Source organism: Pseudomonas sp. NPDC090592 (genome assembly GCF_044769185.1).
Taxonomy (GTDB): Bacteria; Pseudomonadota; Gammaproteobacteria; order Pseudomonadales; family Pseudomonadaceae; genus Aquipseudomonas.
The window spans coordinates 125214-182884 of sequence record NZ_JBIVXJ010000001.1 but is presented as its reverse complement, the minus strand read 5'-3'; the positions used below and the strand labels follow the sequence as shown (position 1 = coordinate 182884).

49 protein-coding genes and 2 tRNA genes (1 of these 51 only partly in view) are annotated in these 57671 nt (G+C 60.6%); 32 read left to right on the top strand and 19 right to left on the bottom strand.

Features of this window, described 5'->3' with window-relative positions; genetic code table 11:
- On the bottom strand, positions 1-800 hold the 5' portion of the coding sequence (locus ACIQUI_RS00830) for a GlxA family transcriptional regulator (protein ID WP_403194216.1). Its footprint begins 145 nt before the window's first position; 800 of the gene's 945 nt are visible here — the first part of the coding sequence; the start codon lies at positions 798-800; its stop codon lies beyond the left edge, outside the window.
- Between the two features lie 147 nt (positions 801-947).
- On the opposite strand from ACIQUI_RS00830, the gene choX (ACIQUI_RS00825) reads away from it, so the two are divergent.
- The 5 genes from choX (ACIQUI_RS00825) (at position 948) to ACIQUI_RS00805 (ending at position 5027) form a co-directional block, all read left to right on the top strand.
- Positions 948-1892: a choline ABC transporter substrate-binding protein gene (choX, locus tag ACIQUI_RS00825; RefSeq protein WP_403194214.1), complete on the top strand. Its 945-nt coding sequence runs from the start codon at positions 948-950 to the stop codon at positions 1890-1892.
- Positions 1893-2014: 122 nt separating this feature from the next.
- On the top strand, positions 2015-2899 hold the full coding sequence (locus ACIQUI_RS00820; RefSeq protein ID WP_403194212.1) for a 3-keto-5-aminohexanoate cleavage protein: 885 nt from the start codon (positions 2015-2017) through the stop codon (positions 2897-2899).
- Positions 2900-3065: 166 nt separating this feature from the next.
- Positions 3066-4031 (top strand): L-carnitine dehydrogenase, encoded by a 966-nt coding sequence (locus tag ACIQUI_RS00815; protein WP_403194210.1) that lies wholly within the window; start codon positions 3066-3068, stop codon positions 4029-4031.
- Between the two features lie 10 nt (positions 4032-4041).
- Entirely contained in the window at positions 4042-4515 is a 474-nt protein-coding gene (locus ACIQUI_RS00810) for a thioesterase family protein (protein ID WP_403194208.1), read from the top strand.
- Between the two features lie 254 nt (positions 4516-4769).
- The gene (locus ACIQUI_RS00805) at positions 4770-5027 is read left to right on the top strand and encodes a hypothetical protein (RefSeq protein ID WP_159412923.1); all 258 of its coding nucleotides are present in this window, start codon (positions 4770-4772) and stop codon (positions 5025-5027) included.
- Positions 5028-5143: 116 nt separating this feature from the next.
- Here the strand turns inward: ACIQUI_RS00805 and ACIQUI_RS00800 are convergent, their stop codons facing one another.
- The 7 genes from ACIQUI_RS00800 to ACIQUI_RS00770 all read right to left on the bottom strand — a co-directional run bounded on the left by ACIQUI_RS00800 (position 5144) and on the right by ACIQUI_RS00770 (position 17463).
- Positions 5144-6811, bottom strand: a complete 1668-nt coding sequence (locus tag ACIQUI_RS00800) for an ABC transporter ATP-binding protein/permease (RefSeq protein WP_403194206.1) — start codon at positions 6809-6811, stop codon at positions 5144-5146.
- Entirely contained in the window at positions 6808-9591 is a 2784-nt protein-coding gene (locus ACIQUI_RS00795) for an insulinase family protein (RefSeq protein WP_403194205.1), read from the bottom strand. The genes ACIQUI_RS00800 and ACIQUI_RS00795 overlap by 4 nt, the downstream gene beginning before the upstream one ends.
- A 25-nt stretch (positions 9592-9616) precedes the next feature.
- Positions 9617-12382: a TonB-dependent receptor plug domain-containing protein gene (locus tag ACIQUI_RS00790; RefSeq protein ID WP_403194203.1), complete on the bottom strand. Its 2766-nt coding sequence runs from the start codon at positions 12380-12382 to the stop codon at positions 9617-9619.
- Positions 12383-12726: 344 nt separating this feature from the next.
- Entirely contained in the window at positions 12727-13689 is a 963-nt protein-coding gene (locus tag ACIQUI_RS00785) for a FecR family protein (RefSeq protein ID WP_403194201.1), read from the bottom strand.
- A gap of 88 nt (positions 13690-13777) precedes the next feature.
- The gene (locus ACIQUI_RS00780; protein ID WP_403194199.1) at positions 13778-14278 is read right to left on the bottom strand and encodes a sigma-70 family RNA polymerase sigma factor; all 501 of its coding nucleotides are present in this window, start codon (positions 14276-14278) and stop codon (positions 13778-13780) included.
- A 182-nt stretch (positions 14279-14460) separates the two neighbouring features.
- Entirely contained in the window at positions 14461-15567 is a 1107-nt protein-coding gene (locus tag ACIQUI_RS00775; RefSeq protein ID WP_403194197.1) for a GlxA family transcriptional regulator, read from the bottom strand.
- A gap of 519 nt (positions 15568-16086) precedes the next feature.
- Positions 16087-17463 (bottom strand): L-serine ammonia-lyase, encoded by a 1377-nt coding sequence (locus ACIQUI_RS00770; protein WP_403194195.1) that lies wholly within the window; start codon positions 17461-17463, stop codon positions 16087-16089.
- 453 nt (positions 17464-17916) lie between these two features.
- Here ACIQUI_RS00770 and choX (ACIQUI_RS00765) point away from each other — a divergent pair, with 453 nt between their 5' ends.
- The 3 genes from choX (ACIQUI_RS00765) (at position 17917) to choV (ending at position 20969) form a co-directional block, all read left to right on the top strand.
- Complete coding sequence (choX, locus tag ACIQUI_RS00765) at positions 17917-18864, top strand: choline ABC transporter substrate-binding protein (protein WP_403194193.1); 948 nt, start codon at positions 17917-17919, stop codon at positions 18862-18864.
- A gap of 81 nt (positions 18865-18945) precedes the next feature.
- Positions 18946-19794, top strand: coding sequence for a choline ABC transporter permease subunit (gene choW, locus ACIQUI_RS00760; RefSeq protein WP_403194412.1), 849 nt, complete (start codon positions 18946-18948; stop codon positions 19792-19794).
- Entirely contained in the window at positions 19791-20969 is a 1179-nt protein-coding gene (gene choV, locus ACIQUI_RS00755; RefSeq protein ID WP_403194191.1) for a choline ABC transporter ATP-binding protein, read from the top strand. Before choW ends, choV begins: the two co-directional genes overlap by 4 nt.
- A gap of 119 nt (positions 20970-21088) precedes the next feature.
- Here the strand turns inward: choV and hisF are convergent, their stop codons facing one another.
- The 6 genes from hisF to ACIQUI_RS00725 form a co-directional block, all read right to left on the bottom strand.
- Entirely contained in the window at positions 21089-21859 is a 771-nt protein-coding gene (gene hisF / locus ACIQUI_RS00750; protein ID WP_079226229.1) for an imidazole glycerol phosphate synthase subunit HisF, read from the bottom strand.
- Positions 21860-21869: 10 nt separating this feature from the next.
- A complete protein-coding gene (gene hisA, locus ACIQUI_RS00745; protein WP_016714501.1) occupies positions 21870-22607 on the bottom strand; it encodes a 1-(5-phosphoribosyl)-5-[(5-phosphoribosylamino)methylideneamino]imidazole-4-carboxamide isomerase in 738 nt (245 codons plus the stop codon).
- 121 nt (positions 22608-22728) lie between these two features.
- Entirely contained in the window at positions 22729-22989 is a 261-nt protein-coding gene (locus ACIQUI_RS00740) for a DUF2164 domain-containing protein (RefSeq protein WP_403194188.1), read from the bottom strand.
- The gene (gene hisH, locus ACIQUI_RS00735; protein ID WP_403194186.1) at positions 22990-23628 is read right to left on the bottom strand and encodes an imidazole glycerol phosphate synthase subunit HisH; all 639 of its coding nucleotides are present in this window, start codon (positions 23626-23628) and stop codon (positions 22990-22992) included. It lies immediately after the preceding gene.
- Entirely contained in the window at positions 23629-24222 is a 594-nt protein-coding gene (hisB, locus tag ACIQUI_RS00730; RefSeq protein ID WP_009682881.1) for an imidazoleglycerol-phosphate dehydratase HisB, read from the bottom strand.
- A gap of 280 nt (positions 24223-24502) precedes the next feature.
- Positions 24503-26161, bottom strand: coding sequence for an OFA family MFS transporter (locus ACIQUI_RS00725; protein WP_403194184.1), 1659 nt, complete (start codon positions 26159-26161; stop codon positions 24503-24505).
- Positions 26162-26460: 299 nt separating this feature from the next.
- Between ACIQUI_RS00725 and ACIQUI_RS00720 the strand changes: the two genes are divergently transcribed.
- From ACIQUI_RS00720 to ACIQUI_RS00705, 4 genes are all read left to right on the top strand, one after another.
- Complete coding sequence (locus ACIQUI_RS00720) at positions 26461-28707, top strand: AsmA family protein (RefSeq protein ID WP_403194181.1); 2247 nt, start codon at positions 26461-26463, stop codon at positions 28705-28707.
- The gene (gene mutY / locus ACIQUI_RS00715; RefSeq protein ID WP_403194179.1) at positions 28704-29771 is read left to right on the top strand and encodes an A/G-specific adenine glycosylase; all 1068 of its coding nucleotides are present in this window, start codon (positions 28704-28706) and stop codon (positions 29769-29771) included. Before ACIQUI_RS00720 ends, mutY begins: the two co-directional genes overlap by 4 nt.
- Positions 29768-30040 (top strand): oxidative damage protection protein, encoded by a 273-nt coding sequence (locus ACIQUI_RS00710; RefSeq protein WP_391128347.1) that lies wholly within the window; start codon positions 29768-29770, stop codon positions 30038-30040. The genes mutY and ACIQUI_RS00710 overlap by 4 nt, the downstream gene beginning before the upstream one ends.
- Before the next feature lie 90 nt (positions 30041-30130).
- Positions 30131-30206 (top strand) — tRNA-Phe (locus ACIQUI_RS00705).
- Positions 30207-30340: 134 nt separating this feature from the next.
- Here the strand turns inward: ACIQUI_RS00705 and ACIQUI_RS00700 are convergent.
- Positions 30341-30874, bottom strand: coding sequence for a hypothetical protein (locus ACIQUI_RS00700; protein WP_403194177.1), 534 nt, complete (start codon positions 30872-30874; stop codon positions 30341-30343).
- Between the two features lie 129 nt (positions 30875-31003).
- Here ACIQUI_RS00700 and ACIQUI_RS00695 point away from each other — a divergent pair, with 129 nt between their 5' ends.
- Complete coding sequence (locus ACIQUI_RS00695; RefSeq protein WP_403194175.1) at positions 31004-31450, top strand: hypothetical protein; 447 nt, start codon at positions 31004-31006, stop codon at positions 31448-31450.
- Between the two features lie 180 nt (positions 31451-31630).
- Here the strand turns inward: ACIQUI_RS00695 and gabP are convergent, their stop codons facing one another.
- Positions 31631-33016: a GABA permease gene (gene gabP, locus ACIQUI_RS00690; protein ID WP_403194173.1), complete on the bottom strand. Its 1386-nt coding sequence runs from the start codon at positions 33014-33016 to the stop codon at positions 31631-31633.
- A 641-nt stretch (positions 33017-33657) separates the two neighbouring features.
- Between gabP and ACIQUI_RS00685 the strand changes: the two genes are divergently transcribed.
- The 5 genes from ACIQUI_RS00685 (at position 33658) to ACIQUI_RS00665 (ending at position 37964) form a co-directional block, all read left to right on the top strand.
- Positions 33658-34431 (top strand): ABC transporter ATP-binding protein, encoded by a 774-nt coding sequence (locus ACIQUI_RS00685; protein WP_403194171.1) that lies wholly within the window; start codon positions 33658-33660, stop codon positions 34429-34431.
- Between the two features lie 11 nt (positions 34432-34442).
- Positions 34443-35195, top strand: coding sequence for an ABC transporter substrate-binding protein (locus ACIQUI_RS00680; protein WP_403194169.1), 753 nt, complete (start codon positions 34443-34445; stop codon positions 35193-35195).
- 54 nt (positions 35196-35249) lie between these two features.
- Complete coding sequence (locus ACIQUI_RS00675) at positions 35250-35942, top strand: ABC transporter permease (protein WP_403194167.1); 693 nt, start codon at positions 35250-35252, stop codon at positions 35940-35942.
- Positions 35942-36631: an ABC transporter permease gene (locus tag ACIQUI_RS00670; protein WP_014589362.1), complete on the top strand. Its 690-nt coding sequence runs from the start codon at positions 35942-35944 to the stop codon at positions 36629-36631. Before ACIQUI_RS00675 ends, ACIQUI_RS00670 begins: the two co-directional genes overlap by 1 nt.
- 127 nt (positions 36632-36758) lie before the next feature.
- Entirely contained in the window at positions 36759-37964 is a 1206-nt protein-coding gene (locus ACIQUI_RS00665; protein ID WP_403194164.1) for a methyltransferase, read from the top strand.
- 365 nt (positions 37965-38329) lie between these two features.
- Here ACIQUI_RS00665 and ACIQUI_RS00660 read toward each other — a convergent pair whose 3' ends face one another.
- Positions 38330-38599 carry a DUF3077 domain-containing protein gene (locus tag ACIQUI_RS00660; RefSeq protein WP_403194410.1) on the bottom strand — a complete coding sequence of 90 codons (270 nt, stop codon included), beginning with the start codon at positions 38597-38599 and terminating at the stop codon, positions 38330-38332.
- Between the two features lie 577 nt (positions 38600-39176).
- Here ACIQUI_RS00660 and ACIQUI_RS00655 point away from each other — a divergent pair.
- From ACIQUI_RS00655 to ACIQUI_RS00645, 3 genes are all read left to right on the top strand, one after another.
- The gene (locus ACIQUI_RS00655; RefSeq protein ID WP_403194162.1) at positions 39177-39425 is read left to right on the top strand and encodes a hypothetical protein; all 249 of its coding nucleotides are present in this window, start codon (positions 39177-39179) and stop codon (positions 39423-39425) included.
- A 98-nt stretch (positions 39426-39523) separates the two neighbouring features.
- Positions 39524-39599 (top strand) — tRNA-Thr (locus ACIQUI_RS00650).
- Positions 39600-39763: 164 nt separating this feature from the next.
- Positions 39764-41092: a tyrosine-type recombinase/integrase gene (locus ACIQUI_RS00645; protein ID WP_403194159.1), complete on the top strand. Its 1329-nt coding sequence runs from the start codon at positions 39764-39766 to the stop codon at positions 41090-41092.
- A gap of 10 nt (positions 41093-41102) precedes the next feature.
- Here ACIQUI_RS00645 and ACIQUI_RS00640 read toward each other — a convergent pair whose 3' ends face one another.
- Complete coding sequence (locus ACIQUI_RS00640) at positions 41103-41711, bottom strand: hypothetical protein (RefSeq protein ID WP_403194156.1); 609 nt, start codon at positions 41709-41711, stop codon at positions 41103-41105.
- A 508-nt stretch (positions 41712-42219) separates the two neighbouring features.
- Between ACIQUI_RS00640 and ACIQUI_RS00635 the strand changes: the two genes are divergently transcribed.
- The 9 genes from ACIQUI_RS00635 to ACIQUI_RS00595 all read left to right on the top strand — a co-directional run bounded on the left by ACIQUI_RS00635 (position 42220) and on the right by ACIQUI_RS00595 (position 52453).
- On the top strand, positions 42220-43428 hold the full coding sequence (locus ACIQUI_RS00635; protein WP_403194153.1) for an ABC-three component system protein: 1209 nt from the start codon (positions 42220-42222) through the stop codon (positions 43426-43428).
- Positions 43425-43895, top strand: coding sequence for a three component ABC system middle component (locus ACIQUI_RS00630; protein ID WP_403194150.1), 471 nt, complete (start codon positions 43425-43427; stop codon positions 43893-43895). Before ACIQUI_RS00635 ends, ACIQUI_RS00630 begins: the two co-directional genes overlap by 4 nt.
- Positions 43892-45748 (top strand): DUF3732 domain-containing protein, encoded by a 1857-nt coding sequence (locus tag ACIQUI_RS00625; RefSeq protein WP_403194147.1) that lies wholly within the window; start codon positions 43892-43894, stop codon positions 45746-45748. The genes ACIQUI_RS00630 and ACIQUI_RS00625 overlap by 4 nt, the downstream gene beginning before the upstream one ends.
- A 148-nt stretch (positions 45749-45896) precedes the next feature.
- On the top strand, positions 45897-46502 hold the full coding sequence (locus tag ACIQUI_RS00620) for a hypothetical protein (RefSeq protein ID WP_403194145.1): 606 nt from the start codon (positions 45897-45899) through the stop codon (positions 46500-46502).
- 589 nt (positions 46503-47091) lie between these two features.
- A complete protein-coding gene (locus ACIQUI_RS00615; RefSeq protein ID WP_403194142.1) occupies positions 47092-47670 on the top strand; it encodes a DUF6036 family nucleotidyltransferase in 579 nt (192 codons plus the stop codon).
- Complete coding sequence (locus tag ACIQUI_RS00610) at positions 47648-48196, top strand: hypothetical protein (RefSeq protein ID WP_403194140.1); 549 nt, start codon at positions 47648-47650, stop codon at positions 48194-48196. Before ACIQUI_RS00615 ends, ACIQUI_RS00610 begins: the two co-directional genes overlap by 23 nt.
- A gap of 144 nt (positions 48197-48340) precedes the next feature.
- Positions 48341-48856 carry a sigma-70 family RNA polymerase sigma factor gene (locus ACIQUI_RS00605; protein WP_403194138.1) on the top strand — a complete coding sequence of 172 codons (516 nt, stop codon included), beginning with the start codon at positions 48341-48343 and terminating at the stop codon, positions 48854-48856.
- The gene (locus ACIQUI_RS00600) at positions 48853-49836 is read left to right on the top strand and encodes a FecR domain-containing protein (protein ID WP_403194135.1); all 984 of its coding nucleotides are present in this window, start codon (positions 48853-48855) and stop codon (positions 49834-49836) included. Before ACIQUI_RS00605 ends, ACIQUI_RS00600 begins: the two co-directional genes overlap by 4 nt.
- A 100-nt stretch (positions 49837-49936) precedes the next feature.
- Complete coding sequence (locus ACIQUI_RS00595) at positions 49937-52453, top strand: TonB-dependent siderophore receptor (protein WP_403194132.1); 2517 nt, start codon at positions 49937-49939, stop codon at positions 52451-52453.
- Between the two features lie 534 nt (positions 52454-52987).
- Here ACIQUI_RS00595 and ACIQUI_RS00590 read toward each other — a convergent pair.
- Positions 52988-55285, bottom strand: coding sequence for a TonB-dependent siderophore receptor (locus ACIQUI_RS00590; protein WP_403194129.1), 2298 nt, complete (start codon positions 55283-55285; stop codon positions 52988-52990).
- 140 nt (positions 55286-55425) lie between these two features.
- Between ACIQUI_RS00590 and ACIQUI_RS00585 the strand changes: the two genes are divergently transcribed.
- Both ACIQUI_RS00585 and ACIQUI_RS00580 read left to right on the top strand, forming a co-directional pair.
- Complete coding sequence (locus ACIQUI_RS00585) at positions 55426-56148, top strand: response regulator (RefSeq protein WP_403194127.1); 723 nt, start codon at positions 55426-55428, stop codon at positions 56146-56148.
- Position 56149: 1 nt separating this feature from the next.
- Positions 56150-57517 carry an ATP-binding protein gene (locus ACIQUI_RS00580; protein ID WP_403194124.1) on the top strand — a complete coding sequence of 456 codons (1368 nt, stop codon included), beginning with the start codon at positions 56150-56152 and terminating at the stop codon, positions 57515-57517.
- The last annotated feature ends 154 nt before the right edge of the window (positions 57518-57671 follow it).

Genomic DNA, 57671 nt, shown 5'->3' with positions numbered 1-57671 from the left:
GCCTTGTCCAGCCGCAGTCGCAGATAGAACCCGCTTGGGGTGTCGTCCAGATGCACGCGGAACAGCCGCTCCAGCTGCCGCCGGGTCACCTGTACCGCCTCAGCCAGCACCTGTGTATTGAGCGGCTGTTCGGTATTGCGCTCCATTTCACCAATCACTTTCACCAGCTTCTTGTTGCTGATGCCATAGCGGCTGGCGATCTGCATGCGCTGGTGGTCCTGTCGCTGGCGAATACGCCCGAGCACGAACTGCTCCGACACCTGCACCGCCAACTCACTGCCGTGGGCTTGTGCAATCAGGTCGAGCATCAGGTCGATCGAGGCAGTGCCACCCGCACAGGTGATGCGCCGCCGGTCGATTTCGAACAGCTCTTGAGTCGCCTGCAGGCTCGGGTAGTTTTCCTTGAACGCCTCCAGCGCCTCCCAGTGCACGGTGGCGCGGTGGCCATCGAGCAGGCCGGCCTCGGCCAGCACCACGGCGCCAGTATCGATACCACCCAGGATCACCCCGTCATGGTCCAGGCGGCGTAGCACCTGCTGCAGCGCCGGCCCGTAACAGGCCAGCGGATCGAAGCCGGCCACGATCAGCAAGATGCCGGCAAGCTCGCCCACCGCCAACGCCGCATCGGCGTTCACCGACATGCCATTGCTGGCCTGCACCGCGCCGCCATCCAGGCTCAGCACCTGCCAGCGGTACGACGGGCCTTTGAAGCGGTTGGCCACCCGCAACGGTTCCAGGGCACTGATGAAGCCCATGGCCGAGAAGCCGGGTAACAGCAGGAAGTGAATGATGTGCGGCATTGCATGCTCCACGGCAAAGGTGGTCGCCTCCGTGCAAGTGTTGGTCGCCAGGGTGCGATTTTTCACCCCGTTTGCAGCGTAGCGTGTTCACACGGCCCAGAGAGGTCGGAACCCCATAACAATATGCACTGCCGATGGAGAGCCACCATGCACAGCTTGATCCGCCGCAGCCTGTTGACCCTTGCCCTGAGCAGCATCGCCACCTCCCCGCTTTACGCCGCTGAACCTGCGGCCTGCAAGAACGTCCGCCTGGGCGTGGTCAACTGGACCGACGTCATCGCCACCAGCGCCATGGCGCAGGTGCTGCTCGATGGCCTGGGCTACCAGACCAAACAGACCAGCGCTTCGCAGCAGATCATCTTCGCCGGCATCCGCGACAAACGCCTGGACATGTTCCTGGGTTACTGGAACCCGATCATGACCCAGACCATCACCCCGTTCATCGACGCCAACCAGGTCAAGGTACTGGAGAAACCAAGCCTTGAGGACGCCCGCGCCACCCTGGCCGTGCCGAAATACCTCTACGACAAGGGTTTGAAGACCTTCGCCGACATCCACAAGTTCGAGAAGGAACTTGGCGGCAAGATCTATGGCATCGAACCGGGCTCCGGCGCCAACACCCAGATCAAGGCAATGATCACCAAGAACCAGTTCGACCTGGGCAAGTTCCAGCTGGTCGAGTCCAGCGAGGCCGGCATGCTCGCCGCCGTCGACCGCGCCGTGCGCCGCAAGGAGGCCGTGGTGTTCTTCGGCTGGGCGCCGCACCCGATGAACGTGAACATCGACATGGCCTACCTGGGTGATAGCCAGGATGCGCTCGGCCCTGACGAAGGCCGCGCAACGGTATGGACAGTGACCGCGCCGGACTACGCCGACCGCTGCCCCAACGCCCACCGCCTGCTGGCCAACCTGAACTTCAGCGCCGAGGACGAGAGCCGCATGATGCAGCCGCTGCTCGACCACAAGGACGCGCTTGAGTCGGCCCGCCAGTGGCTGCAAGACCACCCCGAGGACAAGGCCCGCTGGCTTGAAGGTGTGACCACCTTCGATGGCAAGCCTGCCGCCGACAACCTCAAGCTTACTGCCAACTGACAAGGCCTCTTCGCGGGCGCGCCCGCTCCCACAGGTACAGCGCTGCACTCAGGCTCACGTTGATCCTGTGGGAGCGGGCATGCCCGCGAAAAGGCCAGCACAGACACCACAAGGAACACACCATGAACCACGACGTTATCATCACCTGCGCCCTCACCGGTGCCGGCGACACCGCCTCGAAAAGCCACCTTGTCCCAGTCACCCCCAAGCAAATCGCCGAAGCCGCCGTAGAAGCCGCCAAAGCCGGCGCCACCGTGGTCCACTGCCACGTCCGCGACCCGCAAACCGGCCGTTTCAGCCGCGATGTGGCGCTGTACCGCGAAGTGATGGAACGCATCCGCGAAGCCGATGTGGACATCATCGTCAACCTCACCGCCGGCATGGGTGGCGACCTGGAAATCGGCCCCGGTGAAACGCCCCTGGAGTTCGGCCCGGGTACCGACCTGATCGGCCCGCTGGAGCGCCTGGCCCACGTCGAAGCCCTGCTACCGGAAATCTGCACCCTCGACTGCGGCACCCTCAACTTCGGCGACGGCAACTCGATCTATGTGTCCACCCCCGCCCAACTGCGCGCCGGCGCCAAGCGCATCACCGAACTGGGCGTGAAGGCGGAACTGGAAATCTTCGACACCGGCCACCTGTGGTTCGCCAAGCAAATGATGAAGGAAGGCCTGCTGCACGACCCGCTGTTCCAGCTGTGCCTGGGCATCCCATGGGGCGCGCCGGCCGACACCACCACCATGAAAGCCATGGTCGACAACCTGCCGGCCAACGTGACCTGGGCAGGTTTCGGCATCGGCCGCATGCAGATGCCGATGGCCGCACAGGCCGTGCTGCTGGGCGGCAACGTGCGGGTGGGCCTGGAAGACAACCTGTACCTGGACCGTGGCGTGCTGGCCAGCAATGGCCAACTGGTCGAGCGCGCGGTGGAGATCATCTCGCGCCTGGGTGCCCGTGTACTGACCCCGGCCGAGGGCCGGGAAAAAATGAACCTCAAGCGCCGCTGAAGCCATCAACGATTGCAGCTGCGCCAGTCCCCTCTGTGGGAGCGGGCATGCCCGCGAAGCAGGCGACGCGGTGGATGGCATCGGCTTTGCCGATGTTCGCGGGCTCGCCCGCTCCCACAGGGCCTGGCGCTTGCCCGAAGAATTCAATTTAGTCTGAGGACTCGATATGCCCTTCATCACCAAGATCAAGACCTTCGCCGCCCTGGGTAGCGGCGTAATCGGCAGCGGCTGGGTTGCCCGCGCCCTGGCCCACGGCCTGGACGTGATCGCCTGGGACCCGGCCCCTGGTAGCGAACAGGCACTGCGCAAGCGCATTGCCAATGCCTGGCCAGCACTGGAGAAACAAGGCCTCGCGCCAGGTGCCTCGCAAGACCGCCTGAAGTTCGTCGCCACCATCGAGGAGTGCGTACGCGACGCCGATTTCATCCAGGAAAGCGCGCCAGAGCGGCTGGACCTGAAGCTCGACCTGCACGCAAAAATCAGCGCCGCGGCCAAGCCCGAAGCCATCATCGGCTCCAGCACTTCCGGCCTGCTGCCCAGCGAGTTCTACGAGTCTGCCACGCACCCAGAGCGCTGCGTGGTGGGCCACCCGTTCAACCCGGTGTACCTGTTGCCATTGGTCGAGATCGTCGGCGGCAACCGTACCGCACCCGAAGCCATCGAGGCGGCAAAATCCATCTATACCGCGCTTGGCATGCGCCCGCTGCATGTACGCAAGGAAGTGCCCGGTTTCATCGCCGACCGCCTGCTCGAAGCGCTCTGGCGCGAGGCGTTGCACCTGGTAAACGACGGTGTGGCGACAACCGGTGAAATCGACGACGCGATCCGCTTCGGCGCCGGCCTGCGCTGGTCGTTCATGGGCACCTTCCTCACCTACACCCTGGCCGGTGGCGACGCGGGCATGCGCCACTTCATGTCGCAGTTCGGCCCGGCCTTGAAACTGCCCTGGACCTACCTGCCCGCACCGGAGCTGACCGACAAGTTGATCGACGACGTGGTCGAAGGTACTTCCGAGCAGTTGGGTGAGCGCAGCATCGCCGCGCTGGAGCGCTATCGTGATGACACCCTGCTGGCGGTGCTGGAAGCGGTGAAAACCAGCAAGACCCGCCATGGCATGGCTTTCGGCGACTGAGGAGACCGCGATGCCCGCACTGATCACCTACCGCACCCCAGTCCAGGAGGACTGGGTCGACTACAACGGGCACCTGCGCGATGCCTTCTACCTGCTGATCTTCAGCTACGCCACCGATGCGCTGATGGAGCGCATCGGCCTGGACGCCGACAGCCGTGGGCAAAGTGGCAATTCGTTGTTCACCCTGGAGGCGCACATCAATTACCTGCACGAGGTGAAACTGGGCAGCGAGGTGTGGGTGCAGACACAGATCATCGGCTTCGATCGCAAGCGCCTGCATGTCTATCACAGCCTGCACCGGGCCGGTTTCGATGAGGCGCTGGCGGCCAGTGAGCAGATGCTGTTGCATGTAGATTTGGCGGGGCCGACGTCGGCGCCGTTCAGCGAGAACAGCACTGGGTTACTACAGGAACTAGTGGACGAACAGCGTCAACTTCAAGCGCCCGTTCATGTGGGCCGGGTGATCGGCCTTGCAAAAAAATAACCCCGGAAAGCCGTGAGCATCCGGGGCCAAGCGCGAGCAACATCCACTGTGCATGAGTGAGGGTGACCAAACCCTCGGTCGCTGTAGATGGCTTGAGTGTGCGCAGTTCCCGCGGGGTGGATTTAGCCGTAAACGACCTGTTCTTAGCCAAAGCAGCCATGTCACCATTCTGTTGTTGCGGGTATGTCGCAGGCGTCACAGAATCGGTCGTAAATCACAGCAGCACTCTCTTAGCGATAAAAGGGACAACAGCCATGATGCATGCGGATTTGATTGACCAGGACGACCTCGCCGGCCACTTGCGCGCACGCGGGTTTGATATTCCGGCCGGGGCCAGTGCCGAGCAGGCGTGCGAAGCGGTGGTGCGGGGGCTGACCGAGCCTAATGCGCGGGCGCTGAAGGGGATGGTCGAGCAGATGTATACCGGTAGCGCGACCATTTTGCCGGCCGTGCGCCAGGCGATCGACAAGCAACTGTTGCCAGCGCTGGCCCAGTTCAGCCGACGCGCCTGACTTTTCCTGTTCCGGCCCCTTCGCGGGCACGCCCGCTCCCACAGATTTTTCACTGGCCTTGAAGGCAGCGCAGTACCTGTGGGAGCGGGCGTGCCCGCGAAGGGGCCGGCACTGGCTTATGCAGGCTCTACCCGTTTCTCCAGCTCGAAGGTCCGATCGAACAGCTCGGCCAAGCCCTCTTGGTGAGTCACCCCCACCACCGTACAGCCCGGCATTTCCCGCCTGAGCATCTCCAGTAACCCCAGCGCACTGCCCAGATCCAGCTGGCTGGTCGCCTCATCCAGGTACAAGGTATCCGGCCTGTACAGCAACGCCCGCGCCATGCTCAACCGTTGCTGCTCTCCGCCAGAAAGCACACGCTCCCACTCCGCCTGCTTGTCCAGCTGCCCGATCAACCCGATCAACCCCACCTTGCCCAGTACATCCACCAGCAACACGTCGTCGACCGGCTGCACCTGTGGATAAGCCAGCAACGCCCGCAGACTCAAGTGCGGCATGTAAGGTTTCTGCGGCAACAGCAAGCTGCGCCCTGGTGGCAGTTGCCAGTTGCCCAGGCAGTAGGGCCACAACCCCTGCAAGGTGCGCAGCAAGGTCGACTTGCCCAGGCCGCTGCGCCCACCCAGGCGCAACCACTGCCCCTGCCCTACGCGCAGGTCCAGGTCACGCAGCAGCGCACTGCCATCTGGCCGACAAAGCGTGAGCCCACGTGTGCACAGGCAGTCACCTCGCACAGCAACCGTGGCCTGCTCACGGCTGGCGGCAATGGCCTGCTCGAACTGCTCCAGCCGCTGCAACGCCGCGCTCCAGCGCACCAGTTTGTGATAAAGCTTGATGAACCAGCTGAGCGAGCCATGCACTGCATTGAAGGCACTGCGGATCTGCATCAGCCCACCCAGGGTGATCGCCTTGGCCATGAACGCCGGCAAGGCGACAAACACCGGGATGATCAGGCTCAGGCGTTCGTAGGACACCGTGAACAGGCTGAGGTTACGCTCGCGCCCCATCAGTTGCCGCCAGTTGTCGGCAATGGCGCGGAAGCGCCCGGCCAGGTGTTCGCGCTCAACCGCTTCGCCACGGTACAGGGCAATCTGCTCGGCGTGGTCGCGCTTGCGCAGCAGGCTGGCGCGAAAATCCGCCTCACGGTGTTCGCGCTCGTAGTTCAACGCATGCAGCGGCTTACCGATCAGGTGCGTCAGCAAGCTGCCGGCCAGGGTGTAGGCCAGCACGATCCACACCAGATAGCCATGAATCGTGAAGGTCTCGCCGAACAGGGTGAAGGTTTGCACCCCCGACAAGTTCCACAGGATCACCATGAACGCGCCAACCTGCGCCAGGTTGATCACCAGGGACGCCACCAGCTCGATGCTCAGGCCAACCATCAGGTCGATGTCCTGGGCAATGCGCTGGTCGGGGTTGTCCGGCTCGCCGGTCAGCCCCAGGCGGTAGAAGGCCTGGTCGGCCAGCCAGGCGTCGGTCAGGCGCCCGGTCATTGCCCGCCGCCAACGCAGCTCAAGCCCTTTACGGATGTAGTCCATGGCCACGACGATCAGCACGTAGCTGCCCAGATACAGCGCATACTCGCCGACCAGGCCATACAGGCCGGACGCGTCGAACGCTGCCAGGGTGTCGTAGAAGGTCTTGCTCCAGCTGTTGATCAGCACATTGATCTGCACCACCAGCAGGCCCAGGCCGATCACCGCCGCCAGCATCAGCCAGGCCGGCCACTGCTGGCGGTCGTGCCAGAACGGGCGGCTGAGGCGGTAGAAGGTGCGCAGGGTTTTCACAGCGCCTGCTCCAGTGCCGCCGCCGAGGGCAACAGGCGCAGCTGGACCTGGTTGGCGCGGGGGAACAGCTGCCGGGCCTGCTGCTGCATTTCAGGTAGGGTCAGCGCTTCAGGCAGTTGCGCCTGGGTCTGCAGGTAACGCGGGTCGTGCCAGCGGCGGTCACTGAGGATCAGGCGCTTGAACTGGGTTTGCGGGTCTTCGCGGCGCTTGCTTTCCTGGCGCAGGAATTCGGCCCGCTCGCTGACCAGCCACTGGGCATCGGGCTGCAGGTTGGCCAGGGTCTTCTGGGCCATGGCCCACAGCTCGTCGACACGTGCCGGGTCGCAGCTGAAGCTGAGGCTGCTTTCGATGCGCTGGGTGTCGGCGTTCAATTCGCTGTCGAAACGCAGGCGATACACGCCGGAGGCTTCGCCACGCAGTTGGGCCTTGAGCTGCTGGTTGGCCAGATCCCGCAGCAGCGAGACCCGCGCCGCCGCTTCCGGGCTCCAGGCTTGAGGCTGGAAGCTGCTGGCTTGCAGCACTGCACGTGGCTCCAGGGCGATGGCCAGGTCCTGCCGGCGCTGGCCAGGCTGCTGCAGTGCCAGCTTGCCGGTTGCTGTCTGACGGCGAGGGATGGTCGCCAGCACGCTGCGCACCAGGGGCTCGAGCCGTTCCGGAGCGATGTCTGCCATCACGTAATAGGTCACGGGGGCGCTGGCCAGACGCTGCCAGTCGGCGCTGAGCTGGTCAACCGTAAGCCCCTCAAGGCTGGCGACATCCGGCGACTGCCAGTAATCGACACCGTATTTCAGTGTGCGCTGCGCACGGTCCTGGCGCCCGCGTAGATCGTCGGGGCGGCTGCGCAGCCGTTGCAGCAGCTCGGCGCGGGCCTCGTCGAACACGGCCGGGTCGACACTGACCATCTGGCTCATCCGGTAACTCTGCAGCAGGAACTGGAACTGCTCGGGCGCAGCACCCAGGTTGATCTGCAGGCGTTGCGGCTGATGATCCAGGGCAAGCGTCGAGCGCTGTTGCTGGCGCCATTCGGCCAACGCTTCCGGGTCCATGCCAGGTGAAGGGCTGCGCAGGGCCAACTGTGCTGCCATTTGCAGGCGCCAGGCCGGTACGCCGTCCTGCTGGTAGCCGGCAGGCGATTCCGCCTGCAACAGCCACTTGCCCTCCGGGCCATTGTGTTTGAGCCAGACCAGGCGATCACCGTTACTCAGCTGCCAGTGTTCGACCTGCTGCTCAGGGAAGGCTTTGCGCTCGACGATATCAGCCGCCGGAGCCAGCGCAGGCATGACCACCTTGGCCCGCACGGCTACCACCGGTGCCTGCTGGACGGGTGCACCGAGCGCCCGGCTGGCCAGCTCGGCCTGCTGTGCCTCGACCTGTGCGACGCTTGGCAGCGCCACCTCGGAGGCACCCGCCGCGCTGACTTGCAACACCCGGTCCGGGCTGGCCAGCCAGCGCCGCAGGCGGGCATCCAGGTCAGCCCGGCCGATGCTGCCCAGCACTTCGAGATAGCGCTCGGCCGTGGCCTGGCGCTCGGTCACCGCATTGCCTTGCACGGCGGCATTGTTAAGCTGCTCGACCCATTGCTCGAAGGTACGCGGTGACTGGTTGGCCACGGTCCTGGCGCCCAGCTTGCGAATGTGATCCCGCTCGCGCTGCCAGTCGGCCTCGCTGAAACCGTGCTGGCGCAGGCGCTCGATCTCGGTCAGCAACTGTTGCAACGCCTGGGCATGGGCCTGGCCGTCGACACCGGCTGCAATCCCCAGCACGGCGGAGTGCTCACCGATCAAGGTCTTCTGCACGACCAGGCTGCGTACGCCCGGCTCGCGGGGCTGACGGCGCAGGCTGTCGAGCATGGCGGCCAGCGTCATGCGGTCGATCAGCCGCTCGCGCAGGGCCTTGCGGGTGGTGCCGCGGCTGTCCGGCTCGTGGGAGCGGAACAGCATCGCCACCTGGTTGCTGCCCGACTGGGTGTCCTGCAGGCGGAATACCTTCAGCTTGTCGTCCAGCGGCAGCTCGCGCTGCTCGCGACTGGCCAGCTTGCCGGCCTTGGCCGAAGCAAAAGCCTGTTCGATCTGCGCGCGCATCGCCTGCGGGTCGAAATCGCCCACCGCCGACAGCACCATGTTGTTCGGCAGGTACCAGCGGTTCTGGAAGGCTTGCAGGTTCGCCAGGCTGGCGGAACGGATCGCCGCCTCGTTGCCAATGGTGCGGTGCTCGGGGTAGCGCGAACCCACCCGCTGCGAAGCGGTGCGCTGCTCGTTCATGCGCTGCGCCACGCCCAGGCCACCGCGCCATTCTTCAATCACGATCGGCCGCTCGCGCTCCAGGTCCTGGGCGTTGTAGTCGCGGGCGAAGGCCAGGTCGGCCAGGGCCTGCAACGCTTGTGGCGCCTGGCGTACTCCCGCAGGTGGGCCGATCAGGTACTGGGTACGTTCGTAGTTGGTCACGGCGTTGAAGTGCCGGCCCTGCACCCAGCCGAACCCGGTCATGCGTTCACGCAGCTTCTGCTGGCCGCCAGCGCGGCTGTGAAACGCCAGGTGCTCAACCATGTGCGCCACGCCGACCTGGTCGTCGGCTTCGTCCACCGAGCCGGCTTTTACCGTCAGGCGCAGGTCGAGCCGGCCAGGCTGCGAGGTGTCCCGCACCAGCCGGTAGGCCAGGCCGTTGGCCAGTTGGCCCTGCACCACCTGGGCATCCCAGGGTAGCGGCGCGTCTGCCTCGGGCAACGTGGCGCAGGCGCCGAGCAACAGCGGGCCGAGCAGGCCCGCGATGAGCTTTTTCATCAGGGTATCCACGATTATTATGGTGTTAGAAGCGGTAGCCGACTTCCAGCCAGTACTGGCGGCCGACTTCGTAGCTGATCAGGCTGACCGACTCGCGGCTGGCGATCTTGTTGACCTTGTCGGTGACGTTGGTGACGTCAACGTTGACGAAGAACGCCTGGTCCTTGCCGGTGGGTATGTCCCATGCCAGGCGCATGTCCCAGGTCGGGGCCGCCGGTGTGGCGACCGTCTCGTAGGCGCTGAGGATCTCGCCGTCTACCTCGACGTCCGGATCGACGCCGACCACTTGGTCGTATGCGCCGCGGTAGCGGAAGAAATTGCTGACCGTGAGGTTCCACTGCGGGATGTTGGTAATGGTCATCAGCCGCGCCGTCCATGGCCGGTTGTAGTCACTGGCCGGCAACTCGTGGGAAGGGATGCGTTTACCGTCCAGCACTACGTCGGCGCCTGCCAGTTCGTCACCGTCCAGGCCTGCCTCGTAGGTGGACCCATAAGCGTCCTTGGACCTGGACCAGTCCAGTGCAAGCTGGACGCTGGTGCTGGTGCCCTTGAAGCGCAGCGGCTGCATCGGGGTAACGGTGAGGCTGACGTTTTCGCTCTCGCTGGTGCCGGCATTCAGGTACGCGTAGTAGTCCTTGCTGTAGCCATCGGGAACCTCATCCGCACCCAGGTAGTAATAGGGGCGTGTGCGGTAGATCTGGTCATGGCCTTTGCGGTTGACGTACTTGAGCTGGAAGTCGGTATCGAACCAGCGCTGGTTGAGGCCGACCATCCATTCGTCGTCGTAGGGAATGTCCATGGTCGAGAACTTGCTCATGTTCTTGTTCTGCGACGCCAGCACCCACTCGCCGTCCTGGCTGGCCCGGGTATAGCGTGAGGTAAACGCCTGGCGGCCGTCGGCCAGGCGATACTTGAACAGGTTACGCCCGTAGTAACGGTTGGCGCCGAACACCAGCACGGTACTGCGGTCGCCGAAGAAGTCGTAATCACCGGAGAAGCGCGGGGCCAGGGACTTCTTCTCCATGTAGTCATCGCCCTCGAAGCGCAGGCCGGGGCGCAGGGTGAGGTTGCCGTAGCCCATCACGTCCTGCACGAACAGCGCGTATTTCTTCTGGTCAAGGTCGACCTTGCCTGCACCGTAGCCCATGTACACGCTGCCCCACTGGCGGCTGCTGCCGTTGAGCAAGGGGCTGACCGAACACCATGGATCGCCACCCGAGCAGGAAGTGCCGCTGTCGCGCTTGAAGGTGATTACCGACAGCGCGTCATCTTCACGCTCCCAGGTAGCACGCTGGTAGCCCAGCTCCAGGCCTGTGGTCACGCTGTGTGTGCCACCCGCAAAGGCAAAGGTCTGCCAGTCGGCCTTGAGTTTGTAGTCCACGCCGCGCTGGGTCTGGTAAAGGCTGCCGTAAGCACCTTCGATGCTGCGCGAACTGTTGGATTCGGGGTTTCCCCAGTTTTTGTCGTCGGACCAGTACCACATGATGTTGTCGTCGCGGTCGGAGTCGCGCGAGGTATTGAGGTTGGTCACCGCCAGCTGCTGCGTCCAGGTGGCGCTGTCGCCCACGTAGGTGGCCTTGAACGAACCCTGCCAGCCGCCATTGATGTTGGTGTAGTGCGAGTCTTTGTAATCTTCGCGGAAGTAGGTGTTTTCCTGCGGGGCGTAGACGATCGAGGTATCCAGGGTGAGCCGGTCGTTGACCGTCCAGTAGGTCTTCAGCAGAAAGTTGTCGAGCGCGCGGGTCTGCTCTTCTTCGTTGTCATTGTTGGGGCTGTTGTAACCATCCTTGTAGGCACGCAGAGGCAGGTACGAGCGCTTCTGCGAGAAGTTGAACAGGGCGCCGAAGTCTTCATTGAAATGGCCTTCGAGGGTGCCGCGCAGGGTGGTCTTCTTGAACTCGGGCTGGTTCTTCTCGTTGGACGAGGTCTCGAAGGTTTCCTTGTTCTCCCGGGTGATGTGGTAACGCGTCCATTCCGAGCGGCTCATGGCATAGGAGATCTTGCCATGCAGGTCCTGGCTAGGCCTGCGGGTGACGGCATCGACCACGCCGCCGTTGAAACCGCCGTACTCCACCGGCACGTTGCTGTCGTAGACCCGCACTTCTTCCAGCAGGTCGGCGTCCAGGGCAATGCCGTGCGAGCGGCTGGGCGCCGAGTCGAACTGACGCGTTTCGTTGTAGCCGTGCGCACCAGGGTCGAGGTCGTTGTTGATCGAGATGCCATCGATCATGAAGTTGTTCTGGTAGAACTTGGCGCCGTTGATGCTGATGTCGGCGGGGTCGATCTCACCGGGGGTGTTGGAGCTCTTCTGATCCGTGCTGAACTGCACGTTGGGGTGCATCTGCAGCAGCGTGGTGATGTCGCCATTGGCGCCAGGGAAGGCCTGGATCGCCTTGCGGTCGATCACCGTGGTGCCCATGAAGCTGTTTTCTTCGGTGTCGCCCAGTACCAGGGTGTTGTGCAGTTCAAGCGTGCCGCCGTCGGCCTGCAGCAGGCGGAACATCAGCGCGCCGTACTCGTAGTCCCAGGTGATGCCGGTACCCAGCAGCAGCTGCGCCAGTGCCGCCTCGCTGCTCAGCTGGCCACTGATGGCGGTGGATTGCAGGCCATCGAGCAGGTCCGGGTCGACGCTGACCTGCAAGCCGCTTTGCTGGCCGAAGTTGATCAGGGCAATGGCCAGTTTCTGTGCCGGAATGTCAAAAACGTGGACCTGTGCCAGTTCGGCATTCGGCTTGGCCACCTCTTCGGCCTGTGTCGGCATGGTCACCCAGGCACTGCAAAGGCCGAGCACACTTGCCCCTGCCACATTTTTCAGGCGCAACGACCAACCCCGCGCACTACGCGGCTTCCGGCTTGTTGTTTGAGTCATCCCACATCCCCGCCCCGGACACTCGCCGGGCAAGCAAAATTGAATACGAATCGCTATCAGTTGTTGCGCGCGGGGGAGAAGACGGGGCAGTGCGGGGAATTTTCAGAAATTTCTGAAATTATTTTTGGGGTCGGGATTTGGGGCTGCTGCACAGCCCATCGCCGGCAAGCCGGCTCCCACACCGAGCTGCATTGACCTCAAGCCCTGTGCAGTACCTGTGGGAGCCTGGCTTGCCGGCGATGGGCCGCACCGCGGCCCCGGGGATTTCAAGGTTTATCGAGGACCAACAGCCAAGGCCCATAGCTGCGCACCTGGCCACCATGGGGCCGGACAACTGCGCGTAACGCAGCCTCGGGCTTACGCAGGTCGTACACCCCGGTCACCCGCTTGGCCCCCAGGGCATCGTCCCGCAGCAGCACCTCGCCCGGCACGTATCGCGCCAGCGCCTGCACCACCTCGGCCACCGTCTGGTCATCAGCAATCAACTGCCCTTGCCGCCAGGCTGCAGCCTGCGACGGCACAAAGGCGCGCAGCTGCACCTGCCCATCGGCATACCGCAGGCGCTGCCCAGCCGTCAGTGCATTGGCCAGCAACTGCGCAGCGGCAGTGTCCTCGACCCGTACCGAACCATGCTGCACATCCACCCCTACCCTGCCCGGGCGCAACTCGACGTTGAACGCGGTGCCGGTGACCGTGACCTTCACGTCATCGGCACGCACATGGAACGGCTTGGCCTTGTCGGGCATCACCTCGAAAAACGCCTGGCCAGCCAGCAGCTTCACATCCCGATGATCACCGCTGTAGTCCACGGCAATGGCGGTATCGCTGTCCATCTGCACCACGCTGCCATCGGCCAGGGTGATGTCACGGGTTTCGCCCTGAGCAGTGCGGTAGTCGGCCTGCAAACGCAGGCTCAAGGAAGGCGCGACGGCCACCAGCAAGCAAGCTGCAACGGCCGCACCCAGCCACCAACGCCGGCCTGGTCGGCGCTTGATCGGCAGCGGCAGCACTTCGGCCTTGGGCCACAGTTCGGTGGTGGTCGGCGCCAGTTGGCCGGTAAGCTGCCAGACACGCTCGGCCTTCTGGTAAGCCTGGGCATTGGCCGTGTCGCTGGCGCACCATTGCTCGAACGCCCCCCGCAGCTGAGGGTCATCAGGCGACTGCTGCAGGCGCAGGAGCCAGTCCAGGGCCTGCTCGCGGCGGCTGGAGGTGGGGGCTGCTGACGTCATGTCGGGCAAGTCTCCTGAGGGCTGAAGGGCGCGCAGGGTCGCACAGAGTTACCCCGTTCGGCAAAAGACGCACCAGCCTGGCGTTTTTTCACAGGTCATCCTCCAGGCACGCCATGCAGTGGCTCAAGGCATCGCGCACCAGCTGGTGCACCAGGCTGACGGAGACATTCAGGTGGCAGGCGACTTCTTGCAGGGTATGGCCGCCCAGGCGATGCATCTCGAATGCTACGCGGGTGCGTTGCGGCAGTGCCTCAAGGGCGCGGCTGATGGCAGCCAGCTCGTTCTGCTGGGTAACCACCTGTTCGGGGGATGCGCTGGCCGAAGGCAGTTCGACGAGTATCTCGTCACCACCGGGTTGGACTTTCTCGGTGGCGGTGCGGCGAGTGTGATCGAGTGCCAGGTTGCGCACGATGCGATACAGGTAGCTGGCCGGGTGGCGGATGTCGGCATCGTCCTGCTGGCGGCTGAAGCGCAGCCAGGCTTCTTGCACCACATCCTCGGCGCGGGCGCGGCAGCCTACGATCGGCGCGGCATAGTCGAGCAATGCCGCCCGGTGGGCCAGGTAGAGCTGGAGTTTGTCGTCCGCCACGGGGTGGTATGCCAGAGGGTATCGGGGGCGGCGATGTTACCTGTAGTCGAGAATCATTATCAACAGGTGTATTTGTGTTGGCCTTTTCGCGGGCACGCCCGCTCCCACAGGGACCTCACAAGTCTCGAGGCTTGCACCTTACCTGTGGGAGCGGGCGTGCCCGCGAAGCAGGCGACGCAGTATCAGAGCCTTACACTGGCAAAGGTCGACTCGTTGCGCGCCTGGCTCAAAGCCGCCATCGGTCCGCTGTGCGGCGACAGGGTCATAGCCTGCGGGATCGGCATCATTGCCACCTGCTGCGCAGTATTGGAACCCACACGCTCATCACGCGGCGGAATGCCGAAGTACTCGCGGTAGCACTTGGAGAAGTGCGGCGTGGACACAAAGCCGCACACCGAAGCCACTTCGATGATCGACATCGGCGTTTGCTTGAGCAACTGCCGGGCACGGATCAGGCGCAGCTTCAGGTAATAGCGCGAGGGCGAGCAGTGCAGGTACTTCTGGAACAGCCGCTCAAGCTGGCGACGCGACACCGACACGTACACCGCCAGTTCGTCCAGATCGATCGGCTCTTCGAGGTTGGCCTCCATCAGCGCGACAATTTCCTGCAGCTTCGGCTGGTTGGTGCCGAGCATGTGCTTGAGCGGCACGCGCTGATGATCCTGCTCGTTGCGGATGCGCTCGTAGACGAACATCTCGGAGATCGCCGCCGACAGCTCACGGCCGTGGTCGCGGCTGATCAGGTGCAGCATCATGTCCAGCGGCGCAGTGCCACCGGAGCTGGTGAAGCGGTTGCGGTCGAGGGTGAACAGGCGGGTGCTCATGTTCACCCGCGGAAAGGCCTCCTGCATCGCGGCCAGGCATTCCCAGTGCACGCTGCAATCAAAACCATCGAGCAGGCCGGCACAGGCCAGCGCCCAGCTGCCGGTACACACCGCACCCAGCCGGCGCGACTGCCGGGCCTGCGATTGCAGCCAGGTAACGTGCTCACGGGTGACCGAACGCTGAATGCCGACACCCCCGCAGACAATCACGGTATCAATGGGCGGTGCGTTGGTGATGGCGGCGTCCGGGGTAATCTGCAAACCATCACTGGCCCACACCTGGCCGCCATCGACGGTCAGCGTGTGCCAGCGATACAGCTCGCGGCCGGACAGCTGGTTGGCCATGCGCAGCGGCTCGACGGCCGATGCCAGGGAAATCAGGGTGAAATTGTCCAATAGAAGAAACCCGATGGACTGGGGTGCTGTGCGGTTCTGGGTTGGGTTCCCGGAGGTGTACGACGTCATCGCGATTTCTCCTCACACAAATGCAGGGTGTGCCTCAGGCGAGCACTGATTTCTTGTTATGGCCCCGGTTTCGTGTGCTGGGGCTCGGTTGCCAATCTCAACGCAAACGCCGTGCCTGAAATTGAACGGCTATCCAAAAAAACCTGAAAACGACGCCTTCTTGAGGCAAATCAGGTGCTTTGATCGAGTTGGCCTGGTGTACGCAAACGGGCGTGCTAGGCGCCGCGCGTGTAACGGCTGAGCAATTTGGTGACACGCGCAGTGTAGGTTGCCCAGAAACGACACTCTTGAGTGTCACCGACAATACAGGCACTGATAACGACACCCGACGATCGGTAGGCGCCCAGGCGCACCACAACAGGGCACCCGTTGTTCAATTGCACCTGCTTCAAACTCAAGGGCCTCTTCGCGTTCGCGGGCTTGCCCGCTCCCACAGGTGCAGCACTGCCCTTGAGAGCAATGCAGTACCTGTGGGAGCGGGCAAGCCCGCGAAGAGGCCCTTGAGGTCAGATCAAGCTATCAGCATTCAATGGCGCTGACCGCCAGGCCACCGCGCGAGGTCTCTTTGTACTTGTCGTGCATGTCGGCGCCGGTGTCGCGCATGGTGCGGATCACCTGGTCGAGGGAGATGAAATGCTCGCCGTCACCACGCAGGGCCATTTGCACCGCGTTGATGGCTTTTACCGCGGCAATCGCATTGCGCTCGATGCACGGTACCTGCACCAGCCCGCCGACCGGGTCGCAGGTCAGGCCAAGGTTGTGCTCCAGGGCAATTTCAGCGGCGTTCTCCACCTGTGCCGGCGTTGCACCCAGCACTTCGGCAAGGCCGGCCGCGGCCATGGCACAGGCCGAGCCAACCTCACCCTGGCAGCCCACTTCGGCCCCGGAAATCGACGCGTTCTTCTTGCACAGGATGCCCACCGCCGCAGCACCGAGGAAGAAGTCAACCACGCTGGACTCGTCCACTTCATCACTGAAGCGCATGTAGTAATGCAACACCGCCGGGATGATGCCGGCCGCGCCATTGGTGGGCGCGGTGACCATGCGCCCGCCAGCGGCGTTTTCTTCGTTGACCGCCAGGGCGAACAGGTTGACCCACTCCATGGCGCTCATGGTCGAGCCAATCACATTGGGCTTGCCGATTTCCTGCAGGCTGCGGTGCAGCTTGGCGGCGCGACGGCGCACGTTCAGCCCGCCAGGTAACGTGCCTTCGTACTTGAGGCCGTTGTTGACGCATTCCTGCATGGCGTCCCAGAGCTTGTGCAGGCCAGCGTAGATCTCTTCCTCGCTGCGCCAGACCTTCTCGTTGGCCATCATCAATTGCGACACGCTGAGGTCGTTTTGCTTGCACAGGCGCAGCAACTCGGCGGCGCTGTTGAAGTCGTACGGCAGCACCGTCTGGTCGGCATCCAGCACGCCGCTGGCGGCCTGCGCGGCATCGACCACAAAGCCGCCGCCCACCGAGTAGTAGGTGTCGCGGTGCAGCTCGCCCTGCTCGCCTTCGGCAATCAGGGTCATGGCATTGGGGTGGTAAGGCAGGTTCTCGTCCAGCAGCAGCATGTCGCGAGCCCAGACGAATTCGATGGGCAGGCGCTTGTCCAGTTGCAGGGTGTTGGTTTCCCGCAGGTCGGCGATGCGCGGCACGATCTGGGTAGGGTCGATGGCGTCCGGCCATTCGCCCATCAACCCCATGATGGTGGCGTTGTCGGTGCCGTGGCCAATGCCGGTGGCCGACAGCGAGCCGTACAGGCGCACTTCGACCCGTTTAACACGCTCCAGCTCGCCGCGTTCGCGCAGGCCCTGAACGAACAGGGCGCCAGCACGCATGGGGCCGACGGTGTGGGAGCTGGAGGGCCCGACACCGATCTTGAACAGGTCGAACACGCTGATGGCCATTGTCGATTCACCTCTTGCTGGGCTTGTCTGTGCGCGCCATGCGCACGGCGGGGCAGCTGCTAGGCTCAAACAGCGGGCCGCCTTGAATGCCAGCATCATCGGGCTTTTACCGGCACCCTCGCCGTCTGCAACCGACGTACTTTTGTCCAGCAGCGCCGCACGGTTTTTACAGGGAGAACAAGCCCCGCCTCGCCGTTTTCCGGCGGCCTGGTGACGTAAAAATGCGGCCGAGGGGGTGGAAAAATCCATAAGCGACATCGCCCGTACTGGATACGACCCGTTCCGTACTGGTTACGACCCCACCAGTAGGCGATTGCCCGGCGCTGGAGGATTATCGAAAGCGACTCGTAAAGCACGGCCACGCATCCTGCCCTCTGCAGGCCTGGTCGACCGGACCTTCAGAAAGCCCGGCGACCCACGCGAACCCGAAGACAAAATCACAGGAGTCCATCCATGAAAGGTTCACCCTCGCTGTTGCTGGTTGCGTTGCTGTCTGCGCCTTTGCTGGCCCAGGCTGCCGAGCCCGAGCAGTGTCAGACGGTACGTTTCTCGGATGTCGGCTGGACCGACATCACAGTTACCACCGCGACCACCAGCGTTGTGCTCGAAGCACTGGGTTACAAGACCCACACCAACATGATCTCGGTACCGGTGACCTACAAGTCGCTGGCCGCCGGCAAGGACCTGGACGTGTTTCTCGGCAACTGGATGCCGACCATGGAGAACGACATCAAGCAGTACCGCGATGCCGGCACTGTCGAGACAGTGCGCGCCAACCTGGAAAACGCCAAGTACACCCTGGCCGTGCCCCAGGCGCTGTATGACAAGGGCCTGAAGGATTTCAGCGACATTCCCAAGTTCAAGAAAGAACTCAAGAGCAAGATCTACGGCATCGAACCGGGCAACGATGGCAACCGCACCATCCAGAGCATGATCGACAAGAACGCCTTCGGCCTGAAGGACGCCGGTTTCAAGATCGTGCAATCGAGCGAGGCCGGCATGCTGGCGCAGGTCGACCGCGCGCAGAAGCGTAACGAAGCGCTGGTGTTCCTGGGCTGGGAACCACACCCGATGAACACCCGCTTCAAGATGCAGTACCTCACCGGCGGGGACGAGTTCTTCGGCCCCGACTTCGGCAAGGCGACCGTGTTGACCAACACCCGCAAGGGCTATGCGCAGGAGTGCAGCAACGTTGGCCAGCTGTTGAAGAACCTGTCGTTCGAGCTCAAGGATGAAAGCACCATGATGGGCTATGTCCTGGACGGCAAGATGAAACCCGAGGCCGCTGCCAAGAAATGGCTCAAGGACAACCCAGGCAAGCTGGATGCCTGGCTGGCCGGCGTGACCACTGTGGATGGCAAACCTGGCCTGGAGGCGGCCAAGGCGAAGCTGGCGCAATAACGAAATACGCAATAGCGCTACCTCGGGGCAGGACCGTGCCTGCCCCGGGTTGATTTCAATCTATGCAGGTGGAAGCTCGCTATCATGCTTATCGATCAGAAAATACCCCTGGGTCAGTACATCGCGTCGTTCGTCGAGTGGCTGACCCAGAACGGCGCGAATTACTTCGACGCCATCGCGCAAGGCCTGGAATTCATGATCCATGGGGTCACCAGTGCCCTGACCTGGTTCAACCCATTCGTACTCATCGCCCTGTTCGCCGCCCTGGCGCACTTTATCCAGCGCAAAGTCGGGCTGACCGCGTTCGTTGCGCTGTCGTTCCTGCTTATCTTCAACCTGGGTTACTGGCAGGAAACCATGGAAACCCTGGCGCAGGTCACTTTCGCCACGGTGGTGTGCGTGGTCATCGGCGTGCCGCTGGGCATCCTCGCCGCGCACAAACCGATGTTCTACACCGCCATGCGCCCCATTCTCGACCTGATGCAGACGGTGCCCACCTTCGTCTACCTCATCCCTACCCTGACCCTGTTCGGCCTGGGCGTGGTACCGGGGCTGATCTCTACCGTGGTATTCGCCATCGCTGCGCCCATCCGCCTCACCTACCTGGGCATCTGCGACGTGCCGCAAGAGCTGATGGACGCCGGCAAGGCTTTCGGTTGCTCGCGCCGCCAGCTGCTTACCCGTATCGAACTGCCGCACGCGATGCCAAGCATCGCCGCCGGCGTCACCCAGTGCATCATGCTGTCGCTGTCGATGGTGGTAATTGCCGCCCTGGTCGGCGCTGACGGCCTGGGCAAACCTGTGGTCAACGCACTGAACACCGCCGATATCTCCCTGGGCTTCGAAGCAGGCCTGGCGATCGTGCTGCTGGCGATCATGCTCGACCGTATCTGCAAGCAACCGGAACTGCCGGTAAGGGGTGAGGCATGAGCATCATTCGTTTCGAAGACGTCGACGTCATCTTCTCCAACAAGCCACGCGAAGCGCTGTCGCTGCTGGACCAGGGCAAGACCCGCGAGCAGATCCTCAAGCAGACCGGCCTGGTGGTGGGTGTCGAAAAGGCCAACCTGGATATCAACAAGGGCGAGATCTGCGTGCTGATGGGCCTGTCCGGCTCGGGCAAGTCGAGCCTGCTGCGCTGCATCAACGGCCTGAACACCGTTAGCCGCGGCAAGCTGTTCGTCGAGCACGAAGGCAAGCACATCGACATTGCCCACTGCACCCCCGCCGAGCTGAAGATGATGCGCACCAAGCGCATCGCCATGGTGTTCCAGAAGTTTGCCCTGATGCCTTGGCTGACGGTGCGCGAGAACATCAGCTTTGGCCTGGAAATGCAGGGCCGCCCGGAAAAGGAACGGCGCAAGCTGGTGGACGAGAAGCTTGAGTTGGTGGGCCTGACGCAGTGGCGCAACAAGAAGCCCGACGAGCTTTCAGGCGGCATGCAGCAGCGCGTGGGCCTGGCCCGGGCGTTGGCGATGGATGCCGACATCCTGCTGATGGACGAGCCGTTCTCGGCATTGGACCCGCTGATCCGCCAGGGCCTGCAGGATGAACTGCTGGGCCTGCAAGCCAAGCTGAGCAAGACCATCGTGTTTGTCAGCCACGACCTGGACGAAGCGCTGAAGCTGGGTAGCCGCATCGCGATCATGAAGGACGGGCGGATCATCCAGTACAGCAAGCCGGAAGAAATCGTGCTCAACCCGGCCGACGAGTACGTGCGTACCTTCGTTGCCCACACCAACCCGCTGAACGTGCTGTGCGGCCGCAGCCTGATGCGCAGCCTGGACAACTGCAAGCGGGTCAATGGCTCGGTATGCCTGGACCCGGGTATCGATTCGTGGCTGGACCTGGGCGAAGGTGGCGCACTGAAGCGTGCACGCCAGGGCCAGAACGGGCTGGACATGCAGAACTGGGCACCGGGGCAGGATGTGGAGTTGCTGGAGCGCAGGCCGACCGTGGTGCACGCCGATATCGGCATGCGCGAGGCGCTGCAGATTCGTTACCAGACTGGCAACAAGCTGGTGTTGCAGGATAACGACCGCGTGGTGGGGATTCTTGGGGATACCGAGCTTTATCACGCGTTGCTTGGCAAGAACCACGGTTGAGGCAATTGGGGCCGCTTTGCGGCCCTTCGCGGGCACGCCCGCTCCCACAGGGGTTCAGTGACACCTCTGTGGGAGCGGGCGTGCCCGCGAAGGGCTGCAAAGCAGCCCCAATCAATGGATCAGCGAACGACGATCCCGCGCGAGGCCATGTAGGCCTTGGCCTCTGGCACCGTGTACTCGCCAAAGTGGAAGATACTGGCCGCCAGCACCGCGCTGGCATGCCCTTCCAGAATGCCGTCGGCCAGGTGCTGCAGGTTGCCCACCCCACCCGAGGCAATCACCGGAATACCCAGCGCATCGCTGATGGCGCGGGTAACGCCCAGGTCAAAGCCGTTTTTCATGCCGTCCTGGTCCATGCTGGTCAGCAGGATCTCGCCAGCCCCCAGGCCTTCCATCTTCTTCGCCCACTCGACCGCATCCAGCCCGGTTGGCTTGCGCCCGCCGTGGGTGAAGATTTCCCAACGCGGCTCTTCACCCGGGCCGGACACCTTCTTGGCATCGATGGCAACAACGATGCACTGCGAACCAAAACGGTCCGCCGCCTCGCCCACGAACTCCGGGTTGAACACCGCAGCCGTGTTGATCGATACCTTGTCGGCACCAGCGTTGAGCAGGTTGCGGATGTCCTGCACGGTGCGCACGCCACCGCCCACGGTCAGCGGGATGAACACCTGGCTGGCCATGCGCTCGACAGTATGCAAGGTGGTGTCGCGGCCATCGACGCTGGCGGTGATGTCGAGGAAGGTGATTTCATCGGCACCCTGCTCGTTGTAGCGACGGGCGATTTCCACCGGGTCGCCTGCATCACGGATGTTCTCGAACTTGACGCCCTTGACCACCCGGCCGTTGTCCACGTCCAGGCAAGGGATGATGCGCTTGGCCAGTGCCATGGTTCAGTCCTCAGCCTTGGTAGTTGTCGCAGAAGGCCTGGGCCTCGGCGACATCGAGGGTGCCTTCGTAGATGGCACGGCCGGTGATGGCGCCGATGATGCCAGGGGCCTTGGCGTCCAGCAGGGCCTTGATGTCGCCCAGGTTGTGGATGCCGCCCGAGGCGATGACCGGGATGCGGGTGGCTTCAGCCAGTGCCTTGGTGAACGGCACGTTGCAGCCCTGCATCATGCCGTCCTTGGCGATGTCGGTGTAGACGATCGACGACACGCCATCGGCCTCGAAACGCTTGGCCAGGTCGATGACCTGTACCGCGCTGACTTCGGCCCAGCCATCGGTGGCAACGAAGCCGTCCTTGGCGTCCAGGCCAACGATGACCTTGCCCGGGAAGGCCTTGCACGCTTCGGCCACGAACTCAGGCTCCTTGACCGCCTTGGTGCCGATGATCACGTAGCTGACGCCAGCCTTTACGTAGTGCTCGATGGTTTCCAGCGAGCGGATGCCGCCGCCGATCTGGATCGGCAGGGTCGGGTAGCGCTTGGCGATGGCGGTGACCACTTCACCGTTGACCGGCTGGCCTTCGAAAGCACCGTTGAGGTCGACCAGGTGCAGGCGGCGGCAGCCACCCTCGACCCACTTGGCGGCCATGCTCACCGGGTCGTCGGAAAATACCGTGGAGTCTTCCATGCGGCCCTGGCGCAGGCGCACGCAGGCACCGTCCTTCAGATCGATAGCGGGGATAATCAGCATGCTCTTTCCTTCGTCAATTCAAGCGGCAAGTTGCAAGCGACAAGCTGCAAGCAATGCGCGTCGTGTATTCGATAGGCGATCCAGCTTTGGCTTGAAGCTTGAAGCTTGAAGCTTGCAACTTTCAGCTTTTCTCAAGCGCCCACAGATCACTTTCGATGCTCTCGAACCGCTCCTTGAGGTGCAGCTGAACATCGGCAATCGCCCTGTTGTAGTAATGGGGTGCAATTTCTTTGCTGAACAGCTCGAGAACCTCAGCCACCTCGAACGACCCCAGTTGCAGCTCGAAACGGTCTTCGAGGAAGCGCTTGAGCGTGTCGAGCGCGTCGCGCTCCTGCTCGGGGGCCAGGGTGATGATCGGGGCCTTGGTCTTCGATCTGCTCATTTACCAGCGACCGTCCCAGGCAACGAAGTTCTGCAGCAGTTGCAGGCCATGGGTGTGGCTTTTCTCCGGGTGGAACTGCACGGCAAAGCGCGAGCCGTCGGCCAGCGCTGCGGCAAAATCGACACCGTAGTGGCCGCGACCGACCACCTGGCCCGGCTTGCCGGCATTGATGTAGTAGCTGTGCACGAAGTAGAAACGTGCGCGGTCCGGAATGTCGTGCCACAGCGGGTGGTCGATGGTCTGGCCCACTTCGTTCCAGCCCATGTGCGGCACCTTCAGGTGCTCGCCGTCTTCTTTCAGGTCTTTGCCGAAGAAGCGTACCTGGCCAGGGAACAGGCCGATGCAGTCGACACCGTCGTTTTCTTCGCTGTGCTCCAACAGCGCCTGCATGCCAACGCAGATGCCGAGGAACGGGCGGTCCTGGCTTACTTCGCGCACCAGGCTGTCGAAGCTCAGGCGGCGGATTTCGGCCATGCAGTCGCGAATTGCACCCACACCCGGGAACACCACGCGGTCAGCTTCACGGATGACCGCAGCGTCGCTGGTGACCAGCACCTTGCCAGCGCCAACGTGCTCAAGCGCCTTGGCCACCGAGTGCAGGTTGCCCATGCCATAGTCGATTACAGCTACCGTCTGCATTTACAGGCACCCTTTGGTCGACGGCATTTGCCCGGCCATGCGCTCGTCGAGGGTCACGGCCATGCGCAGGGCGCGGCCGAATGCCTTGAACACGGTTTCGATCTGGTGGTGGGTGTTGTGGCCACGCAGGTTGTCGATGTGCAGGGTGACCAGGGCGTGGTTGACGAAGCCCTGGAAGAACTCCTGGAACAGGTCGACATCGAAGCCACCGACGCTGGCGCGGGTGTAAGGAACGTGCATCTGCAGGCCTGGGCGGCCAGAGAAGTCGATGACCACGCGCGACAGTGCTTCGTCCAGCGGCACGTAGGCGTGGCCGTAGCGGAAGATGCCTTTCTTGTCACCGATGGCCTGGGCGAATGCCATGCCCAGGGTGATACCGACGTCTTCGACGGTATGGTGATCGTCGATATGCGTGTCACCCTTGCACTCGATATCCAGATCGATCAGCCCATGGCGGGCGATCTGGTCCAGCATGTGTTCAAGGAAAGGCACACCGATATCGAATCGGGCCTTGCCACTGCCATCGAGGTTGATCGAGCACTTGACCTGGGTTTCCAGGGTATTGCGCTCGACGGAAGCCTTACGTTCGACCATCACCAGCTCCGCAAAATCATTGGGCGAAAAGGGCTCCATTATAGGCCCAGAACGCGCCGGCTTGAAACGCGGATGACATATGGCAAGGCGAGGAATTACGGGGCCGAATGGCCCTACAGGTCTATACAACCGGGTAATTGGGGCCGCTTCGCGGCCCATCGCGACGCAAGGCCGCTCCTACAGCGACCGCGCAAGCTTGAGGCTCATGCGGTCCCTGTAGTAGCGGCCTTGCGTCGCGAAAGGGGCGCAAAGCGCCCCCACTGGCCATTGCAGAACTATCTCAATGGAACAGCACCGCCGTCTTCTGCAGGGTAACCCACACCCCCCAGGCCAACGGTACGACCACCACCGCCCAGGCCAGCAACACCAGCGGCAGGCTGCCCGGCGCGGCTTTCCATTCCAGCGAACGTGCCTCGTCAGCACCCTTGTCATGGCTCAACGCCCGCTCGGCAGCCAGTTCGGCATCGCTCATGAAATGCTTGTCGGCAACCGGGCGGACCAGCATGTTGCAGATAAAGCCCAGCACCAGCAGGCCGGCCAGAATGTACAGGGTCATGTCGTATGCCGCCGCACGCTCGACCCCCGCCGCCAATTGGTATTCACGCAGGTAAGTGATCAACACCGGCCCCAACACCCCCGCCGCTGCCCATGCAGTCAACAGGCGACCATGAATGGCACCGACCATCTGCGTACCGAACAGGTCCGCCAGGTACGCCGGCACCGTCGCAAAACCACCGCCATACATCGAAAGGATGATGCAAAACGCAGCCACGAACAGCGCAACGTTGCCCAGGTGCCCCATGTTCGGCACCAGGCTGTACAAGCCCACGCCCAAGGCGAAGAAGGCGAAGTAGGTGTTCTTGCGGCCGATATAGTCGGAGAACGACGCCCAGAAGAACCGCCCGCCGATGTTGAACAGGCTCAGCAGGCCGGTGAAGCCGGCGGCGATCGCGGCAATTTGTGCCAGCTGCGCAGTATTGAGCTGGCTGAAGGTCAGTTCGTTACCCAGCAATTTACCCGCGAACACTTCCTGCAGCAGCGGCGAAGCCATGCCGAGAATACCGATGCCTGCCGACACGTTCAGGCACAGTACCAGCCAGATAAGCACGAACTGCGGGGTTTTCCACGCCACACTGACATGCACATGGCGATCGGTAACCATGGCGCTGGCCTTCTTGACCGGTGCAGTCCAGCCTTCGGGCTTCCAGCCGGTGGGCGGCACGCGATAAGCCAAGGCACCCGCCGTCATGAACACGAAGTAGATCGCCGCCATGGCAACGAAACTCTGCCATACACCCACTTCGTGCTCGTTGCCAAAATGCCCCATCAGCGCAGTGGCCAGCGGTGCACCCACCATGGCCCCGCCGCCAAAGCCCATGATCGCCATGCCGGTGGCCATGCCGCGTTTGTCCGGGAACCACTTGATCAGGGTCGACACGGGCGAAATATAGCCCAGGCCCAGGCCGATACCGCCAATCACTCCCGAGCCCAGCCACATCAGCCACAACTGGTGGGTTTTAACGCCAATGGCCGAGATCAGCATGCCGCCGCACCAGCACAGGGCCGACACCAGGCCTGCCTTGCGTGGGCCGGCGTGCTCCAGCCAGCCGCCCAGTACTGCCGCCGAGCAACCGAGGAAGACGAAGAACAGGGTGTAGATCCAGCTCAGCATCGAGATTGGCCAGTCGCACTCCGCGCTGAACAGCCGGGCAAAGAAGCCCATGTCTGCCGCGCAGGCGACAGGGGCAGTGATGCCGAGGGCTTGCGACAGGGGCAGCCAGAACACCGAGAAGCCATAGGCCATGCCGATGCACAGGTGGATGGCCAAGGCCGCTGGCGGGACCAGCCAGCGGTTGAAGCCCGGGCGGGCGATGATGCGCTCCTTTGACAGGAAGCCTGGCGCACTGGCCGAGGCTCCCGTCGCGACGGTACTGGTCATGGATCTGATCCTTCTTATAGGGTGGGTACTCGCAAAGCGGCGCAAGGTTAGCAGAGCCAAGTGACATGAAAGCAATCTGATATCGTGAATTTTTGCTCTGCTGAAACGGTCCTCTCTCCTGCACCGGCCTCTTCGCGGCTAAAGCCGCTCCCACAGGTAAATATCTGACTGAAGAAAGCCGTACCATCTGCTGCAAACGTAGGAAATGCCCTGTATCTCTAGTCGAATAAGCAGGGACATACACGGCGGCGTTATACTCTGCCGCCTGAATTTCACTAACGGACTACAAGGACTCGCCCATGAAAGCGTTCGGCAAAATCCTGGGACTGGGGCTTCTCGGGTTGCTGCTGATCATCGTGGCGCTGGGCTTCGCCCTGACCCACCTCTTTGATCCCAACGACTATAAAGACGAGATTCGCCAGCTGGCACGCGACAAGGCTCACGTCGAACTGACCCTCAACGGTGACATCGGCTGGAGCCTGTTCCCATGGCTGGGCCTGGAACTGCACGAGGCCAGCATTGCCACCCTGGCCAAACCCAAGGAGCCGTTCGCCGACCTGCAGATGCTTGGTTTGTCTGTGCGCGTGCTGCCCTTGCTGCGCCGCGAAGTACAAATGAGCGACGTGCGTGTCGAAGGCCTTAACCTGACCCTGGCGCGCGACGAAAACGGCCATGGCAACTGGGAAGACATCGGCAAGCCGCTGCCCGCGCAGAACGGCACCCCTGCCGATGCCCAGGCCAATGCACCCGTCGAACAGAAACCGGCACCTGCCGACGGCAACGAGCGGGCCGTCAAGCTGGACATCGACAGCCTGACCGTGAATAACGCCCGTGTGCAGTACACCGATGCCAAGACCGGCCAGAACTACAGCGCCGAGAGCATTCAGCTGAGCACCGGCCCGGTCCACGAAGGCGCGAACATTCCGCTCAAGGCCAGCGCCTTCATCAGCGCCAGCCAGCCGAACATCAAGGCCCGCACCGAACTGGCCGGCGAACTGCGCTTCGACCGCAAGCTCAAGCGCTACAACCTCGAAGACATGCGCCTGTCGGGCGAGACGTCGGGTGAGCCCACCGGCGGCAAGACCGTGACCTTTGCCGCCCAGGGCCAGCTGCTGGTCGACCTGGCTGCAAATGTTGCCTCGTGGAACGGCCTGAAAGTGTCGGCCAACCAGCTGCGCGCCCTGGGCGAGCTGAATGTGCGTGACCTGGACAAGGCGCCACAGCTGAGCGGCGGCCTGTCCATCGCCCAGTTCAACCTGCGCACCTTCCTCGACAGCATCGGCCGCCCGCTGCCGGCCACCAACGACCCGGCAGCCTTCGCCAAGCTGGAGCTGGTCACCCGCCTGCAAGGCACGCCGAACAGCCTGGCCCTGGAAGACCTGGCGGTGAAGCTGGATGACAGCACCTTCAGCGGCCGCGTGGCCGTGGAAGACTTTGCCAAGCAGGCCCTGCGCCTGCAGCTTAAAGGCGATACCTTCGACGCCGACCGCTACCTGCCCGCCAAAAGCGAAGAAGCCAAAGGCGCCACGGCGGCACGCCAGGCCGAGGTCAAGCAACAGGAAGCCAGTGCAGTGGCCGGTGCCGGCACAACACCGCTACCAAACGCCCCGACGCAAGTGGCCTGGAGTGACGACAAGCTGCTGCCGGTCGACCGCCTGCGCGCCCTCGACGTGCAGGCCGACGTGGCCTTCGGCGCGCTGACGCTGGACAAGCTGCCAATCGAAGACGCCCAGCTCAAGGCCATCGGCCAAGGCGGCCTGCTAACCCTGCAAACCCTGCGCGGCGAGCTGTACAACGGCACCTTCGAGGCCAAGGGCACCGTCGATGTGCGCCCTGCCGTACCGCAGCTTGGCGTCAACACCACTGTCCAGCGGGTGCCGGTGGAACACTTCATCAAGACCGAGGGCAAAGAGCAAACGCCACCGGTGAAGGGGCTGCTGACGCTGACCAGTGATCTGACAGCCACCGGCAACAGCCAGAAGGCACTGGTCGACACCCTCAACGGCAGCGCAAACTTCACCATCAACGACGGCGTGCTGGTCAATGCCAACCTCGAACAGCAGCTGTGCCAAGCCATCGCCACGCTCAACCGCAAGACCCTGAGCGGCGAGCCACGCGGCAAGGACACCCCGTTCCAGGAGCTGCGCGGCAGCCTGGTGGTGCGCAATGGCGTCGCCAGCAACCCAGACCTCAAGGCGCGCATCCCGGGCCTTACCGTCAATGGTCAAGGCGACCTCGACCTGCGGGTGCTGGGCATGGACTACAACATTGGCGTGATCGTTGAAGGCGACCAACGCGCCATGCCGGACCCGGCCTGCCAGGTCAATGAGCGCTATGTGGGCATTGAAGTGCCGCTGCGCTGCCGTGGCCCGCTGGAGCTCGGTGCAAAGGCGTGCCGCCTGGACCAGGGCGGCCTGGGCAAGATCGCCGCCAAGCTGGCCGGCAACCGCCTGAAGGACAAGCTGGATGAAAAACTTGAAGAAAAACTCGGAGACAAAGTGAGCCCGGAAGTAAAAGACGCACTCAAGGGGCTGTTCAAGCGATGAGCCCCGAGCAGTTCTCCAGCGCTGTGCTGGACTGGTATGACGAGCACGGTCGGCACCACCTGCCCTGGCAACAGGGCATCACCCCGTACCGGGTTTGGGTGTCGGAAATCATGTTGCAGCAGACCCAGGTCAGCACCGTGCTCAACTACTTCGACCGCTTCATGCAGGCCCTGCCCACCGTGCAGGCCTTGGCCGAGGCGCCGGAGGACGAAGTGCTGCACCTGTGGACGGGGCTGGGCTACTACACCCGAGCACGCAACCTGCAAAAGGCTGCAAAAATCGTCGTCGAGCAACATGGCGGCGAGTTCCCGCGCAGTGTCGAGCAGCTTACCGAGCTGCCCGGCATTGGCCGCTCCACCGCCGGGGCCATTGCCAGCATCAGCATGGGCATCCGCGCGCCAATCCTGGATGGCAATGTCAAGCGCGTGCTGGCCCGCTACACGGCCCAGGCCGGCTACCCCGGCGAGCCCAAGGTGGCCAACCAGCTGTGGGCCACGGCCGAGCGCTTTACCCCGCAGCAGCGCGCCAACCACTACACCCAGGCGATGATGGACATGGGCGCCACGCTGTGCACCCGCAGCAAGCCCAGCTGCCTGCTCTGCCCGTTGCAGCGTGGCTGCGAAGCGCACCTGCACGGCGAAGAAACCCGCTACCCCGAGCCCAAGCCGCGCAAGGCACTGCCACAACGGCGTACGCTGATGCCGCTGCTGGCCAACCACGAAGGCGCCATCCTGCTTTATCGCCGCCCTTCCAGCGGCCTGTGGGGTGGCTTGTGGAGCCTGCCGGAACTGGACGACATCGCCCAGCTCGACGACCTGGCCTACCAGCACAGCCTGCGCCTGGCTGGCAGCCACGCCATGCAAGGCCTGACCCATACCTTCAGCCACTTCCAGCTGGCAATCGAGCCCTGGCTGGTGCGCGTCGACCTGGTCGGCCAGCACGTGGCCGAGGCTGACTGGCTCTGGTATAACCTCGCCACCCCGCCGCGCCTGGGCCTTGCCGCCCCGGTGAAAAAACTGCTGAAACGCGCGGCCGACGAACTGATTGCAGGAGACGCCCGATGACCCGCACCGTGATGTGCCGCAAGTACAAAGAAGAACTGCCAGGCCTGGAACGCCCGCCCTACCCCGGCGCCAAGGGCCAGGACATCTTCGACCACATCTCGGAGAAAGCCTGGGAAGACTGGAAGAAACACCAGACCATGCTGATCAACGAAAAGCGCCTGAACATGATGAACGGCGAAGACCGCAAGTTCCTCCAGGTCGAGATGGACAAGTTTTTCGCAGGCGAGGAATACGCCCAGGCGGAAGGCTACGTTCCACCCTCGGAATGACCCCACGAATCGTAAGCGACGGAATTAATTTAAAATTTTTTCAAAAAGTCGTTGACGGGCCGCCAGAAAATCTATTTAATTCACCTCGTCGCCCAGATAGCTCAGTCGGTAGAGCAGAGGATTGAAAATCCTCGTGTCGGCGGTTCGACTCCGTCTCTGGGCACCACCTTCAAGCTTCTGGTGGTTGCAAAGTTACCCGAAGCGACAACAAGAAACCCGCCTAGTGCGGGTTTTTTGTTGTCTGTGATTTCTATCCCGTGGGGCAGCAATCAAGCCACCCCTGTGGGTTACCAGCCATTGTCAGAAGTTAGCCATGGCACTGCAGTACTCAGCTTTTGTGACCTGCACCGGCGCCTCTGCCCCCAGTTGCTGCAGCTTCACGCCGCAGGCACTGTAGCCATGGACCACCACTTCGTAATCGGCGCCCTTCTGCGGCACGAAGTAGAACATGCCCAGGCAGTTGGTGACGCTGTTGTAGCTGCCACGGCCACCATCTAGAAAGTGCAGAGTGAATGGCTTGCCGGCCGGAACCAGCACCTCACTGACCACATCACCCTGCATGGCAGTAGCGCCCTTGGGCATACCCAGGCTTTCGCCATTGCGGTCGGCGAAGCCCTTTTGTGGAACGGCAATCACCCCTGCCCCCGGGCTGTACCAGTCGACGCAGTCCTTGCCAGGCACGGCACGCACCATGCCATCGGCGATCACCCGCAGCCGCGCGGTATCACCAGAGGTCGGAGAGCCATATGGGGTGTTGAACGACTTGACTGCGGCGATGTTGCCGCAGGCGCATAGCGCCATAGTCAGCAGGCAAAGCGAGAGCGCTGTTTTCATCCGTGAAGTCCTCGTCAGTAGATACCGGGCATCCGGCAGCGTGACTAAGACCCTCGCATGCCGCTTGGGTTTCGCAGGCAAGTGCGATTCAATGCACGCACTTTTCAGACACACCCAAGGACTCACTCGATGGCCACCCCTACCAAGCAACAGAAACGCGCCAAGCGCGCCGCCAGCAAGGCCAAGCAGAACCGCATGGTACGCAGCGGCCAGGCGGTCAAGGCCAGCGCAGGCGACAGCGCCAGCGTCGAGCAGGTGTACAACAAGGCCATGGAGTCGGGCAGCTACGACGCGATGTTCAGCAAGATGAAGGAAGCCCAGGAAAGCGGCGGCCTGGTGCCGATGATTTCGGTATTCCTGGTTGACCCGCTGCTGGCCTTGGTACTGAAGGGCCACAAGGAAGAGCACGCCACCGACTACATCGTGCTGGTGTTCAATGCTTACCGCAAATGGCTGGACGGTGCCGACGAAGAGGCCACCATGGCCTGGCTGGAAAGCGATGAGTTCCAGGCAGCCTATGTGGCGGCCTCGGAGCTGGTGGCCAAGCAGCAACAGCAGCAGAAGCAGTTTGGCTGACAGGGCCATGTAGCCTGTACCGGCCTCTTCGCGGGCTCGCCCGCTCCCACAGGCTAAGCACAAGCCTGAGGGCAACGCCGCACCTGTGGGAGCGGGCATGCCCGCGAAAGGGCCGGTACAGCCAATAAAAAAGGCCGCACCCTTCACAGGGCACGGCCTTTTCATTGCAGCCAGCGTGGATCAGTTATCCAGCGCCACCCGCCCGGCAGCCTCACGCTTGCGGTGCACCAGCAAGCCAGCCGCCACCACACCAATGCTCAGCAGTGCAGTCGCGATGATCTCCGCACGGTGATCCTCACGCAGCGCCATCACCACCAGGATGGCAACGATGAAGGCAATGGTCGCCCAGGTCAGGCCAGGGAACAGCCACATCTTGAAGGTGATCTTCTCGCCACGGGCTTCACGCTGGGCACGCATGCGCAGCTGCGACACGGCAATCACCAGGTACACCAGCAGGGCAATCGCGCCAGAGCTGGCCAGCAGGAATTCGAACACCTGCGCCGGGGCCACGAAGTTGGCGAACACGCAGAGGAACGCCGCTGCGGTAGACATCAACACAGCCACGTGCGGGGTCGCCGCCTTGGTGGTGCGCTGGGCGATGGCCGGGGCGTCACCACGCTTGCTCAGCGAGAACAGCATGCGCGAAGAGGTGTACAGCGCCGAGTTCAGGCAGCTGGTCACGGCAATCAGTACCACGATGTCGACGATCAGCTTGGCATTCGGCACGCCGATACGGCTCAGCACGGTCTGGTAGGAGCCCAACTCAGCCAGGGCCGGATCATTCCACGGCACCAGGGCCACCACCAGGAAGATCGACACCAGGTAGAACAGGCAGATACGCCAGATCACCGAATTGGTGGCGCGGCTGATCTGCTTGCCCGGGTCCTTCGACTCGGCTGCGGCGATGGTGACGATTTCAGTGCCCATGAACGAGAACATGGTGGTCAGCATGGCTGCCAGCACTGCGCCCAGGCCGTTAGGCATGAAGCCTTGGGTATCGAACAGGTGGCTGGCACCGCTCACCTGGCTGCTCGGTACAAAGCCGAACATGGCAGCACAACCCACGGCGATGAAGCCGATGATCGCCAGCACCTTGAGCAGGGCGAACCAGAACTCGAACTCGCCGTAGTTCTTCACGCTGCACAGGTTGGTCAGGGTCAGTGCCAGGGTAATGATGAGGGAGAACGCCCACAGGTCAACCGCAGGGAACCAGGCATGCAGGATGGCGGCAGCGGCGTTGGCCTCCAGCGGAATCACCAGCACCCAGAACCACCAGTACAGCCAACCAATGGTGAAACCGGCCCAACGCCCGATGGCGCGGTCGGCATAAGTAGAGAACGAGCCGGTGTCAGGCGAGGCGACCGCCATTTCACCCAGCATGCGCATCACCAGCACGACCAGCGTACCGGCGGCGGCGTAAGCCAGCAGCACGGCAGGGCCGGCCGCTGCGATGGCGTGGCCGGAGCCGACGAACAGGCCGGCACCGATGACGCCAGCAATGGACAGCATGGTGACATGCCGTTGTTTGAGCCCCTGAGCGAGGTCATTGGAATTGTTACCGCTCATTGAAACTACCTTTGTAAGGAGTGGACCACTCCGACTGCGGGTACGGAGCGCGCCAGGGGTTGACCTAGGCGTCGCTGCAATCGGCGGTTTCCTACTGGCAATTAGCGCGCCATGTGCTGAATGCATTCGTCAGAAAATTCTGCGGGCCTTTCAGGGCGCGGTTTGGAGGGCTTTCGGCCATACCTTGACCGAAAGCACGCCAAATCATCGGATTACTGAAATACCCACTTACAAACGCACCAAAGGTGCTCCCCGGTAACACCTGTGCACCGCCGCAATGCAAAAAAGTGCAACCCCGGGGTACAACCTTGTGAGCTTATGGAGGCCTTCGCGGGGGAACCGCCGCCACTGGGATCGCTTGGCCTTAAGGTCAGGTTTAACCTGCGAATGGGCCGAAAGCGCTTCCATGAGCGGGCCAAAGCTGGCACCATCGCGCCTTTTTTCATCAAGGCTCTGGTGCTGGGCGACACCTTCGCGGACATCTGCGCGACGTTACGCTGTAGCGATGCGACAAACTGCCCCACCAGTGCCCACAGTCCCCGGCGACCCTGTTGGCCGTCATAATGCCGCTATGCTAGCTTGGCGCACGCCAGGAAGGCCGCCAACAGCTGGGAACGCACCCGAACACATGAGGACCGCACATGGCTCAGGCCACGCCCGCGCTGGAAATCCGCAACTTGCACAAACGCTACGGCGAGCAGGAAATTCTCAAGGGCATTTCGCTGACCGCACGCGACGGTGACGTGATCTCCATCCTGGGGTCGTCCGGCTCCGGCAAGTCCACCTTGCTGCGTTGCATCAACCTGCTCGAAAACCCGCACCAGGGTGAAATCCTGGTTGCTGGCGAAGCACTCAAGCTCAAGGCCGCCAAGAACGGCGACCTGATCGCTGCCGACAACCGCCAGATCAACCGCCTGCGCAGCGAGATCGGCTTCGTCTTCCAGAACTTCAACCTGTGGCCGCACATGTCGATCCTCGACAACATCATCGAGGCGCCGCGCCGCGTGCTCGGCCAGAGCAAGGCCGAGGCCATCGAAGCCGCCGAAGCACTGCTGAACAAGGTTGGCATCTACGACAAGCGCCACAGCTACCCCGCCCAGCTTTCCGGTGGCCAGCAGCAACGTGCTGCCATCGCCCGCACCCTGGCCATGAAGCCCAAGGTCATCCTGTTCGACGAGCCCACCTCGGCGCTCGATCCGGAAATGGTCCAGGAAGTGCTTAACGTTATCCGCGCACTGGCCGACGAAGGCCGTACCATGCTGCTGGTAACGCACGAGATGAGCTTTGCCCGCAATGTGTCCAGTGAAGTGGTCTTCCTGCACCAGGGTCTGGTAGAAGAGCAGGGATCGCCACAGCAGGTCTTCGAGAACCCGAGCTCGGCGCGTTGCAAGCAATTCATGTCCAGCCACCGCTAACGGAGCAATACATGCACACTTACAAGAAGTTTCTCCTGGCAGCAGCTGCCACATTGGTGATGTCGGCGAATGCCATGGCCGCGGAAAAACTGCGCATGGGTATCGAAGCCGCCTACCCACCGTTCAACAACAAGGATGCCAGCGGTAACGTGGTCGGCTTCGACAAAGACATCGGCGACGCCCTGTGCGCCAAGATGAAAGTCGAGTGCTCGGTTGTTACCTCCGACTGGGACGGCATCATCCCGGCCCTGAACTCCAAGAAGTTCGACTTCCTGGTGTCGTCGCTGTCGATTACCGACGAGCGCAAGCAGGCCGTCGACTTCACCGATCCGTACTACTCGAACAAGCTGCAGTTCATTGCGCCGAAAAACGTCGACTTCAAGACTGACAAAGAGTCGTTGAAAGGCAAGACCATCGGCACCCAGCGCGCCACCTTGGCCGGCACCTACCTTGAAGACAATTTCCCGGACGTCGTCACAAAGCTGTACGACACTCAGGAAAACGCCTACCTAGACCTGGTGTCCGGCCGCATCGACGGCATCCTGGCCGACAAGTACGTGCAGTACGAGTGGCTGAAGGGCAAAGAAGGCTCGAACTTCGAGTTCAAGGGCGAGCCGGTGATGGACAGCGACAAGATCGGCATTGCCGTGCGCAAAGGTGACACCAAGCTGCGCGACGACCTGAACAAAGCCCTGGCAGAAATCAAAGCCGACGGCACGTACAAGAAGATCAACGACAAGTACTTCCCGTTCAGCATCGAATGACCCGCCCTGACCGGCGCGCCCCCGTGGCGCGCCAGTCCCTAGAATGACCTGCCCATGAATATCGACCTGCACGGATTCGGTCCGGCCATGATGGCCGGCACCCTGATGACCGTAAAACTGGCGCTTTGCGCCTTGCTGCTGGGGCTGGTGCTGGGCCTGCTCGGCGCCCTGGCCAAGACCTCGCCGATCAAGCCGCTGCAATGGCTTGGCGGCTTCTACTCAACCCTGGTTCGCGGCGTGCCCGAACTGCTGTGGGTTCTGCTTATCTATTTCGGCACCGTCGGGTTGATGAACGCCCTCGGCGAGGCCCTGAACATGCCGGACCTGGAACTGAGCGCCTTCGCGGCGGGCGTGATCGCCCTTGGCCTGTGCTTTGGCGCCTACGCCACCGAAGTGTTCCGTGGCGCCATCCTGGCAATCCCCAAGGGCCACCGTGAAGCCGGCCTGGCACTGGGCCTGTCCAAGGGCCGCATCCTGTCGCGGATCATCTTGCCGCAGATGTGGCGCATCGCCCTGCCCGGCCTTGGCAACCTGTTCATGATTTTGATGAAGGACACCGCGCTGGTGTCGGTAATCGGCCTGGAAGAAATCATGCGCCACGCGCAAATCGGCGTGACCGTGACCAAAGAGCCGTTCACCTTCTACATGGTGGCGGCCTGCATCTACCTGAGCCTGACCGTCATCGCCATGACCGGCATGCACTTCATGGAAAAACGCGCCGCTCGCGGCTTTGCGAGGGCCGAATAATGAATTGGGAAGTCATCTTCAAATGGCTGCCACGCCTGGCCGAGGGCGCGGTGCTGACCCTGGAGCTGGTGGCCATTGCGGTGGTTGCCGGGTTGATCCTGGCCATCCCGCTGGGCATCGCCCGCTCCTCGCGCCACTGGTACGTGCGCGCGGTGCCGTTCAGCTACATCTTCTTCTTCCGCGGCACACCACTGCTGGTGCAGCTGTTCCTGGTCTACTACGGCCTGGCGCAGTTCGATGCCGTGCGTTCGAGCTCGCTGTGGCCGTACCTGCGCGATCCGTTCTGGTGCACCGTGCTGACCATGACCCTGCACACCGCCGCCTACATCGCCGAGATTTTGCGCGGTGCGCTGCAATCGATCCCCAAAGGTGAGATCGAAGCGGCACGGGCGCTGGGCATGTCGCGGGGCAAGGCACTGTTCTACATCATGCTGCCGCGCGCTGCCCGCATCGGCCTGCCGGCGTACAGCAACGAAGTGATCCTGATGCTCAAGGCCAGTGCCCTGGCCAGTACCGTGACCCTGCTGGAACTGACCGGCATGGCCCGTACCATCATTGCCCGCACCTACCTGCCGGTGGAGATCTTCTTTGCTGCAGGCGTGTTCTACCTGGTGATCTCGTTCATGCTGGTGCAGGGCTTCAAGCTGCTGGAGCGCTGGTTGCGCGTGGACGCCTGCCAGGGTCGCTGATAGCTCACTGACTGCTTCGCGGGCACGCCCGCTCCCACAGGTATAGCGCCACATTCAAGGCTGGCGCTGTACTTGTGGGAGCGGGCGTGCCCGCGAAGAGGCCCTTAAAACCTACACACATCTACCCATGGCCAACTACCTCCACAGCGACCAGCTAGGCACCCGCTTCCAGGCCCTCGACCAGTTCCTGATCGAGCACCAACAGCTGTGGAAACCGCGCCCCTTCACCACCCTGCAACTGGGCTGGGAAACCACTCACCCCGAGCTCGCCGCCCACTTGCGCCAGTCTTCCCTGGCAGATGCAGAACACCCCGACACTGCTGATTTGTTGCCGGCCCCGTTCCCGCAACTGGCCCGGCAAGCCGAACAGCTATCCGCCCTGGGAAACCTCCCGGCAACCGACCTGCCCCCCGCCGCCCACCGCCTGGACGTAGCCGTGCCCGGCCGCAAATGGCAGCAGATCGAAGCCTTCGCCAGCCACCTGGCCTTCCGCGACCCGCCCCGGCACTGGCTGGACTGGTGCTCCGGCAAAGGCCACCTCGGCCGCCGCCTGCTACAACCCGGCCAGCAACTGACCTGCCTGGAGTACGACGCCGAACTGGTCGCCGCTGGCCAGGCCCTGAGCGCCCACCACCACCTGCCCGCGCAGCACGTGCACCAGGATGTGATGGCCAGCGACAGCGCCCGCCACCTGGCTGATGAGAAAAGCGTGGTTGCCCTGCACGCCTGTGGTGACCTGCATGTACGCCTGATGCAACTGGCCAGCCAGCAAGGCTGCCGGCAACTGGCCGTGGCGCCCTGCTGCTACAACCGCATCGCGGCGCAGCAGTACCAGCCGTTATCCACAGCCGCGCAGGCATCGAGCCTGCATCTGTCGCTGGACGACCTGGGCCTGCCGCTCAGTGAAACCGTCACCGCCGGTGCCCGCGTACGACGCCAGCGCGACACCTCGATGGCACGGCGCCTGGGCTTTGATTTGCTGCAACGTCAGCAGCGCCAGAGTGGCGAATACCTGCCGACCCCGTCGCTACCAGTGGCCTGGCTGGAGAAGCCGTTTGAGCAATACTGCCGAGACCTGGCTGAGCTCAAGCAACTGCCGCTGCACGGCAAACCGGACTGGGCGGCACTGGAAGCCGCCGGCTGGCAACGGCTGGCCGAGGTACGCAACCTGGAGCGCGTGCGCAACCTGTTCCGTCGGCCACTGGAGCTGTGGCTGGTGCTCGATCGCGCCCTGTTCCTCGAAGAACAAGGCTACGACGTACGCCTGGGGTTGTTCTGCGACTATCCACTGACCCCGCGCAACCTGTTGATCCTTGCCGAACGCGACCGTTAGCCGCAGCACAACCTGTGGATAACTCTGTGAACAAGCTTGTGATTACCTGTTGGAGCCAAGCGCTATTTCAAACGCTTGGCTTATTCCCGCTTGTAGGTCAAGCCCAGTAAAAACAGGCGTTTGCGCAAAGACCAGCGGCGCAGCAATCCGGCATGCCTTTCGCGCAAGCTGTCAATGCCACTTGTGCATAAACATTTCTTGTGGTTGGCGCAAGAAGCCTTTTCACGATCGTTGTGGGAGCGGCCTTGCGTCGCGAAAGGGCTGCAGAGCAGCCCCGGCGATCTCTGCAATCGCGCTGAAAACGGGGGGCCGCTGCGCGGCCCATCGCGACACAAGGCCGCTCCCACAGTGGACCGCGTCAGTGCCTAATGCGCCTTGTTCTTGGCGATCTCGATATCGTTCATCAGCGCCTTGGCCATGTCGCACAGGTAGTCAGCCGCGCCGAGGAATTTATGGTCATCTTCCATATCCCCCTCGCGCACCAGGTGCTTGATGTAGCCCATCAGGATCGAGACATGTTCGTAGGCAGCATCGACCGGGACACCGGGCTCGACGCGCAGCAGATTGAGGGATGGGTTGCCAGCGGCAAGGAAGGTTTCTACGCCTGCGGTGGTGATTGGCTTATCCGGATTGATCGTTTTCAATTTTCAAACTCCTGCGTTCATAAGGAGTTGCCGTGCTCATTCTTTCTCACGGAACGAAGGTGGCAACCAAGCACGGGGTGAGAAACCGAGTGAACGTAGGAAGCTCGGCCAGACCAAGGTCTGCCCGTGCAGGGTCGCCATTACGCAGCCGATACGTTCTAAAGTCGGGTTCTCACACCCGGTCGCCAGAGCGACCTGAAAACGTTATCCCTGAGCCATTTCCACGACAACAGCGATACTTCGGCGGCGCTCGTAGGATAGTTCCGAAGCGTCCAGAACCTGAAGCTTTTGGCCCATGATTCAGGATTTTCGTACAGCTGATGGCCCTTTCGCGGGCACGCCCGCTCCCACAGAATTGCCACAAACCCGAAGACTGTGCGGTCGCTGTGGGAGCGGGCGTGCCCGCGAAGAGGCCCTATCAAGCAACACAAGGCTAAACCCCCACCCCCGCAACCGTGTATCATCCCTCCCCCAAATCATTAAAAAGTGACGTCGCGCGCTGCCCGCCAGCCCCGCGGCCTTCTGGCGTTGCGCCAGAACCGACAATGGACCAACGGACCTGACCATCGTGACCCAAGCCAAACCCCTAGCCCTGCTGACCTTCGCCCTGGCCCTCACCGGCTGCGCCAGCGGCACCTCGCCCCACCCAAACAGCAACCTCGGCTGGAACTACCCCGGCATGCAACTGGGCGGCGACAACGGCCTGCCACTACGCACCGAAACCCCGTGCCGCAAGCGCGGCTGCGACAACGACAAGCTGTTCTTCAACCCAGGTAAAAGCGAGCCAAGCGTCACCACAATCCACCGTGGCTGGTAGGAAAATTCTCCTTTTAGGTCGGTGACTTAGGTCATTTGCGATCTTTTGCAAGGAAGTGGTTTACAGCCGCCAAACGATCGTTATAATGACGCCCCATTGCCGGTATAGCTCAGATGGTAGAGCAACTGACTTGTAATCAGTAGGTCCCGGGTTCGATTCCTGGTGCCGGCACCATATCCAGCTCCATCGCATTCCACCGAATGCCTTGGAAGCCCCTAAAACCCGCCCTTTGGCGGGTTTTTTCGTTCCAGGACCCTCCGTCGGGATCCAACAAAATACCCCATCCCCGGGGGTATTTTTAGGGTACAGCGTCTTGCCTGCATGGAGAACGTACCCTTATGCCACGTCTAGCCGTTCCTCTCAGCGACCTCAAGTGCCGTACGGCGAAACCTCGCGAACGTGCCTACAAGCTATTCGACGGTGGCGGCATGTACCTCTTCGTGAAACCCAATGGCGTGAAAACGTGGCGATTGCGCTACTTCAAGCCCAGCGGCAAAGAAGGCACGCTGATCATCGGCAACTACCCCATCATCTCGCTGGCCGTAGCCAGGACCAAGCGCGATGAAGCCAAGGCCCTGTTGATCGACAATCTCGACCCGATGGAAGAGAAGAAGAAAGCGAAGCTAGCTGCTCAACGAGCTTCCCTGCTTTTTGAAACTGTCGCCCTGGAGTGGCACGCCGAAATGTCCCGGCGCTGGACGGAGGGACACGCCAAGACCGTCATGAGCCGGTTGCGCACCCATGTCTTCCCCCTGATCGGCCAACGCCCCATTGCTGAACTCGATACTCATGACCTGCTTGAGGTCACTCTGCGTATCAAAGATCGCGGCACCATGGACGTCGCCCTGCGCGTGCAGAACTATCTCTCCACGATCATGCGGGGCGCGAAGCGGGCGCGGCAGATCAGCCAAAATCCGGCGCTCGATCTGGCAGGGTCGATTCATGCCCCGCGCACCGTGCACCGCCCTGCCCTCTCACTCAACCGCCTCCCCGAACTACTCAGCCGGATCGACAACTACAACGGCCGTGAGCTAACCAAGCTGGCTGTATTGCTGACACTGCACGTGTTCGTGCGCTCCAGCGAACTGCGCTTTGCACGCTGGGATGAGTTCGACCTGCAAAGGGCGATGTGGGAAATCCCGGACACCCGTAAGCCAATCGACGGCGTGCGCAATTCCACCCGTGGCACCAAGATGAGCGGAAACATACAGATGGTGCCGCTATCACCCCAAGTCATCGCGATCCTTGAACGGCTACGCGGCTTGAGTCGCTTCTCCGAACTGGTGCTGCCCGGTGACCACAAGTACTGGAAGCCAATGTCGGAGAACACGGTTAACCAGGTGCTGCGCAACGTTGGCTACGACACATCCAAGGAGGTATGCGGGCATGGATTCAGGACCATGGCCTGTAGCGCCTTGCTGGAGTCAGGGCTGTGGACAGACGCGGCTATTGAGCGGCAGATGAGCCACAAGGAACGCAATCGCGTGCGCGCCGCCTATATCCACAAGGCCGAATTTCTGGAGCAGCGTCGGCTGATCATGGCGTGGTGGAGCAATTACATCGATGCCAACAGATCGGGGCATGTCACTCCACATGAGTTCGCCCATCCAGCCGGCGACAACATCACTCCCTTGTCAAGTGGGCGTGGCGCATTCAATCGTCGGTGAACCCTCCAGGTCACCGTTGGCCGCTCTTAATTCGGGTCCATCCAAACAGGGCTGCAAAGCCGCCCTGTTTGGATGGACCTCGCTTTGCAAAGCTAAAAGCCGACACAAATCCTTCGGATACCACTGATTTCCACCGGTGGATAATTTCATGCACAAACCCAGAAGCCTTGAAAATCAAGGCGTTGACCAAAACTATCCACAGGCGTAGAACTGAGGTTGCAAACGCTGTCTTGGACAGCACCCAGGTGACCCGAACCTTCAAGGTCACGCCGTTCTCGCGCTGGTTCTCCCCAAAGGCGATTCGCATCCGGCACCTCGCCCGGTCACTACCCATGTGATGGATGCTCTTACACATATAGCGCTCGTGCGCCAGATATACCGTACCTCGCTGCCCTGCACCTATTCGCTTGGCCGAATATTGCGCCAACCTGCGCCCGTCTCTTTCTTCTGGAAAGAGACGGGCGCTTCTAACACTGCTGCAGCCCTGATCGCATAAGGCTTTGCAGCAATCCCCCTCGTGACAATCGGCGTGACAAACGCCGATGTCACCAGCAACAGCCATGCAGATGATGGTGCCGCAGACCAGGGAATGGACTGCACCTGACTGACAGTCAGGCATGCCCCGGTCATCGCATTGCTGCGTTCACTTGACTCAGGATCTTCAGGCGCTGGTTTAGTCAGCCAGCGCTGCCTCCACCCGCCCACCGGCAACGGTGTTTAGGAGGCCAGATCATGAGATGCCCTTGCTCCCGGATGTAAGGAGCCGCCAGTCCCGCGTAGTGGACATTCCCCACAGGCCGCAGGGGCCTTGATCCCTGATAACACTCAGCATTCTTGGCGGGATGACGTGGGGAAAAACCAGGGGTGGCGTGCCACAGTCGAGTCAAGTAATCCTTCGGAGATCCTGGCCATAGCAAAATACAAGTCTGTCTCAACCTAAATGGCATGGACTCCACCCCGGGTAAGCCACAAATCTGCGTTGGAGGAGCACCAACGAGTGATGGCAATCTGCTTGCAAGCGGCGACAGGGCATGGCTTCATAGATTCATGTCGGTCAGGGAGGATCGCTGGCGTCTAACCACTCCCTCTGCCCGTTGGAAATCAAGCGGATGGGCGAGTGAAAGAACGTGGCCACCAACAAAAACTTTACAGAAAAAACAAATAACGATACTAAAGAAGTCGGATTCCATTACCAATACTATTACTTCATTTATAGGCTACTTAACTTAAAATCTGGCCAATCCGTTGGCCTTGAAGTTAAGGATGACGTGCACACAGATTTAGATAATGACACTCAATTGCTATTCCAACTTAAACACACGGTCAAGAAAGCAACGTCAGGAGACACGACGGCGCTAACCGAGCTTGACGAAGACCTTTGGAAAACCCTTCATAACTGGGCAAGAATAATATCTGACAACGCGGCAAAAAGGCAGGAAAAAGCAGAACAGATTAAATTTGTTAAGCGGTCGGAATTTCACTTAGTTACAAACAAAACAGAAAGTAAGAAAAATGTATTTCTATTAGAGCTAGATAACTTTAAATGTTCTAAGAATAGCTTTGGCGACCTGCGAACATACATTGAAGGACTTTGCAAAAAAACAAAAAACTCTGACATTGAAAACTATATAACCATTGTTTTGGGCCTTGACGATGAAGTGTTATCACTTTTCCTCAGCAGAGTCCATCTTGAACTAGCGCTTGATGATCTTCATGCATTAATCAAGCAGTCAATCAGAGAAAAAATGGTTGAGCGAACAAGGGTAGATCTCGTTTTCGAGCGCCTGGACTCTAACATCAGAAGTGACAACTACATAAACATCAAAAATGGTGAAAAAATTGTTTTGGACTTTGACTCGTTCTATTCACGCTATAGAAGTATATTTTCATCCTCGCGAGAACCATTACAACTAAATAAACCATTCAAGCCCGCATACCCTAAAGATGTTTTTGCACAGACGTTTGTAAAACAACTCATAGCAATTAACGCTGTAAAGAAAGAAGATCTAGAGCGTGCATTTGAACTTACTACGCAACGGCTTAAAATAGCTCGCTTTATAGAAGACTGGCACCAATCAGGGGAGCTTGTTACAGATGAAATTGAAGCTTTCCACAGTGATGTTAAAGGAAAATGGAGAAATTCCTTTGAACACTGGTGCGAAGACTGCCTAGATCATGAAGCGGTCGCAAAAGCAAAGTCACTACTCCATGAACTTCGCAAAATCGAGTTCTCAATTGCTAACAGCGCGCTGAATACTGAATTAAGCAATGGTGAGCTATACCACCTCTCTGATGAAAATCTGATTGGATGGCACCGTGACTGGAAGACCATATGATGGAAGACAAAATCAGGCGCACCAATGGATTTTGGGACGGCTATAACAACATTGGTATTGGGGTTGTCGCTCTTGCATCAGCACTTAACCATCTGGGTAGCATTTCCGTCCCCAAGGCCCTATTAATTATACCCATGATAGTACATCGCCCCACGTTATCGTATATGGCACACAAAGGGACACTAGTGCGCGGCTCCGCTGCACTGGTTTCAGGACAGCCTCAACTTTTCGCCAATTTCAATGGGCGATTTGAAAGCACTCTCCCACTATCTCTAAACTCTATTCAGTTATTGATCCATCTTGGATACGCGCGACTCGGTGAAAAAATTGTGCTTAAGGAAAGATTAAACGTCTGCGCGGAGTTCGGGCAACGAGCACATAAAATCAATCAAGCATCGGAAAAACTTGCTGAGATGTTGAGCGAGCCCGTAGAAGAACTCTACCTAAACTTCAGAGTACAGCTATGAACTTTGGAATAGACTCGATAACCCTTTGGTCCAAAGAAGATAAAATACATTCACTAGAATTTAAAAGGAACAAAGTCAACATTATTACAGGTGAAAGCCAGACTGGAAAGTCGACTTTACTAAAGGTCTTGGATTATTGTTTCCTTGCGAGCGATCATGACATACCCCATGACGTAATCAATGACAACGTCAGTTGGTATGGGATCAAGTTTTATATAAATGATAAAGACTACTTTCTAGCTCGTCGCAGCCCAAACGGAAACATGGTTTCATCCGAGTACTTTTTTTCGTCGATCGGTGAAGTACCTATCACACCTATAGCCACCATAGATCAAGAAGATCTAAGAAGAATTCTCGAGGCTGAGTTCTCAATCGACGACAGAATTAAAATGCCCTTCGGGGGAAGGGTTATTAAATCTGGATCTAAAGTTTCATTTCGATATTTCTTCTTATTCAACACCATATCTGACGATATAATATTGAATAGTAAAACCTTTTTTGATAAGCAGGAAATAGACCGATATCGTGAAGCACTTCCGAGGATATTTGATCTTGCGCTAGGGATTGACGATCTAGAAAATATTGTTGCTCGCGAACGTAAAGAGCAACTTCAAAGAGAGATCGCAAAGCACGAACGAAAAAAAACAACCATATCGGACAACCAGAGTAGCTTCGCAAGCGAGATTCGTGAAATCGCATCAAAAGCAGCCGAGTTCGGACTTATACCAGAGGTCGATAAGGATGTTACTGCAATTAGCTTACGCGATTCATTATCAAACACGGACATAACACCAAACTATGACGCTTCAACCAAACGACGCGCTGATGTAAATAGCGAGTTATTCTCAATAAATAGACAAATACGAAAATATTCTCAATTCACCGAAGAATATAAAAACTACAAATCGACGATCAAAAACTCGCAAGACAGCCTTAAACCATTAAGAATCTTAATGGATCGCTCAGGAGAAGTCATTAAATCGTCTATATTCGACGAATTAATTAGCAGTTTACAGGTTGACCTACGAACAATCGATGAAGCAATCAAGGCTCGAAGACCAGTTGAAAGTCAGGTAACCGCAGCTGTAAAAAAACTCCAGGAACGCAAGCAATCTCTACAAGAAGAACTACAAGTCCTTCCTGAAGTACCACGTTCGTTCAAAGAGCTTCAAGACATGTGGGTTTTCCTAGGCGAAGCGCGAGGAAAACTAAGCATCTATTCTCGAATTGATGATAAGCAAGCAAAAAAACAAGTACCACTTGATACATCTAACCTAGCTAGTGAGCTCGACTCAATCCAAGTTAAGGATGTTGAGTCAGAGCGGGCAGCAACAATTAGCCTTATCGATGAGGTGGCTGCCGCACTCATGCTGGAGACTGGTACAGCGCTTGAAAATTATGCTACATGGTATGCGAGCTTCAACTATAAAGAAAAGAAAATTCAACTTAGGAAACCGAAATCCACACTTATTGAAAACGTAGGGAGCAGTTCAAACCACATGTTCCTACATTTAATTCACTTCTTAGCGCTGCATGAAGTAGCGCTAAATAAAAACTCAAAGTTCATTCCTAGCTTCTTAATCATAGACCAGCCGAGCAGGCCTTACTGGGGAGATGATGAAGAATCTGATCCGGAAAATTTGCCTCATAGTGATAGAGTCAAGATAAGAACAGCATTCGAGATGCTCGACAATTTCATTGCCAGGGCGAATAAAGAATATAAGAAAGAATTTCAGATCATCGTCTTTGAGCATGTACCAACGTCAATGTTTGACGATATGAAAAACACCCACTTACTACCTGTATTTAGAGGCGGAACTGCACTCATACCACCTTCATGGAAGAACAGCTAATCAGGCAAATAATAGGCACCAAGCGCCGCACTTTTTATTAAAAGCACGGCGCACGCCGCCATATGAAAATTGATGTATAACCCCATGGCGCCAAGTTGAAACAATAAAATCTTATTTCAAAACAAGTATGAGAAACTAAAAGAAGACTATGAATTGGCTAGAAATCGCACAAACCAATAAAGATGCTTTCCTTGCACTTGCTGCTATAGGTGCTTTTTTAATGACTGGGATAACAGCTCTGCTTAGCTTCATAGGCCTAATAAAGTCTAAGCGAATTGATATGCAAATCAAAGAGCAAGAAACGGTCAGAAAATTCCTAGAAGATGGAATGATAGGACTCGGAGAAAAAATGCATGAGGTATTAGCTACGGCTACAATCTTAGTAACGAAATTTGAAAACCCGCCTCTACAGCATCACCCTGAATATGTAACTTCCATACAAAAACATAAGTCTCGAATCGATAGCGACAAAAAACATTTGATAAAAGCTAAAGCCGTATATCGATATAAGCTTTACGGCATGGAAGAAGGTATTGCCATAATTGCCAGAGTAGGAGACTGGGTAAAGGGACTAAATAACAATATACCACTAGCCAGAAAACTCTTAAAGGAAGCTGATGAAGTCCGGAAAAGTATTGATAGGGAGTTACTGAAATGCTACCGAAAAGGTACCTACCCTTCGTGGTGGTCAAAGCGTAGAGTTAATAGGAGAGTCAAAAAAATTAGACTTCTTTGGGATAGAAGAAATATCTAACCGCGCAGCACGCTAATATCTATCCAGCGAGAAACACTACATCAGACAATTCCAGTTCGATTCCACAAATAGCCATAAAGAGCTGATTTATTTATAGCGATGCTATGAGGTACACTCATAAATCCACCAAATTCCAGCCCCGCGAATCCCCTACCCTCACAGCAAGAAACCGTTCGTCTGGTGCCCATACGCAGTACTCCAAAAGGCTCACCGAAAGGTGGGCCTTTTTTGTTTCAGGCATTGCAAATCACCCTCGACCCACCCGGCTCGCACTTGAACAAATTTCTCGAAGCCAACGTGACCGGTGTATCTCCAGCTGTCATGCGTTTCCTGCTCTGGCCTCATCGCCGGCAAGCCATCTCTTCCAGGCACTGTACAACGCTCAAGGTCGCTGCAGTCGGTGTAAAAGCTGGCGCGCAGCGGACCAGCAATCCGCTCAGTGCTCGCAAAAAGTCGATAGCTTGATTGCCCCCTATACCGCCGCAGACTCAAGCACCCGCGACAAGGAAAATTTTCCTGACACTAATAAAATTCTGCCTTGGCTTCCTTCAGATAGACTCTCGTCACACCCATCATGAGCATTGGGATCATGCTGCATCTGCAAACCCCTCTGTCAAAAGCCGTGCAAAGCCTCTTTGAGCGGGCGTTGCCGCTACTGGAGGGCATGCGCCCAGGAACGCTTAAAATTTACGTCTTCGGCGGATGCGCCATGCACATCCTCACGAACGCCCGCGGAAGCGCAGATGTGGACGCAGAGCTTCGCGCTTCCGAGCAGTTGCTGATCGAGGAAATCAAGACCGTGCTGCAGGCTCCCGAGGACTATGAGGAGAACGGGCTCGATCTGTCCGTCGTGTTCGATCAAGGCTTCAACAATTCACTGTGCCCGCTGCACGAGGATTACGACGAGCGTGCCATCGCTCTGCCAGGGCAAGAAAACGCGCCGATGCAAGTGTTCATAGCGAACCCATTTGATCTGGCCATTTCCAAGCTAGGGCGTTTCACGGAGCGTGACCGCGAAGACATCCTGACACTCATCCGAGAGCTGGACCTTGATCTTGAGAAGCTTGATAAGCTGGCACTGGAAGCGATCGACTACTATCCGTGCGACAAGGCCACCGTGATCAGTTACTTGAGGATCATTCTCGATGACGCAGCAGAACAGCGTTAGCCACACCCCGCAATCGACCGATCTCAGCGGGGGGAGCGTGAAAAGCTCTGATGCTTTTCGTCGCGTCGTGGTCGCCGCAACCAAAGGATCTTTGGAACAGCTCGAAAAAGAAGTCGCTGCCGCCTTTGCCTATGCTTTCTGGTACGCCAACGATGCGACGAGCAGAGCCATAGAAGATCGGCTGAAAGACCCTGCCGTAGCGCGAGTACGCAAACGCAGGCTCATGTATCTGGTTGATCGGCTTCGCCGTTTTCCATGCATGGAACCCGAGCAGGCTTCGAGAATGAAAGACTTCGTTGCCTGTTGGAGCGACCTTTCACACAGCGCTAGCCAAAAGGTCGTTGAAAGGGCAGCCAAGGTAAATCCTTACGACAAGCTCGCCGTCACTTGGGGGCTTGATGAGAACGTGAGTAATGTCATGAGCATGGTGCTTGAGTTTCAAACCAGGCATTTCGTGGATGAGCATCACTTACCGAGCGGCTACACGAAGCTGAAAAACGATAAACGGGAGCGTGTAGCAAACTGAGAGTGCCCTCATGTCTTAGCCATCGACCTAGACTTGGATTAATTCGACCACACCCCCTCTAGCAACACCTTGTCATCCCCAACCACCCCCAGCTAAGATGCGACAAATTCTCATCCGCATTCCTATCTGAACCCAAGGCCCGCAGTGTCCTCACCACCCGCTCCGCCTTCCGTGCAAACAGATATCCAGTCCCTCTACACCGAGCACCACGCCTGGCTCGTCGACTGGCTGCGCAAGCGCTTGCGCCAAGGTGACAATGCCGCAGACCTGGCCCAGGACACCTTCGTCAACGTACTGGGCAAGCCCGACCGCCTCAAGGACGTACATCAGCCCCGCGCATGGCTTAGCACCATCGCCCGGGCTCTGGTAATAGACCGCGCCCGCCGCGACCGGGTGGAAAGGGCCTACCTGGACGCCATTGCCCATTTGCCTGAAGCCTTGATGCCCTCGCCCGAAGCCCAGATGATCCTGCTGGAAACCCTGGCCAAGGTCGACGCCCTGCTCGACGGCTTGCCGCCCAAAGTGCGCAAGGCGTTCCTGCTGTCGCGCCTGGACGGCCTGGGCTACAAGGAAATCGCCCTGCAACTGGGTGTGAGCCTGAGGTCGGTGGAAAGCTACATGGCCAAGGCCATCCGCCACTGCTATTTCGCCACCTTATGACCAGCGCAACCCGCCCCGACTTGCCGGAAGAAGTGCTCGACCAGGCGATCATGTGGATGGTGCGCCTGCATTCCGGCTACGCCGACGCGCAGGCGATGCAGGGCTGCCTGCACTGGCGCCAGCTGCATCCGTTGCATGAGGCGGCCTGGCAGGCGCTGCAGCGCAATGAATCGACGCTCAGCAACCTCGCCGGCCTGTGTGGCGTACCCGGTGGTGTCGCCCACGATACTTTGGACCGCATGCAGCATCGGCAGTTGGGCCGCCGGCGGCTGCTTCAGGTGGTGGGTACCGGGCTGATCATTGGCGCGACGGGCTGGCAAGGCCGGGAGGGTGTTCAGCGTTGGGCCGCAGACTACAGCACGGCCGTGGGTGAGCGGCGAACGCTGATGCTGGCCGACGGCACACGGTTGCAGCTCAATACCCGAACGGCAGTCGATGTGGTGTTCAGCGAGCACCAGCGGCTGATCAAGCTTTTGCAGGGCGAGATATTCATCGACACCGGGCCCGACGATGGCGTGCCCGGCGGCAAGCGCAGTTTCTGGGTGCATACCGCCCAAGCCCGGTTGCAGGCGCTGGGTACCGCTTTCGCGGTGCGCCAGGATGAGTCCACTACCCGGCTTGCAGTCGAACACAGTCAGGTTGCTATTCACCAACACATGCAGCAGCAATTGGTCGAGGCCGGTGAGCAGTACTCGATCAGCGCCGAAGGCTGCGTGAAACTGCCATTGGGCGAGATGGATGCCAGCGCCTGGACACGGGGTCAGCTGGTAGCCCGCAGCATGTCGATGCAGGCACTGGTCAGCGAGCTGGCCCGCTACCAGCGTGGCTGGCTGGCCTGTGCGCCTGAGGTTGCCGGGTTGAAGGTTTCCGGTGTATTCCAGCTTGCCGACATCGACCGGGCGCTGGATGCACTCGAAGAGTCGATGCCGGTAAGAATCCAGCGCGTCACCCGGCTGTGGCGTCGCGTGGTAGCGGTTTGAGCTGTTTCTGCAAGAAAATCGCGCTTCAGGCTGCGGGTTTTTCGGAGCACTTCGGCTAACAGGGAAAAGACCCCTGCCAAACGAATGGAGCTCGATTCACATGCCATCCGCGTTTCCTCCCCGCCCGGTTGCCAAAACCCGCCTTGCCGTAGCGCTGCGTGGCGTGCTGCTCGCCAGCGCAGCAAGCGTGGCACTGCCAGTGGGTACGGCACATGCCGCCCAGGCAGACATTCGCCATTACGACCTGCCTGCAGGCGCGTTGGAACAGTCGCTCAACGCATTTGCCCAAACGGCCAACATCAATTTCTCATATGACCCGGCGTTGGTACGTGGCAAGCATGCGGCGGCCCTGAGCGGCGACTACACCATCGAGCAGGGCCTTGGCCTGCTTCTGCTGGGCTCTGGCCTGGGCGCCACCCAGGCGGCCAATGGCAACTGGTCCCTGGACCCGGTCGCCGTTAGCGGGGGCGCGGTGATGGAACTGGGCAGCACGCTGGTCAGCGGCCAGGGCATGGGTGAGATGACCGAGAACAGTGGCTCGTACACCACCGGCGCGGTCAGCGTGGGTTCCAAGAGCCCGACCAGCCTGCGCAACACACCACAGTCGGTATCGGTGCTGTCCAGCCAGCTGATCGAGGACCGCGCCGTCACCAGCTTGCAGGATGCGCTGAAGATGGCCCCTGGGGTGACGGTGCAGAAAACCACCAGCGACACCTACGAGTTCTACTCGCGTGGTTTCAACATCGACAGCATCCAGATCGACGGCGCCGCGCCCATGGCCTTGTCGTCGGTGGCCACCAGCTTCTACTCGCGCCGGCTCTACAACCTGGTCGAATTCGACCATGTAGAGGTATTGCGTGGCTCGGGGGCGTTATTTGGCGGCGTGGGCGACCCGGGCGGTGTAATCAACCTGGTGCGCAAGCGCCCGCTGTCAGACTTTCAGTTGAAGTTCGAGGCCGCCGCCGGCTCCTGGGACAATTATCGCTCGCAAATCGACGTGACCGGCCCATTGACCGAAAGCGGCAACGTACGCGGCCGCGTGGTGACGGCCTACACCGACCGCCAATACTTCACGGACCGCCTGGCCACCCAGAAACCTACAATCTACGGGGTATTCGAAGTAGACCTCGGGCCGCAGACCATTTTCACCCTGGGCGGCATGTACGAAAGCACCCACTCCAACTCATCGCTGGGCCTGCCGCGTTATAGCAATGGTACAGATATCAGGCTGCCACGGCATACCAACTTTGGGCAGAACTGGTCGTACATGGACAATATCTCTCAGGAGATCTTTACCAAGGTTGACCACTACTTCGACAACGACTGGAAGCTGAACGTCTCGTATACCAACACCCGCGATGCGGGCAAGGCACTGGCCGCAGTGTCGGGCAATGCCGTCAACCCGGTGACCATGACCGGGCCTGTGTGGCGTGCCAGCTACAACGTTTACTCAACCAGCCAGGACCTGATCGACAGCAACTTGTCCGGCAGTTTCGATGCCTTTGGCCGCGAGCATCAGTTTGTGGTGGGTAGCGACTACCAGCGCGTCACCAGCCGCTGGCAGGGTGCGGGGGCGTTCACCGGCACTGGCGTGCCCATCGACATCTACGACCCGGGGTACTGGAAGCCCACCACGATTTCGCTGGAGACCCCGCGTGACTACAGCCCCAACACGCAGGAGCAGTACGGGATGTACGGGCGCCTGACCCTGCAAGTGACTGACCCGCTGAAAGTCATACTGGGTGGCCGGGCGGCCCGTTACCACTTCCAGCAGATCTATACCAACGCCGGGGTGGTGCAAAGCAACATCGACATGCGTGAGCCTACGCGCTTCGTGCCTTACTTTGGCGCGGTCTACGACCTTGATCAGCAATGGTCGCTGTATGGCAGCTATTCGAAGATCTTCAAGCCCCAGCAAAGCTACCTGTTCGGGCCGGAAAACAGTAACCAGGTACTGGAGCCGCTGGTCGGCCATACCTCCGAAGTGGGCATCAAGGGTGAACTGCTCGATGGCCGCCTGAACACCAGCCTTGCCGTTTTCTACACCAAGCGCAAGAACGGCGCGATACGCGACACCACCTACGAGTCCAAAGACACACTGTATGGGGGCAGCTGCTGCTGGTTGAACCAGGGTGAGGTTATCAACAAGGGCATCGAGCTTGAAGCCACGGGCGAAATCCTTGAAGGCTGGAACCTGATGACCAGCTATGTGTACAACTACAACAAGAACGAGAACACCAACAAAGGGCTGAACACGATCACGCCCAAGCATCAATTCAAGGTATGGACAACTTACCAGTTACCAGGGGAGTTCTCGGACTGGACCGTGGGCGGTGGCGCTGATATGCAAAGCGCCACGTATGTGAGCGGTGAAACAGTGCGGGTGGATGGCAATGGCAACGTTGTGCAGCAGAAAATCCCGTTCGACTACAAGCAAAGTGGCTACGCGGTGTGGAATGCGCTGCTGAAATACCGCGTGGACGACCACTGGACCGTGTCGCTGAACGCCAACAACCTGTTCGACAAGAAGTACTACCAGACGGTTTCCAGCGCAGCGAACGGCAACTTCTATGGTGACCCGCGCAATTACATGCTGACGTTGAGAGGCACATTCTAGTCGTCAGTAGCTTGGCCTTCAGGCGATACACCCAAGTGGCTGAACCCAGCTGAAAGGGGCCGCTTTGCGCGGCCCCCTGTGGGAGCAACGGTCTTGTGCTGCTTGTGCGGACCTCTTCGCGGCTAAATCTCCCACAGATACTGTGTTAACTCAAAGCCAGCGCAGTCCCTGTGGGAGCGGGCATGCCCGCGAAACAGGAGACGCAGTGGATGGCACCGGCTTTGCCGGTGTTCGCGGGCAAGCCCGCTCCCACAGGGATTGCACAAGCTTTCAGATCTTGAACAAGACAGTTGCTCCCACAGGATTAGCGCCAACCTCACCGTCTGCGCCTACCCTGTGGGAGCGGCTTTAGCCGCGAACACCGGCAAAGCCGGTGCCATCCATCGCGTCGCCTGTTTCGCGGGCGCGCCCGCTCCCACAGAGACAGCGCAGGTCTTGGGCGACCCCGGCATTCTCTGCATGCGCGCCGAGATGCTGGGGCCGCTGCGCGGCCCATCGCGACGCAAGGCCGCTCCTACACCTGACCGCGTCCGGTCAGAACGCGGTGCTCACCGTCAGCGACAGGTTACGCGGGTCGCCATAGATCCCGCCGGCATAGAACCCGTACTGGGTGTAGTAGTGCTTGTCGAACAGGTTGTTTGCGTTAAGGGTGACGCTGACGTCATCGGTCACCTGGTACTTGGCCATGGCATTCCAGATGGCATAACCGGACCAGTTCACGTCGGTGGCACCGTTACTCACGCCATTGGTGGGCTGGCCGGCCGGGCTGGAAATGGCCCGGATGTTGGTCTGTGCAGTCACGCCGGCACCCACGGTCAGGCGGTCGAGCGGGCCGCTGAGGCGGTAGGTGGTCGAAGCCTTGAACAGGTGCGACGGGTCGCTGCGGCCGTCACTGTCGATGCGACGGAAGTGCAGGTAGGTGTAGCCGGCATACACGTTCCAGTTGGGGGTCAGCGCGCCTGCCACTTCCAGGTCGATACCGTCGGTTTCCACACCGGAGCCTGCCTTGTAGGCACTGGCCCCGGTCGGCGTGGTCAGGTCGCCATCCAGCACGGCCTTGTTTTCCTGCTTGGTACGGAAGTACGCCGCCGAGGCGTTCAGGCGGCCGTCAAACCACTCGCCCTTGACTCCGGTCTCGTAGCTTTGCCCACGAATCGGCTCGACCTTGCTGCCGCTCACGGTCTCCGATGTTTGCGGGGTGAAGATGTCGGTGTAGCTGGCGTACAGCGAGTAGTTGTCGTTGAGGTCATACACCGCGCCCAGGTTCGGGGTGACGATGCCGTTCTCTTCCTGGCTGCTGCGTTCGCCGGCCACGCTGCGGGTAACCGACGAGTAGTTGCTGGTGCGCACACCGACAATCACCGACAACGGGTCGGTAATGCTCAGGCGGGTGGCGGCGTACATGCCTTGCAAGCGGGTGGTGGTCTTGCTGTGCAGGCCGGTACGCGAGGCGATGATGTCGTAGTCGTCATCCACGCCATTGTGCCAGTTGGTCACCGGGAAGCCGTTGTTGGCGCGGAACTGGCAACCGAGTGCCGGTGCGCTGGCCATGCCGTCGCCAACCATGGTGCAGGTGTATTGCGGCGACCAGCCCACGGTGCGGCTGTCGTTGTAGCCGACCATGGCCTGGTGGGTGCGGCCGAACAGCTGGAACGGGCCGGACAGGTCGATCTGCGCCGACTGCTGGGTGGTGTCGCTGGAGCTGTGCAGGCCGTTGAGCACGGCGCCGCTGCCATCCTGGTCCCAGTAGCCGCCATAGCTGCCGCGGCCTGCGGAGTTGACCTTGGCCAGGCCACGGTGGTTGAGGGCTTCGGTGGTTGCCTGGGAGGCTTTCAGGTCCAGCGTCCAGTCGTTGTCGAAGCGGTGCTCCAGCGAGCCGAATGCGGTGCGGGTGGTGTACTCGCCAAAGCTCCAGCTGGGCACCACGTTGGTGCTGCGTGGCAGGTCGGTCTTGCTGCCGTCGCGGTACCACAGCGGGATGTTCGCACCCCAGCCGCCGCCGACCACCTTGTTGTACTCGTATTGGTAGCCGGCGCCCAGGGTGGTGGCGTCGTCCAGGTCGAACTCGAAGTTGGCCAAGGCGGCGCGGGAGCGTTCGGACTGGTTGTCGCGGAACGAGTTGGCGTCCTGCTGGGTCATGACGAAGCGCGACCGCAGGCGGCCGTCTTCGGACAGCGGCAGGTTCAGGTCGGCGCCCAGGCGGCGTTTGTCCCAGCTGCCGTAGGTGGCGTAGGCACTGCCGCCAAAGGTCTTGGTCGGCGCCTTGCGGATCAGGTTGACGGTGGCCGAAGGGTCGCCGGTGCCGCCCAGCAGGCCGTTGGCGCCGCGCACGATGTCGATGCGCTCGTACAGGTCCATGTTCAGCGCGTTGCCGCTGCCAGTGAAGTCCGAACCGCCCTGGGTCTGCAGGCCGTCGACCTTCCAGTTGCTGATCGAGTAACCACGGGCACGGTAGTCGGTACGCCCGCCCACTTCGGACTTGTTGGCGGTTACGCCCGGCGTGGTTTCCAGCGCCTGCTCGATGGTGTGGATGCCGCGGTCTTCCATCTGCTGGCGGGTGATGGTGGTGACCGACTGCGGCGTCTGCCGTGGGGTCAGGTTCAGGCCGGTGGAGCTGCGGGTGCTCTCGACGGTGTAGCCTATCTGGCCGGTATCGTCAGCGGACAGCAACGCGCTGTCTTCGATCTGGGTGGCATCCAGTTCCAGCGGCTTGCTGTCTGCGGCCACGGCGCCGCCACTGATGGCGACGGCAACGCAGAAGGCGAGTGGCTTGAGGTGGCTGCCACCACGGGTAAACGCGGAGGGTGTTTTAGGGGTTCTGGTGAAGTTCATTTGGGAAGGCTTCGTATTTGCAGTTGATTTTTTGTTAGGATTCTAGGGATCGGCCCTCCCGGCTCCAGACCCGACATGTACGGGGATGTAATTGAACGTAACGAGCGCCACCGGCCCTCACCGAACAGGTGTTTTTCCGCATGAGCACGACCCTGCTGGTTGTCGATGATGACGACGAGATCCGCGAACTTCTTTGTGATTACCTGACAGATGCCGGCTACAACGTACTGGCAGCTGCCGACGGCGAGCAAATGCGCGACCAGCTGGCCCGGCACAAGGTGGAACTGGTGGTGCTCGACTTGATGCTGCCGGGTGAAGACGGCCTCAGCCTGTGCCGCCAGCTGCAAGCGACGCCAGGTCTGGCGGTGATCATGCTGTCGGCCAAGGGCAGCACGCTGGACCGCATCATCGGCCTGGAAGTCGGCGCCGACGACTACCTGGCCAAGCCGTTCGAGCCGCGTGAGCTGATCGCGCGGATCAAGGCCGTGCTGCGTCGCCCGCAACGCCTGGAAACACTCGCAGAAGAACCTGCCGTGGTGGATGCCCAGCTGTTCGCAGGCTTTCGCCTGGAGCACATAAAGCGCCTGCTCACGCGCCCTGATGGAGAAACCCTGACCCTGCCGCGCTCCGACTACCGTGTGCTGCGTGAGTTGCTGGAAGCCAACAACCGGGTGGTTTCACGCGATCAGCTGACCCGCAGTGCATTCGGCCGCGACCACCTGCCCGACGACCGTTCGGTGGACATGTGCGTCAGCCGCCTGCGCCAGCACTTGCGCCGGGCACCGGCAGGCGCAGCGCAAATTCTTACCATCCGCAATGAAGGCTACCTGCTGAGCATCGCCAGCTTTGAGGCGGATGCCTGAGATGCGCTGGCTTCGCCGGCTGTGGCCGCGCACCTTGTTTGGTCAGCTGTTGCTGATCATGGTCAGCGGTACGCTGGTGATCCAGTTGATGTCGAGCAGCATCTGGTTCGATGTGCGTTTCGCCCAAGTGCTCGAGGCGCCTGTGCGGCTGATCGCAGCGCGCAGTGCGCCACTGATTGCCCAGGCAAACTGCCACGCCGGCACGCTGCAGGTACCCGCCCACTATCAACTGCGCTGCGCCGAAACCCTGCCCGCGTCTGAACATGACGAGCGCCGCGGGCGCAGGCGCGTCGAGCTGTTGCTGCATCAAGCCCTCAAGTACGAACTGGGGCATGCCCAGCAGGTGCGCCTGATGAAGGTGCAACTGACCGATGAACTGGGCCAGCCGATTGTCTGGCGCAGCCTGTTCGGGCTGCGTACAGCACAGGCGCATATCCAGTTTGCCGTGCCGTTGACCGATGGCCATTGGCTAACCATCGATGGCCAGGAACTGCAGGGTTGGAGCGGCGAGTCGGCCTGGGTGCTGATCAGCGATTATCTGCTGAGGGTGTATGCGCTACGCATCGTTGCGGTGTTGCTGGTGTGCCTGATTGCCGTGCGCCTGTGCCTGCGCCCGTTGCGGCGCCTGGCCGATGCTGCACGGGGGCTGGGTGGCAACCTGGAGCAGCCGCCGTTGGCACTGGATGGCCCGGAGGAAGTTCGCCAGGCGGCCCAGGCCTTCAACGCCATGCAGCAGCGGCTGATTGCCATGGTCAATGATAAAGCCTACTTCCTGGCTGCGGTGTCTCACGATCTGCGCACCCCGCTGACCCGCATGCGCCTGCGGCTGGAGCGCCTGGCGGACGACGAACACCGCCAGCGCCTGCAGCAGAACATTACGCAGATGGATGACATGATCGGCCAGGTACTCGATTACCTGCGCGCGGGAGAGCAACTGAACTTGCAGCAGGTAGACCTGGACCGGCTGGTGGCACGCCAGTGCGCCGACCTGGCTACCGCCGAAGAGCCGCTGCCGGTGCATGGCCACGCAGGCGACTCACAGGTCGATGCCCTGCTGTTGCAGCGTTGCCTGCAGAATCTGCTGGTCAATGCACTGCGCTATGCCAAGGACGTCTCGGTCACGCTGGAACAGGCGGTGAGTGGGGTGTTCATCCACATCGACGACCGCGGGCCGGGGATCGCGCCGGAGTTGCTGGCCACCATCACCGACCCGTTCGTGCGCGGGGAAGGCTCACGTAACCAGGCCTCTGGTGGGTATGGGCTGGGGTTGAGCATTGCCCAACGGATCGCGACCAGTCATGGCGGCGATCTGATGCTGTCGAACCGCGACGGCGGTGGGTTGCGGGCTAGCGTGTTGCTGCCACGCTGACCTTCAAGCGAACCCAGCCTCTGATCTTGACCAAAATCTGTAAGCCTGCGCGATCTCTGTGGGAGCGGGCGAGCCCGCGAAACAGGCAACGCGGTGGATGGCACCGGCGCTGCCGGTGTTCGCGGGCTCGCCCGCTCGCACAGTCAACCCACCG

What these genes read in the sequence shown, in the direction of transcription:
- choX (WP_403194214.1), top strand. Translation starts at nt 948, where the DNA reads ATGCACAGCTTGATCCGCCGCAGCCTGTTGACCCTTGCCCTGAGCAGC.
- ACIQUI_RS00820 (WP_403194212.1), top strand. Translation starts at nt 2,015, where the DNA reads ATGAACCACGACGTTATCATCACCTGCGCCCTCACCGGTGCCGGCGAC.
- ACIQUI_RS00815 (WP_403194210.1), top strand. Translation starts at nt 3,066, where the DNA reads ATGCCCTTCATCACCAAGATCAAGACCTTCGCCGCCCTGGGTAGCGGC.
- ACIQUI_RS00810 (WP_403194208.1), top strand. Translation starts at nt 4,042, where the DNA reads ATGCCCGCACTGATCACCTACCGCACCCCAGTCCAGGAGGACTGGGTC.
- ACIQUI_RS00805 (WP_159412923.1), top strand. Translation starts at nt 4,770, where the DNA reads ATGATGCATGCGGATTTGATTGACCAGGACGACCTCGCCGGCCACTTG.
- ACIQUI_RS00795 (WP_403194205.1), bottom strand. Translation starts at nt 9,591, where the DNA reads ATGAAAAAGCTCATCGCGGGCCTGCTCGGCCCGCTGTTGCTCGGCGCC.
- ACIQUI_RS00785 (WP_403194201.1), bottom strand. Translation starts at nt 13,689, where the DNA reads ATGACGTCAGCAGCCCCCACCTCCAGCCGCCGCGAGCAGGCCCTGGAC.
- ACIQUI_RS00775 (WP_403194197.1), bottom strand. Translation starts at nt 15,567, where the DNA reads ATGACGTCGTACACCTCCGGGAACCCAACCCAGAACCGCACAGCACCC.
- ACIQUI_RS00770 (WP_403194195.1), bottom strand. Translation starts at nt 17,463, where the DNA reads ATGGCCATCAGCGTGTTCGACCTGTTCAAGATCGGTGTCGGGCCCTCC.
- choX (WP_403194193.1), top strand. Translation starts at nt 17,917, where the DNA reads ATGAAAGGTTCACCCTCGCTGTTGCTGGTTGCGTTGCTGTCTGCGCCT.
- choV (WP_403194191.1), top strand. Translation starts at nt 19,791, where the DNA reads ATGAGCATCATTCGTTTCGAAGACGTCGACGTCATCTTCTCCAACAAG.
- hisF (WP_079226229.1), bottom strand. Translation starts at nt 21,859, where the DNA reads ATGGCACTGGCCAAGCGCATCATCCCTTGCCTGGACGTGGACAACGGC.
- hisA (WP_016714501.1), bottom strand. Translation starts at nt 22,607, where the DNA reads ATGCTGATTATCCCCGCTATCGATCTGAAGGACGGTGCCTGCGTGCGC.
- ACIQUI_RS00740 (WP_403194188.1), bottom strand. Translation starts at nt 22,989, where the DNA reads ATGAGCAGATCGAAGACCAAGGCCCCGATCATCACCCTGGCCCCCGAG.
- hisH (WP_403194186.1), bottom strand. Translation starts at nt 23,628, where the DNA reads ATGCAGACGGTAGCTGTAATCGACTATGGCATGGGCAACCTGCACTCG.
- hisB (WP_009682881.1), bottom strand. Translation starts at nt 24,222, where the DNA reads ATGGTCGAACGTAAGGCTTCCGTCGAGCGCAATACCCTGGAAACCCAG.
- ACIQUI_RS00725 (WP_403194184.1), bottom strand. Translation starts at nt 26,161, where the DNA reads ATGACCAGTACCGTCGCGACGGGAGCCTCGGCCAGTGCGCCAGGCTTC.
- ACIQUI_RS00720 (WP_403194181.1), top strand. Translation starts at nt 26,461, where the DNA reads ATGAAAGCGTTCGGCAAAATCCTGGGACTGGGGCTTCTCGGGTTGCTG.
- mutY (WP_403194179.1), top strand. Translation starts at nt 28,704, where the DNA reads ATGAGCCCCGAGCAGTTCTCCAGCGCTGTGCTGGACTGGTATGACGAG.
- ACIQUI_RS00710 (WP_391128347.1), top strand. Translation starts at nt 29,768, where the DNA reads ATGACCCGCACCGTGATGTGCCGCAAGTACAAAGAAGAACTGCCAGGC.
- ACIQUI_RS00700 (WP_403194177.1), bottom strand. Translation starts at nt 30,874, where the DNA reads ATGAAAACAGCGCTCTCGCTTTGCCTGCTGACTATGGCGCTATGCGCC.
- ACIQUI_RS00695 (WP_403194175.1), top strand. Translation starts at nt 31,004, where the DNA reads ATGGCCACCCCTACCAAGCAACAGAAACGCGCCAAGCGCGCCGCCAGC.
- gabP (WP_403194173.1), bottom strand. Translation starts at nt 33,016, where the DNA reads ATGAGCGGTAACAATTCCAATGACCTCGCTCAGGGGCTCAAACAACGG.
- ACIQUI_RS00685 (WP_403194171.1), top strand. Translation starts at nt 33,658, where the DNA reads ATGGCTCAGGCCACGCCCGCGCTGGAAATCCGCAACTTGCACAAACGC.
- ACIQUI_RS00680 (WP_403194169.1), top strand. Translation starts at nt 34,443, where the DNA reads ATGCACACTTACAAGAAGTTTCTCCTGGCAGCAGCTGCCACATTGGTG.
- ACIQUI_RS00675 (WP_403194167.1), top strand. Translation starts at nt 35,250, where the DNA reads ATGAATATCGACCTGCACGGATTCGGTCCGGCCATGATGGCCGGCACC.
- ACIQUI_RS00670 (WP_014589362.1), top strand. Translation starts at nt 35,942, where the DNA reads ATGAATTGGGAAGTCATCTTCAAATGGCTGCCACGCCTGGCCGAGGGC.
- ACIQUI_RS00665 (WP_403194164.1), top strand. Translation starts at nt 36,759, where the DNA reads ATGGCCAACTACCTCCACAGCGACCAGCTAGGCACCCGCTTCCAGGCC.
- ACIQUI_RS00645 (WP_403194159.1), top strand. Translation starts at nt 39,764, where the DNA reads ATGCCACGTCTAGCCGTTCCTCTCAGCGACCTCAAGTGCCGTACGGCG.
- ACIQUI_RS00640 (WP_403194156.1), bottom strand. Translation starts at nt 41,711, where the DNA reads ATGCCTGACTGTCAGTCAGGTGCAGTCCATTCCCTGGTCTGCGGCACC.
- ACIQUI_RS00630 (WP_403194150.1), top strand. Translation starts at nt 43,425, where the DNA reads ATGATGGAAGACAAAATCAGGCGCACCAATGGATTTTGGGACGGCTAT.
- ACIQUI_RS00625 (WP_403194147.1), top strand. Translation starts at nt 43,892, where the DNA reads ATGAACTTTGGAATAGACTCGATAACCCTTTGGTCCAAAGAAGATAAA.
- ACIQUI_RS00620 (WP_403194145.1), top strand. Translation starts at nt 45,897, where the DNA reads ATGAATTGGCTAGAAATCGCACAAACCAATAAAGATGCTTTCCTTGCA.
- ACIQUI_RS00615 (WP_403194142.1), top strand. Translation starts at nt 47,092, where the DNA reads ATGCTGCATCTGCAAACCCCTCTGTCAAAAGCCGTGCAAAGCCTCTTT.
- ACIQUI_RS00610 (WP_403194140.1), top strand. Translation starts at nt 47,648, where the DNA reads ATGACGCAGCAGAACAGCGTTAGCCACACCCCGCAATCGACCGATCTC.
- ACIQUI_RS00600 (WP_403194135.1), top strand. Translation starts at nt 48,853, where the DNA reads ATGACCAGCGCAACCCGCCCCGACTTGCCGGAAGAAGTGCTCGACCAG.
- ACIQUI_RS00595 (WP_403194132.1), top strand. Translation starts at nt 49,937, where the DNA reads ATGCCATCCGCGTTTCCTCCCCGCCCGGTTGCCAAAACCCGCCTTGCC.
- ACIQUI_RS00590 (WP_403194129.1), bottom strand. Translation starts at nt 55,285, where the DNA reads ATGAACTTCACCAGAACCCCTAAAACACCCTCCGCGTTTACCCGTGGT.
- ACIQUI_RS00585 (WP_403194127.1), top strand. Translation starts at nt 55,426, where the DNA reads ATGAGCACGACCCTGCTGGTTGTCGATGATGACGACGAGATCCGCGAA.
- ACIQUI_RS00580 (WP_403194124.1), top strand. Translation starts at nt 56,150, where the DNA reads ATGCGCTGGCTTCGCCGGCTGTGGCCGCGCACCTTGTTTGGTCAGCTG.